Genomic DNA, 57,671 nt, shown 5'->3' with positions numbered 1-57,671 from the left:
GAATGGCGCGCTCAAGGCACTGCTCCGGCATGTCGAGTGCACAGGGCGGAAGCTGCCAGTGCTGCTCGCGCAGCGCAACGGCTCGCGCGGCCTTGCTGGCATTCGCCGGGCGCAGGGCACACTGTTCGGCCAGCTGATCGGCCAGTGACCAGAGCGCCGCTTCCCGGCCGCCCTTGAGTTCCAGTTCGACTTCATGAATGGCCACTCGACGCTCGCCGACAACAATGTCACCGATGTCCAGCGCCAGCTCGATGTGGCTGTCGTCATGTTCAAGCAGCCATTGCGTGCGCTGAAAGTCCGTGCGATAGACCGGTGCCAGGTGCTCTCGAACAGCGTCCTGCTCAAACGGGGTGACCCCCAGTCCTGCCAGCCAGTGCGTATCCAGACTTTCCTGATCGCGTGGAATTTCCCATTCGCCGCGGGTGTGCAGGCCGCCATGGCCGTGGCCGGCTGTCTTGACCGTCTGAACAAAGCGCTGGCCGTCGCCGCGCAGTCGCAGCGCCACCCGGTACTGCTCGAGGGCGCGCTCGGGGGTGTCGTAATAGACATTGGCCAGGCGGTGCGTCTCGCAGACCGTGTTCTTCAACAGTGGATGCGCCTTGAGCGCCTCGATGCTGTCCAGGCCCAGTGCCAGCTTGAGTTCTACCTCCTGAGGGGTCTCAGGGGCTTTTGTGTCCGTATCGTCGCCTTGTGTGCTCGGATTCATGTGTTAATTCGCTCTATCCTGGGGCCAAACGTTAAATTTTCATGACGCAGGGTAGTCAGATAAATATACTGGTGACGCCATTTTTCATTGCAGTGAAATCACCATGGTGTCATCCAATCCCTTTTCAGCGCTGTTCGGGCGGTCGCCGTTCCAACCGCTGCTTGAACATATCGACAAGACGGTCGAGTGCGCGGATCTGCTGCCGGTCTTCTTTCAGGCGACCCTTGAGCAGGACTGGGCGCGTGCCGCCGAAATTCGCAACAGCATCAGTAACGGCGAGCATGAAGCCGATGAACTGAAAACCCATATCCGCATGAATCTGCCCAACAGCCTTTTCCTGCCGGTCTCACGTTCCGATCTGCTTGAACTGATCAGTGTACAGGACAAGATCGCCAACAAGATCAAGGATATCGCCGGGATCATGCTGGGTCGGCGCATGCGTATTCCCGAGGCGATGGAGGACATCTTTCAGGAGTATGTGCGTACAGCTGTCGCCACCGTCCATCAGGCCCGCCAGGCGCTGGCCGAGCTGGATGATCTGCTCGAGTCAGGCTTCGGACGCAATGTTTCCGACCTTCTGAGCGATCAGATTCGAAAACTCCATGAACTTGAACACCAGGCCGACGATCAGCAGGTCATGATCCGGCGCCGCCTTTTTGAGCTGGAAAAAAATCTCCCCCCCGTCGATGTCATGTTTCTTTATCAGATCATTGACTGGATCGGTGAGGTTTCTGACCGCTCTGAACGCGTAGGCAGCCGCCTGCAAATCCTTTTGGCCCGATAGGTGCACGTCATCATCGGGTACCGAAGTTCGGATAACGACATTTTCCTATGACCATCATCGCACAGCATGGCGAGCTCTTTATTCTTCTCGCCTGCGTTTTCGGTTTCTTTATGGCCTGGGGGGTTGGCGCCAACGATGTTGCCAATGCCATGGGCACCTCGGTGGGCTCCAAGGCCATTACCATCCGTCAGGCGATCTGTATCGCCATTGTCTTTGAATTTCTGGGGGCATGGCTTGCCGGCGGTGAGGTGACGGCCACCATTCGCAACGGCATCATCGACCCCACGCTGCTCAGCAGTGAACCCCAGTATCTGGTTTATGGCATGTTGTCTTCACTGCTGGCTGCCGCCATCTGGCTGATGATTGCTTCAAAGCAGGGCTGGCCGGTATCCACCACCCACTCGGTGGTCGGCGCGATCGTTGGCTTTGCCGTGGCAGGTCTGGGGCCGAGTTCCGTGCAGTGGGGTGAGGTTGGCCAGATTGTTTCGAGCTGGGTGGTTTCGCCGGTCACCGCCGGGGTGATTGCCTTTTTGCTGTTTCGCTCGATTCAGACCCTGATCTTTGAAAACAAGGATCCGCTGGCAGCGGCGCGGCGCTATGTGCCGGGCTACATGTTTCTGGTCGGGTTTATCGTGGCCATGGTGACGCTACTCAAGGGTCTGAGCCATGTGGGGCTGAACCTCAGCTTTACCGATGCGCTGCTCTGGGCCATGGGCGTGGGCGCGATTATTACGCTGCTGGGCATTTTGCTTGAACGGCGTATCACGCATGAGCCGCGAGGAGGAAATCGCTCCAGTTTTACGGGCGTTGAGCGCATCTTCGGGGTTCTGATGATGTTTACCGCCTGTGCCATGGCCTTTGCCCATGGTTCCAACGATGTGGCCAACGCCGTGGGTCCGCTGGCGGCCGTGGTCAGCGTCGTACAGAGCCAGGGGCAGATCGGCGGGGACGCGGCGCTGCCCTGGTGGATTCTGATTCTTGGCGGCGGCGGCATCGTCGTGGGTCTTTTGACCTACGGACACCGCGTGATTGCCACGGTCGGCACCGGAATTACCGAGCTGACGCCGTCACGCGGCTTTGCAGCGACGCTTGCTGCGGCCACGACCGTGGTAATCGCCTCCGGCACGGGACTGCCGATTTCCACCACGCATACGCTGGTCGGGGCGGTATTGGGTGTAGGCCTTGCGCGCGGGATGCAGGCACTGAACCTGCGGGTGCTGGGCACCATCGTGATTTCCTGGCTGGTCACCCTGCCGGCCGGTGCAGCCCTGTCGATCATCTTCTTTTTCATGCTCAAGGGCATGTTTGGCTAGATTCTCGACCATGCCGGCATAACGTATCAGAAAAGACCGCCGTCTCTTACGGCGGTCTTTTTTATGGTCGATGCCCTCAGATCGTGTCCGGGCCTGCGTCTCGGCGCCGGCTGTTTTAAGATAAGGGGGCCTTCACATTCGTAAGGCCTCATTGATGCCTGTTTGACCCTGGAGCCGCCTTGGACACCTCATTTCCCTTTGCCGACTGGTTTCGAAATTCATCGACCTATATCGATGCCCACCGGGGGCGTACCTTTGTGGTGTTGATTGAAGGCGAGGGGCTGACGCCCGAGCGCCGGGCGCCGCTGATTCAGGATCTGGCGTTATTGCATGTTCTGGGGGTCCGGCTCGTGCTGGTCTTTGGCGTGCGCGCTCAGGTACGTCAGGCCCTGGAGGCAGCATCATTGACGCCGAGGCGTCATCAGGGGCGTTTTGTGGTAGATGAGGCCTGCATGACGCTGATTGAACGGGAAGCCTCGACCCTGCGGCTGGCCATCGAGGCCCGGCTCTCGCCCGGGCTTTCCAACACACCGCTGCATGGTGTCGAAATCAACGCCATCAGCGGCAATCTGGTCATGGCCAAGCCGCTGGGCATTCGAGAGGGCATCGACTTCCTGCGCGCCGGCGAGGTGCGTCGGGTGCGCAGTGACGCCATTCGTACCCTGCTGGATCAACGCTCGCTGGTAGTGCTGCCGCCGCTGGGGTATTCCAGCACCGGGGAGGTCTTTGATCTGGATGCCGCCGATATCGCCCGCCATACCGCCATTGCACTGGGGGCCGACAAGCTGATCATCGTCGGACGTGCCGGCGGGTTATATAGCCCCCAGGGCCGGCTGATGCGTCAGCCGAATCTGCAGGAGGCCCAGGCTCTGGTCTGTCAGCACGAGAATGCAGAGCTCGCCGAGCATGTGCATATTGCCTGTGATGCTGCGCGTCAGGGCGTTGGGCGAACCCATCTGGTGTCCTGGCAGGACCGGGATGCACTGCTGGCGGAGCTCTTTACCCGTGATGGGGTCGGCACCATGATCACTCGCGAGCGCTACGAGCAGCTTCGCGGTGCCCGCATCGACGACATCGGCGGACTGCTCGAACTGCTGCGGCCGCTGGAAGAGCGGGGCATGCTGGTGGCGCGTTCGCGTGAGCGCCTTGAGCAGGAAATCGATGACTATGTGGTCATCGAGCGTGACGGCATGGTGATCGGATGCGCGGCACTGCATCCCTATCCGGAAGCCGGTAGTGGTGAGCTGGCCTGTGTGGCGGTACATACCAGCTACCGTGGTGGTGAGCGTGGCGATCTGTTGCTTGACGGCGTCGAACAGCGTGCTCGAGAAAAGGGGTTATCCTCACTGTTTGCCCTGACTACCCATACGCTGCACTGGTTTCTCGAGCGAGGCTTTGAAACGGCCGACGTCGAGGCGCTGCCCGAAAGACGACGTCAGCACTACAACCCGCAGCGCAATTCCCGGGTGTTGCTCAAGGTGTTGAGCGCTTCAGGAACTTCCGGCGCGAAGCGTTGAGCCGTCAAAATGGCGCTGTCGTTTTTTTGAGACAACCAGACATGGGGTTTGTCGGTCTGCGGAGACATGTAAAAATACAATTAAATCAACGCTTTATGCTTTTATCTGGTTGGTATTGTCGCCATATGGCAACGATTACGGGAAGCGTGGTGGCTTTTGAGCCTCGAATATCAATGACTTTATAAAGCTTCTTGCTGCAAGATTTTGTTTTTAAAGGCTTTTGATATTTATGGCACACCCTTGGCAAAGGTTTTTGCATGGCAGCGCGGCAGGTCATCAGGAGATTCTCAGGATGAGACTTTTCTCAGGAGGAGCACCTTTTGGCGTCGAGCTGTCGGAGGACCCATGAAAGGAGGCATCAGGCCATCATGGCCATGGCATGGATGCCATCCCGATCCGATTTTCAGAGACAGCGCCAGGCGGTGTCTTTGATCACGAAGAAGCCGCAGGCGCCATCGAAAGCCTGACTGCCAATCTCGATGGCGCGGCTTCGGGCCTTTTCAGGCCCACGGTCTCAGGCTTTGCACGGTCAGGCGGGCAAGGTTTGTTACCACATTACCCTTCAGTTCCCTGCGTATGTTGAGAGCCGGCCTTGCCGGCTCTTTTTTTATTTTTTCAGGGTCAATGAAACTGAATGAGTGAAAAATGTATACGGACGTTATCGAACGGTGAGAATATCGGTTATTCTCTCCCACATTCCAGACTATTCTACTTAACGGCTCGCCTGTCGGAGACTGTCAACTCATGGCTTCTCGAATAAAGCGTCGGTGGCGCCCTCGATCCCTTCTTCAACAGGTATTGACCGCCTTCTTGCTGGTCATGCTACCGATCGGCGTTTTGATCCATCTCGCCGGTCAGAGCTTTTCCCAGCTTTCCGAGCTGGCGGATGTCAGTGCCCGCGAAGCGGTGGACGAGACGCGCCGCGCCCGTCAGCTGACCAATCTTTCCACGGACATGGAGCGCAGCGCCCGTCAGTATGCCGTGTTGGATGATCAAAGCCTGCTGGAGATCTACGGTGAACGTCGCGCGCGCTATAGTGACCTGCTCAATGAGCATGCCGCCTTCATGGGTGACAGCCCCTTGATACAGTCACTTCGCCGGCAGCTCACCGTACTGGAGACACTGCCCACGCCCGGTGAAAACAGCCTGAGCGCTCAGCTATCCGAATTCAGCCGCTTCACGGCCAGCACGGAGGCGCTGGCCGAAGCGACCCGACGTCAGGTCGATGCCCGTATCGACGAGATTCGCGCTCAGGCAAGCCAGGTGACGACGCGTCTCTGGCAGGCCACGCTGGCGCTGGTGTCGTTCAGCCTGGTGCTGATCCTCTTTTTCACCTGGCGTATCATTCGCCCGATTCGTCAGCTCGAACAGCGCATTCTGGGTATCGGGGGCAGTGGTGATACTGAAGAAACCCGCCCGATTCAGGGGCCGCTGGAGCTGGTCAATCTGGAGGAGCGTCTTGAATGGCTGTCGGCTCGCCTGAAGGAGCTCGAGGAACAAAAGCAGCAGTTCTTGCGTCACATGTCTCATGAACTCAAGACGCCGCTGGCCAGTATTCGTGAAGGGTCAGGGCTTTTGGCCGATGGCGTGGTCGGCGAGATGTCACAGCGTCAGCGAGAAATTGTACTGCTGATTGACGAAAGCGGTCAGGAGTTGCAGACGCTGATCGAGCAGTTGCTGGATTACAACCTGCTGCAGCAAAATCGCCGCCTCAACGTTACGCGCTTTGATGTGGCCAGTGTTATCCATGAGGTGCTGTCCAAACATCGCCTGGCCCTGCAGCAAAAGGGCATGGTGGTGGAAGAGCGTCGCGCGCCGCTGTACTGGCAGGCCGATCGCGCACGCACGGCGCGCATTCTGGACAACCTTGTTTCCAACGCTATCGCGTATGGTGACGACGAGGGCCGGCTCTATATTTCGGCAAGCGCCGATCAGCAGCACCTGACGCTGGATGTGGCCAACAGCGGCCAGCCGATCAACGAGCGTGACCGCGATCATCTGTTCGAGCCGTTCTATCAGGGCAGTTCGCAGCGCAAGGGGCCGCTCAAGGGATCAGGTATCGGGCTGTCGGTGGCAGCCGAAAGCGCGCGAGCGCAGCACGGCACGCTGAGTCTGATCGAGGATTCAATCAACGGTTGTGAAGTCTGTTTTGAACTGGTACTTCCCTGGATCGTGGAAGAGTCTTCACAGGACAACCCCTCATTACCCCGGGCCGCAAGGGAAAAGGCGGCACTGGCAAGGATATGACAATGAAGCACAATCTAATCGCAGGCAGCCTTTTGATGGCCACCATGCTGCTGGGCGGCTGCGCCATGATGGATGATCGCGTCTCCGGCGCCGCCGAGGAGTGCATTACTCGTGGCATTCCCACCATGGTGGACGATGAATGCCTGTTGCCGACATGGGTCGCCTTTGGTCGCTCTGCGCAGACCGGCACACAGCAGTGGCGCGATGAAGTGCTTCAATACATGAGCAGCGAGACGCCTCGCGGTGGACTGGCCCGCGCGGTCGTCTTCTCTCAGGATGACGCCGAGCACTGGCCCAGGGGGCTTGCGCTGTTCAAGCGCTACACCCCTCAGGCGCCCGAGAGCATTCAGCCATTGCTGCAGCAATGGCAGCGCGATCTGGAACGTCGCATCGAGATTCAATCCAGGCTTCAAACCAGGCTGGATGCACAGCATAATCGCAGTAATCAGGGTAGCAGCCGGCAGCGACAGCAGATTCAGTCACTGGAGCAGGAAAATGCCGAGCTCAAAGAGAAACTGGACGCCCTGACCGCGATAGAGGAGAGCATGAACGCCAGGCAGACCCCCTGAGCACTCCTCGCGCGTCGGGTGTGCAAGGAGAACTACGTGAAAACTGCCCATCTGCTATTGGTCGACGATGATCCAAGCCTTTTAAGGCTTCTGGGTATGCGTCTTGAAAGCCGTGGCTATCGGGTCAGTACCGTTGAGAGCGGTGCCCAGGCACTGTCACTGGTGGAACAGCAGCGCCCGGATCTGATCCTGTCGGATCTGCGTATGGATGGCATGGACGGCATGGCGCTGTTTGGCGAAATTCAGTCCCGTCATCCGGGCCTGCCGGTCATTATTCTGACCGCGCATGGCTCCATTCCCGAAGCCGTTAACGCCACCCGCCAGGGCGTGTTCGGTTTTCTGACCAAGCCCATTGATCGCACCGAGCTCTTTGCGCTGGTCGATGAGGCCCTCATGCAGACCTCCCCGGCCAGTGGTGAGGCGGACCCGGCCTGGCGGCGCGATATCATCACCCGCAGCACCGTTATGGAGCAGGTGCTCGAACAGGCGGGCAGGGTGGCCGGCAGCGATGTCAGCGTGCTGCTTTCCGGCCCCTCCGGTTCCGGCAAGGAACTGCTGGCGCGAGCCCTGCATCGTGCCAGTGCGCGTGCCGAATCTCCCTTCATCGCCATCAACTGCGGTGCACTGCCCGAGCAGCTGCTGGAAAGCGAGCTGTTTGGCCATGCCCGTGGTGCCTTCACTGGCGCGGTCAACGCCCATGAGGGGCTCTTTCAGGCCGCGCACGGGGGGACGCTCTTTCTTGACGAAATCGGTGATATGCCCCTCTCCCTGCAGGTCAAGCTGCTGAGAGTGCTTCAGGAGCGTCAGGTCAGGCCGCTGGGCAGTACACAGAGCGTCGATGTGGATGTTCGCGTGATCTCCGCTACCCATCGCGACCTTAACGCTGCGATGAGCGAGGGCACCTTCCGTGAGGATCTTTTCTACCGCCTGAACGTGGTCAATCTGCGTCTGCCGGCTCTGCGTGAACGCCCGGAGGACATCCCGATTCTGGCACGCTATCATCTGGAGCTGGCCGCTGATCGCCACAAGCCATCGGTGAAGGGGTTCTCGAAGGAGGCCATCAATCTACTGGCATCGCACGCCTGGCCTGGCAATGTACGCCAGCTCGTCAACGTGGTGGAGCAGTGCGTGGCACTTTCCAGTGCGCCGATCATCGCCCACGCTCTGGTCGCACAGGCGCTGACTTCTGAAGATAACGCGCTGCCATCATTCAATGCCGCGCGAGCCGGTTTCGAGCACGGTTATCTGGTCAAGGTGCTCAAGATTACCGAAGGTAATGTCACCCAGGCGGCGCGTATTGCCGGGCGCAATCGTACCGATTTCTACAAGCTGCTCGCTCGCCACGAACTCGATCCCAACAGCTTCAAACCGGTATATGCCGCGGAACAGACGTGATCAGCGCTTGAGCCGCCGTTTCACCTCCACTTTCAGCCGGCCTTCGCCCAAACGGGCCGTGAGGACCTCCCCGGGCGTGGTGTCGCCCGAGCGACGCACTACGCCCGAGGAGGATTCCAGAATCGCGAAGCCACGCCCCAACACAGCCAGCGGACTGACGGCGTTGAGTTCGCGCATGATCCCTTCCAGCCGCTGACGCTGCGCGTGGATCTGACGCGCCGGCGCTGCCACCAGGCGCTGTGTCAGCGCGTCCAGCTGCTCGCGGCGATCACGCAGCGCTCGCTCGGGAGAAGCCTGTTGTAATCGTGATTGATCGCTGGCAAGGCGCTGGTGGGCCTGTTCAAGACGATAGTGCATTGCTCGAGTCAGGCGCGTCTCGAGATCCTCGAGACGCTGGCGCTGAGCCCTGAGGCGTTCGCTGGGGTGGCGAAGGCGAGAGGCGGTGTAATCCAGCTGCTGATGGTATTGCTGAAGCTGGCGCTGCTGGGCGTTTTCCAGCCGCCGCGTCAGCGTCGTCAGGCGCTCCAGAATGTCGCGTCGATCCGGTACCAGCCGCTCGGCGGCGGCCGACGGCGTCGGGGCGCGCACATCGGCCGCCAGATCGGAAAGCGTGGTGTCGATTTCGTGGCCCACGGCGCTCATGACCGGAATGGGGCTGGCCTGAATCGCGCGCGCCAGACGCTCATCGTTGAAGCACCAGAGATCTTCCAGACTGCCGCCACCACGGGTGATCAACAGCGCATCAAAGCGGCCGTCGCGTCCGGCCGCGGCCAGCGCGCGAATCATCGCAGGTGCTGCCTGGTCGCCCTGAACCGGTACCGGCAAAACGCTGACCTCCAGTAGCGGCCAGCGCGCCTGCAACACCGCCAGCACATCCTGAAGGGCCGCGCCGCTGGCCGAGGTGATGATGGCCAGATGCTGCGGCGGGCAGGGCAGCTCGCGCGCGTTGTCGAAAATGCCTTCGGCCTCGAGCTTCGTCTTGAGCCGTTCCAGCGCGGCCAGCAGGGCGCCGCGGCCGGCCTCCTGCACGGTTTCAACGATCAGCTGATAATCCCCGCGCGGCTCGAAGATCGAGACTTTCGCGCGGATGCGCACGCTGTCGCCTTCGCGCATGGGTGCGGCGACAAAGCGGGCTCGATTGCGAAAGAGTGCACAGCTGACCTGGGCGCGGTCATCCTTGAGCGTGAAGTAGAGATGCCCCGAGGCCGGGCGCGATACGCGCGATAGCTCTCCTTCGACCCACACCTCACCCAGGGTGTTTTCAAGCGAGGTGCGCGCACGCCGGTTGAGTTCAAACACGCTCAGGGCATCATGAGAGGAAGAGGGGGTCATGGCAGCTCCATGCTGGGTAAGGAAGGCGATGGCAACAGTCTGGCATGTGCTCACCCCGGTGTCTGCCGGTGCCGCCGTCCCGGAAGCCGGAAGAAGGCTCCGGCCCTGAAAAAGACAGCCTATATGGCAGCGATAGTGTGTCTGCGGCGGGATGTCCGTTGTATGGGCGGGCCGCAAGCGTTAAAATGCTCGATTAATCTTCTCCCGCCGCCTGTACAACCCGCTCAGTGGACGCCAGTTATGCTGCGTATAGCTCAAGAAGCGCTTACGTTTGACGACGTATTACTTGTTCCCGGTTATTCTGATGTACTGCCGAAGAACGTCTCCCTGAAATCCCGCCTGACCCGCAATCTCGTCCTCAACATTCCGCTTGTCTCCTCCGCCATGGATACCGTCACCGAAGCTCGCCTGGCCATCGCCATGGCGCAGGAAGGGGGCATCGGTATCGTGCACAAGAGCATGTCGATCGCGGCTCAGGCCGCTGAAGTGCGCAAGGTCAAAAAGCACGAAAGCGTGATCGTGAAGGATCCGGTCACGGTCAGTCCCGATGCCAAGCTGACCGACCTTCTGGCCATGGCCGAGGAGTACGGCTATTCCGGCTTCCCGGTCGTCAAGGGCGATGAGCTGGTCGGTATCGTGACCGGCCGCGACATGCGTTTTCAGCCCAACTACAGCGATAGCGTCGAAGCCATCATGACGCCGCGCGAGAAGCTGATTACCGCGAAGGAAGGCACGCCGCTGGAAGAAATCAAGCGCCAGCTTCAGGAACACCGCATCGAGAAGATCCTGATCGTCAGCGACGACTTCCATCTGCGCGGTCTGGTCACCGTACGTGACATCGAAAAGGCCCGCACCTACCCGAACGCTGCCAAGGACAGCGACGGCCGTCTGCTGGTCGGCGCCGCCGTCGGTACCGGTGAAGACACCGGCGACCGCGTTCAGGCGCTGTATGAAGCCGGCGTTGACGTCATCGTGGTCGATACCGCCCACGGCCACAGCGCCGGCGTGATCGACCGAGTGCGCTGGGTGAAGGAGCATTTCCCCGGCCTTCAGGTCATCGGCGGCAACATCGCTACTGCTGCGGCAGCGAAAGCGCTGGCGGATGCCGGCGCAGACGCGGTCAAGGTCGGCATCGGCCCGGGCTCGATCTGCACCACGCGTATCGTCGCCGGTGTTGGCGTGCCGCAGATCACTGCGGTGGCCGATGTGGCCGAAGCGCTCAAGCCCTATGACATTCCGCTGATCGCCGATGGCGGCATTCGCTTCTCCGGGGATATTGCCAAGGCCATCGTTGCCGGCGCGCACTGCGTCATGGTCGGCAGCCTTTTGGCAGGCACCGAAGAGTCTCCCGGTGAGATCGAGCTCTACCAGGGTCGGACCTACAAGGCCTACCGCGGCATGGGCTCGATGGGTGCCATGTCCCAGACCCAGGGCTCCTCGGATCGCTACTTCCAGGACAAGAACGAAGGCGTCGAGAAGCTCGTGCCCGAAGGCATCGAAGGCCGCGTGCCCTACAAGGGGCTGATGAGCGCCATCGTTCATCAGATGATGGGCGGCCTGCGGGCTTCGATGGGCTACACCGGCTCGCACGATATCGACACCATGCGTACCGTGCCGGAGTTTGTCCGCATCACCAGCGCAGGCTTTGCCGAGTCGCACGTCCACGACGTGCAGATCACGAAAGAAGCGCCGAACTACCGGAGCTGATGCCGTGCCCTGTCTACCCCGTACCTTTGGCCATGACGTGCCCTCGGGCAGCGGGGCGGGCAGGGCATGCGTCCGGTATCAGGACTGCCCAGTTTGAAGAGCGGGAGGCGAAAGCTTCCCGCTTGTTTATTTATATCCTCGCTGCACCAGAGAGATACCATGACCGACATCCACGCCCACAAGATCCTGATTCTTGATTTTGGCTCCCAGTACACTCAGCTGATCGCTCGCCGCGTGCGCGAGATCGGGGTTTACTCGGAAGTGCGCGCCTTCGACATCACCGAAGACGAGATTCGCGAGTACAACCCCAACGGCATCATCCTCTCCGGCGGGCCGGAATCGGTCGCCGAGCTGGATTCTCCGCGTGCGCCCCAGTGCGTGTTCGAGATGGGCCTGCCGGTCTTTGGTATCTGCTACGGCATGCAGACCATGGCCGCCCAGCTGGGCGGTGCCACCGAAGGCTCCGACAAGCGCGAGTTCGGCTACGCCCAGATCAGCGTCTCGGCAGAAGATGACCTGCTCGGCGGCATCAAGGATCACATCAATGATCACGGCGACGCGCTGCTGGATGTCTGGATGAGCCACGGCGACAAGGTCGCCACCGTTCCCGAGCAGTTCGAAATCACCGCCTCTACGCCAAGCTGCCCGATCGCCGCCATGAGCTGGGCCGAAAAGCGCCTCTACGCGGTGCAGTTCCACCCGGAAGTGACCCACACCACCCAGGGCCAGCGCATTCTCGAGCGCTTCGTGCTTGAAATCTGCGGCTGTGAACGGCTCTGGACCCCGGCGAAGATCATCGAAGACCTCTCCGAGCGCGTTCGTGAACAGGTTGGTGACCGTCACGTGCTGCTCGGCCTCTCCGGCGGCGTCGATTCTTCCGTGGTCGCCGCGCTGCTGCACAAGGCGATTGGCGATCAGCTTACCTGCGTGTTCGTCGACAACGGCCTGCTGCGCAAGGATGAAGGCGCTCAGGTGATGGATACCTTCGCCCAGCACATGGGCGTGCGGGTCATCCGTGTGGATGCCGAAGATGAGTTTCTTGGCAAGCTCAAGGGCGTGGATGATCCTGAAGCCAAGCGCAAGGCGATCGGCAACACCTTTATTGACGTGTTCGACCGCGAAGCCGCCAGGATCGAAGGCGTCGATTTTCTCGCCCAGGGCACCATCTACCCGGACGTGATCGAATCCGCCGCCTCCAAGACCGGCAAGGCGCACGTCATCAAGTCGCACCACAATGTCGGCGGCCTGCCGGAGACCATGAAGCTCAAGCTGGTCGAACCGCTGCGAGAACTGTTCAAGGACGAGGTGCGCAAGCTCGGCCTCGAACTCGGCCTGCCCTACGACATGGTCTACCGTCACCCGTTCCCCGGGCCGGGCCTGGGCGTGCGCATTCTTGGTGAAGTGAAAAAGGAATACGCCGACATTCTGCGCGAAGCGGACGCCATCTTCATCGAGGAACTGCACAACGCCGACTGGTACCACAAGACCAGCCAGGCCTTCGCCGTGTTCCTGCCGGTCAAGTCTGTCGGGGTAGTGGGGGATGGCCGCCGCTACGAATGGGTCATCGCCCTGCGCGCGGTGGAAACCATCGACTTCATGACTGCCCGCTGGGCGCACCTGCCGTATGAGCTGCTGGAGAAGGTCTCCGGTCGCATCATCAACGAGATCAGCGGCGTGTCGCGCGTGACCTATGATGTCAGCAGCAAGCCGCCCGCGACGATCGAGTGGGAGTAATCCCATATCTAGGGTAGGCCATCAGCGGTTGATAAGTAAGAAGCCGGAACCCATGGAATGATGGGCTTCCGGCTTTTTTGGCCTGCAAGTTCGGGTAGCGTTCTGCATCGCCAGCACGGTGTTTATGTGGCATGGTGCGAAATACGATCCAGCTCTGTCTCTTGCAAAGCAAAGCTCGCTTTAAGTCCGGATATCTTTCTATTGAGCAGCTCAAAAGTGCCAAGACGGAAAAAAGCTAACTTTCAGCTAGACGCCGCCGAAAAATCAGAAAATTTCGGACTGCTTAAAAAAGCCTGCTTGTCGCTCATATCTGCAACGGGCGGTGTTCTTTTGGAGGCTTATACCAGTCTCATAACCGGTTACGTGGGCCCATTTCTGCTATCGACCATTGAATGGACCCAAGACCACGTTTCGCCAATGCCTGCTGACCAACAAATTGTTGCCCAAGCTCATTTTTTCATTTCCAGTAAGCGAGGTGCCAGCCATTCTGGCGAGATCATGGGTGTTTCGTTAAAGGGGAGTGATTGCCTTAAGCAGGGTGGTGCCAGCGAATATAACCTATATGAACCAAGAGGCGAGGACACCTATACCGATGCTCTATTGCGTGCCACATGTCGACCCTCAGGTAAAACAAAAGTAACTCTTACCCCACGGAATGGAAGTCCTAAGGTCCTGTTCGATGGCTTCATCGATGGCAAGACACAGGTAGAGTTTGGTGGCGTTGAGGGAAGCTACGAATATGGGATGCTAACACTCTCATATGTTGGTACGGCTGAGCCAGTCGGACCGTTTGTACCTGTAAATCAGGTTTTCCCGCTTGCTGAAAAAAGGTAGAAAAGGCGGCAATTCATAACTGCTAATAGTTCAGTGCCCAATGTTTAGTTTGAGCCTGCTACTTACAGTTGACGGTGAACTGGGGCAAGGTTGTAGTCGCTGGACTGAATGAAAAAGCCTGCCAATTGGCGGGCTTTTTTATGCGCGGCTGCCGAGCAGGCGTATGAAACAGCATCCCGGTCATGCGATTGAACCGTGCCTTCCAGCGTTGGCTGCTGAAGTAATGGCCGATTCGTTTAACGCCCAGCACATAGCTGCTGTGCACGGTAATGACGATACCAGCAATGGTGAGATACATGGCTGCGAACTGACCTGTGAGGCCATGGGCATGGTCAATAAACTGCGGCAGGAAGGCGGATAGAAACAACAGCGTCTTGGGGTTGCTGATTGAGACCAAGAAAGCCTCCATCCACAGGGAAGAATGCCGCCGTGGCGGCTCGACCGCTCGCGCGGCATCAGGGCACTGCTTTTTGAATGACGTCAGCAACTGCCTTGAGCCCAGAAACATCAGATACGCTGCACCGATTACCTTTAATACCGTAAAGGCCACGGGAAGGGTGCTGAGCAACGTGCCGACGCCCAGTGCGACCAATGCAATGGTGATGAGCTGCGCTGCCAGATTGCCCGTCAGCGCAATCAACACGCCCGGCACGCCATGGCGCAGGCCATTACGGATCACCAACAGCACATTAGGCCCCGGTAACAGGGTGACCAACAAATAGGTCAGAAAAAACGCCAACCAGAGATGCAGGGACATACGGTGCTTTCCTTGTTGTTATCAAGCGAGCCGATGATTTATGGCTATGAGACGGGGAAAACATTTTTCTTTCTTGCGTGTACAAAATTTATGTTGGTGAATTAGCGTAACAAGATGTAATGTTTCGAGCTTGGCCGCTTGGCCGCTTGGCCGCTTGGTATGGTAGAAAAATCAATTTTGGCTTTTACTTGAAAAATTGCAACGGTGGGGCTAACAAAATAATGGCTAAAATAGAGTTTAAATTTTCTAGAAGCTCAGTTAATAGAGCTGGCTCAGCTTTAATTTCAAGTAACGTTGCCGAACAAGATTTAGCAAAAGATATTTTGGATAACTGGAGGGCTTGCCACGTCTCGCCTCTGAACAGTTTCCAAACTTCCCTTAGGAAAAAGTTAAAGAAGATAGATAACAATGCTTTGGTTTCTCAGCGGCTCAAGCGTACGCCATCTATAATTGCGAAGTTAAAAAGAAACCCAAAAATGAATCTTTGCAGAATGCAGGATGTCGGCGGAATTAGAGCTGTTGTTAGTAACATGAGTGAGGTTCGTAAACTAGAACAGAGTTATAAGAAAGGAACGCGAGTCTTTTTGATAGAAAAGGGCGGAAAAGATTATATAAACTATCCTAAGTCGTCAGGTTATAGAAGCGTTCATAAAGTATTTAAATGTAAGAATGGTTTTTCTGTTGAGCTTCAAATAAGAACAAAAATACAGCATGCTTGGGCTACTGCTGTTGAAACAATGGGTACTTTTCTCGATCACTCGCTTAAGTCGAGTGAAGGGCCTGATGAATGGTTAGAGTTTTTCTCTCTTGCTAGCTCTGCATTTGCAGTACTTGAATCAACACCAAGAATACCAAGCTTTGAAGATTTGTCAGATCAGGAAACTTTTGAGTTGTTATTGGCAAAAGAGAAAGAACTCGACGTATTAAATAAATTGTCCGGTTTTAGAGTGGTTGCTAAGCATATAACTGATGACAACAGGAAGGGTAAGTATCATTTGATAACATTAGATCTTGATAGAAAGATGGCAAACATACAAAGCTATAGCGCTGCAAATATTGAACTGGCAAATCAGGAATACTCTAAAAAAGAAGAAGAAGTTAGTATGGGGAGGAATTTGCAGGTTGTTCTTGTAGCTTCAGATTCTATTTCAGCACTAAAGAAGGCATATCCTAGCTATTTTCTTGATTCACAAAATTTCTCTAAGCAGATAGAGTTGGTAAGAAAAAAGCTAGATAAAATGAAGTCTCCAAGAACTATGAAAAAAAGAGCGGCTAAAATACGTTTTTAAATTATATAGCCGAGATATGGCTTGTAGGGAAGCTTGGTATGGTAACAAGAGAAAGTATGAAAAATTGGGTAGTCGAAGCTCTTGAGTCGATGGGCAACAAAGGCTGGCCGAAAGATGTTGCCAAGTACATATGGGATAACTATGAAACTGAGCTTAAAGAATCAGGAAGCCTTTTATATACTTGGCAATACGATGTTCGCTGGGCAGCTCAAAGCCTAAGAAATTCGGGACGCTTAAAGCCCGTTTATGGACGTCGAGATTTGCCTTGGGAGCTAAGTTAAAAATTATTTAATATAGAGATTTTAGGTATTTCTCTATTAGCCACAACGCTTGCTGACTCAACGTACGGACTGGTCAGCCAGCAATGATTGAATGAAAAAGCTCAAGCCGCGCTGACCATCGCCACACTTAAAGCCACATGCTGCAACAGCATGATGGTCTTGCTGTCGACAATCTCGCCAGTGCAGATCATCTCCAGCCCCTCACTTAACGGTAGTTCCAGCACTTCGATACCCTCGCCTTCATCCTCAATCCCATCGCCCTTGCCGGCTTTCAGGCTGTCGTCGTTATCGGAGATAAAGAAATAAAGCTCTTCCGTGACTAAGCCGGGGCTCATAAAGGCTTCAAATACCTTCTCGACGTGCTGAATGCGATAGCTGGTTTTTTCTCGATATGTGGCCATACAAACATCCAACCCCATCAGCCCAATCACGCTGGCCCCCACGGCCGGGGTGGCCATCGCCGCTGTTCTCGCACGCGGTCATGAGTGCGCTGCCGCAGCCATGACCGCATGTGTGTGCCACTCAACCCCGCGGACGGTTCAGCTCATACGCACACATGTTGACCGTCGCAGCCAGATTCAATGACTCGATGGCACCGCTCCCGGGGATCGTGAACGGCTGTGCGCCGAGCGCGCCCAGTTGATCACGAGGCACACCGCGGGCTTCGTTGCCGAAGAGGTAACAGTCACAGGCGCCGAAATACGGTGAGTGCAGCGGCTCGCCCTGCATATCGAGGCAGGCGATGCGCGTGAAGCGATCGGCAAGCGTCGCAAGCGGGACATTCAGCTCCAGCGGCGCATGGAAGATCGCGCCCATGCTCGCGCGCACGACCTTGGGGTTGTAAGGGTCAACGCTCCCCGGGCTCAGCAGGCAGCGAAAACCGCCAAACCACGCAAGCGTACGCAGGATGGTGCCCAGATTACCGGGGTCCTGAATTTCATGCAGATACACCGCCCGCCCGGTATCGGAGGTGCCCATCGAGGCATCGGGGATCGGCACCAGGGCGACGATGCCCTGCGGGGTTTTGGTATCGGCGATCTGCGCCATCTGGCGGTCACTGATGACGTGGGTCCTGAACGGGCTTTCCCACCGGGCATGCGTCTCGGTGACATACAGCTCTGCGCGCTGAAGCTGCGGGTTGTGCGCTGCCGCTTTCTGCAGCTCCAGAACCAGATGTTCACCCTCCACCAGAAAGTGGCCGAACTCGGCGCGGTACTTCTTCTGGTGAAGTTTCTTTATGTCGTCGAACTTCATCAGCCGGCGGCCCTGGCCAGCGCAGCGGCGGCGTCCATGTCAGACAGCAGCGCCTTGGCCAGTGCCTCTGCGACCTTGATGCCATCCACGCCCGCCGACAGGATGCCGCCGGCGTAGCCTGCACCTTCGCCGGCCGGGTAGAGGCCACGGGTATTGAGGCTCTGGAGCGTGTCGTGATGACGGGTGATCCGCACAGGGGAGGAAGTGCGTGTTTCGATCCCCGTCAGGATCGCATTGTCGCGATCAAAGCCGCGAATCTTCCTGCCGAAGGCCGGCAGCGCTTCGCGAATCGCGTCAATGGCGAACGCCGGCAGTGAAGGGGAAAGATCGCCCAGGCGCACGCCCGGCGTATAGGAAGGCTCCACTTCGCCGAACTCGCTGGACGGCACACCGCGGATAAAGTCGCCCACCAGCTGCGCGGGCGCACAATAGTCGCTGCCCCCCAGTTCATAGGCCCGTTCTTCCAGGCGCTCCTGCAGCTCGACTCCGGCCAGCGCATCACCCGGGAAGTCCTGCTCGGGATTGATGCCCACCACGATGCCGGAATTGGCGTTGCGCTCGTTGCGCGAGTACTGGCTCATGCCGTTGGTCACGACGCGGCCCGGTTCGGAGGTGGCCGCCACCACCGTGCCGCCGGGACACATGCAGAAGCTGTAGACCGCACGGCCGTTTTTGGCGTGGTGGACCAGTTTGTAGTCCGCCGCGCCCAGTGCCGGGTGGCCTGCGTACTTGCCCAGGCGGGCCTTGTCGATCATGCCCTGCGGATGCTCGATGCGAAAGCCGATGGCAAAGGGCTTGGCCTCGATGTGAACGCCCTGGCGGTGCAGCATGCGAAAGGTATCGCGCGAGCTGTGGCCCAGCGCGAGGATCACATGGCGGCTATGCAGCGTGTCGCCGTTGGCCAGTACCACGCCTTCGACCTGACCGTTGTCGATCAAAAGATCCGTCACCCGGCTCTCAAAGCGCACCTCACCGCCAAGCGCAATGATCTCCTCACGCATCTTCGCCACAACCCCCGTGAGGCGAAACGTACCGATGTGAGGCTTGTTGACGTACATGATTTCTTCAGGCGCGCCGGCCCGCACGAACTCGTGCATCACCTTGCGCGCGTAGAACTTCGGGTCCTTGATCTGGCTGTACAGCTTGCCGTCCGAAAAGAGACCGGCACCGCCCTCACCAAACTGCACGTTGGATTCAGGGCTCAGGACCTTCTTGCGCCACAGTGCCCAGGTGTCCTTGGTGCGGCTGCGCACGTTCTTGCCACGCTCCAGCACGATGGGCCTGAACCCCATCTGTGCAAGTAACAGGGCGGCAAACAGGCCGCAGGGGCCAAAACCAATCACCAGCGGACGCGCTTCGAGATTCGCCGGCGCCTCGGCCACGGGGTAATAGCGGGTATCCGGCGCAGGGCGCACATGCAGGTCATTGGCAAAGCGCGCCAGAACCTTGCCTTCATCACGGACTTCCAGATCGACGATGTAGATGAACACGATGGCGCTGTTTTTCTTGCGGGCATCGTAGCTGCGCTTGAAGACCGTGACGTCCAGCAGATCCGCATCGCGAATGTTCAGGCGCTTGACGATAGCACGTCGCAGCGCATCATCAGAATGATCCAGTGGCAGAGAAAGTTCGTTGATGCGAATCATGAAGGCGTCCTGGCCGGTGGCCCCGGCAGAGAAAGGGTAGGGAAGATAAACGATGGGAAAGACAGTCGATGGCGGATTGTACCCGGCGGCGGTGAGCCTGTCAGGAGATGGCATCGGCGTCCTGTCGGGGCGGCGCGCGTTCACTGCCCGTATCCGCTATAATCGCCGCCAGTTTGTACCCCGCAGCGCAGCGTTGCGCTCGGGGCTCACCCTATCCTTGTAGTTGGCACCAACATGAAACACTCCAAAAGCAGCCGCCGTTGGCTGGATGAACACGTCAACGACCCCTTCGTCAAACGCGCCCAGAAGGATGGCCTGCGCTCGCGCTCCAGCTACAAGCTGATCGAGCTCAACGAGAAGGACCAGCTCATCCGCCCCGGCATGCTCGTCATGGACCTGGGGTCCGCGCCGGGCGGCTGGTCGCAGGTTGCGGGCCGGATCGTGGGCGACAAGGGCCGGGTGATTGCCACCGATATCCTGCCCATGGACGTGCTGGACCACGTTGATTTCATTCAGGGCGACTTCACGGAAGATGACGTCCTTGAGCAGCTGCTCGCGCAGATTGACGGTCGGCAGGTCGATCTTGTCGTGTCTGATATTGCCCCCAACATCAGCGGCGTGGGGGCTGCGGATCAGGCCGCGTCCATGTACCTGGTGGAGCTGACCCTCGACATGGTACGGCGCGTGCTCAAGCCGGGCGGACACTATGTGGTCAAGGTGTTCCAGGGCGAAGGCTCGGAGGAATTTCTCAAGGATGTGCGCACCTCGTTTGAGAAAGTGGTCATTCGCAAACCCGAGGCATCTCGGCCTCGTTCCAGAGAAGTGTATCTGGTGGGCAAGGGCTTCAAGGGCTAGGTCATGGCAACAGGGAACAGAGGGATTGGCCCTGACCTGAACATGACGCACGGTGTTGAAAAAACACGGGGTTAAAAAAGGGCGCCTGCCTGTAAGGCGCCCTTTTTTGCAGGGCAACAGCGAGCGCAATCCCGCCGTGCTGACCTTTTCAAGCCCGCCGCCCTTGCCGGTTTTCAGGCGGTCGTCGTCATCGGCGATAAAGAAAAAGAGTTTCTCCGTGACCGAGCCGGAGCTCATGAAGGCTTCAAACACCACCTCGACGTACTGGATGCGATACCCGGCCTCTTCCTCGACTTGTGGGCAAACAGATACCCAGCCCCATTAGCCCAATCACCCCGGCCGCCACGGCCAGTCCCCATACCGGCCAGCCCAGCGAGAGCCATACCCCACCGGCCCCGGCGCCCAGGGCGCTGCCGAGATACAGCGCGGATTCGTTGAGCGCCACCGCCAGGTGGCCATCGCCGCTGGCCTCTCGCGCTTTCATCAATGCGTTGTTCTGCGGGACCTGTAGTGCCCAGCCAACCGCGCCCCAGAGAATGATGGGCAGCAGTGCCAGCCATGGGTTCAGCGAGAGCGCCAGCGGCAGAGCGATGAGTGACAGGCTCAGCAGCACCAGGATGCCGGTGGTGATCTGCACATTGCTGAACCGATCAACGAGCGAGCCGACCAAAAAACTGCCCAGTACGCCGCCCACACCCCAGACCCATAGAAAGGGCGTCACGTTGTGTTCGGTGTAGGCGCTGATCAGCGGCGCCATAAAGGTATACAGCCCGAGGCTTGCCACCGCGGCCAGCAAGGAAATGCCCAGGAGCCTGACCACTTGGGCATCCTTCAAAATGGCGAATTTCTGTTTGAGCGAACTCTGAGCCACTGGTGACAGCGCCGGCAGCCAGCGCATCAGGCCGAGCAGGGCGACGGCCCCGATCAGGCTGATCAGCCACAGCGCTGCCTGCCAGCCCAGATGATCGGCCAGCCACAGCCCGGCCGGGACGCCCAGTACGGTGCCGCTGGCCATGCCGCCCATGATGATGGCGATGGTGTGCCCGCGCTGGTGATCCGGGGCAAGTCTTGAGGCGGCAGCAATACCCAGGGCGAGATAGGTACCGGCGGCAAGTCCGGCCACGGCGCGAAAGCTCATGAGCATCGTCATGTCGGGGGCCACGGCGCTGAGGGCGTTGGCGGTGACAAACAGTACGAGCATCCCGAGCAGTGCGGCACGCTGTCGATGAGCCGGCAGGATCGCCACCATGACCGGGGAGCCGAGGGCATAGGCCAGCGTAAAGGCCGTGACCAGCTGTGCCGCGAGTGGTGTGGTCACGCCAAAGTCCTGCTCGATCAGCGGGATGAGCCCCGCGGTCACATAGGAGGCCATGCCGAGGGCAAAGGCACCGGCGGCAATCAGGCAGGTCACGATCCGGGAAACATCAGGCATGGGGGCACTCCTTTTAGGGGCGGTGGTGAAGGGCGCCAAGTCTGATGGGAGTGGAAGGGGTTACAATTTAACCATTTATGCTATTACTGGGAGTTATCCCATGAGAGCACATGCCCGGACGCACGGCTCACGACAGGTCTATTTATTTGGTCGGCTCAGAATGTTGGTGAGGAAGGCATCAGGGTGGAAAGGTGCTTACGGGAGGCGTTGTTTCAGATCTCGCCGGGCAAGCTGACGGTCGTCGCCATTCTTTTGTCCAGGGCCAGGCTTTTTACGGCGTCGGTACGTGCTGTTTTATCCTTTTAAGCTACATTAAATAGCGTTAAATTTGACCTGTGTCATGTTTTCTCCCGCAATGCTGTCCAGGCGTGCCGCGGGCGGGGCATGTATCGGCAGTATTGGAGAATAACACTCAAGGGAATGACTTCATGGCCAACACCAGCAAGACCCAATCCATTACGTTTACCCACGGCGGGGAAACGACGTTTGTTCTACCCGATGACATCACCACGCTGTCGCTTGCGACCCAGTTTGATGACAGTGGGGTCCGCTCTGGCGAAACGCTTGATCTGAATGTGCAGGGCAGTGCCTTTGACGCGCTTGGTTTAAGCGGCAACGGCCGCGTCGAATGGGATAACGGGGCCGATAATACCACCGCCGTTCATACGGTTGATGCCTCAGGCCTTTCAGGCGGACTTGAATACACCGCCTCCGGCGACGTGCAGGAAACCATCATGCTTGGCGGCGCGGACAACGGTGTCAATGTGATCTCTTTCGCGGAAGAGTCTTCGCGTTACGGCAACGATGGTGATGCGATCGACACGCTGACAGGCTTCGATGTCCTGAGGGACACGCTGTTTATCGATGACAGCGTGGTGCAGTCCTTCGATAATCTTGATCTGGATAACGCCATTTTTGCAGATGAGTACCTCTCGCTTGAAGACGCCCTCACGCTTGCCGGCGATCAGGACAGTGGCGATGCCATTTTGCCGGTTTTCCATGGCGATGATCTCTATTTCTATCGCGACAGCGGGCCGGAAGGGCTGGACGACAACGACTTCGCCCTGAAGCTTGAGGAGGTTGCCGGCGGTTTGAACTCGTTCTCCGATCGTCAGGGTTACATTTCCAAAATGGCGCCGGCGCCGACGGGTCCATTCGAAGATGTCGTGGTGTCGGGTACGACCAGCGGTACCGACGGTGTTGCCGACAGCTTCGTGTTTGGCAGCGATGGCGCCTGGCAGGACGCCACCATCACCAATTTTGAGCTGGGCGTTGATCGCATCGATCTGTCTCAGTTGCAAAATAGCGCTGGCGAGCCGCTTGATTTCGGGAATGTCCATATGTATCCGGATCACGAGCTCGTGGTGAACACCGACACCGGAGGGCACTACGTCTCGCTGGTTGGGGTACCGAAATACGACCCCGGCTTGCCGACCGGCGAGCTGAACTATGCCATGGGGCCCGAGGACTTTCTGTTCGCCTGACCACTGCCTGATGCAATGGCCCTCAATGCCGCCGCGAGCGTTGAGGCCATCAGGCGCGTAATTCTGGCTGTGATTTCCGGGGCTCATCTTTGAATGGGCCCTTTTCATGGGCGGGAAACCGACCGGACGTCAATGTCTTGCCCTGGCCGACCATCGACCACATCATGGTGATCGACTTCTTTATGCCGCTGCGAGAAACCCCATGACGCCTGCCCGCACGCTGGATCGCACTCGCCACGAGCTGGCCCGATTCTTGACGACCCGACGGGCGCGCGTGTCTCCACAGGAGGTCGGGCTGCCGGCCGGGCAGCGTCGTCGAACCCCCGGGCTGCGACGGGAAGAGGTTGCGGCGCTGGCCGGTGTCGGCGTGACCTGGTACACGTGGCTCGAGCAGGGCCGTGAGATCAACGTCTCGGCCCGGTTTCTGGATAACCTGTCGCGCGCGTTGAGGCTCGATGCCGCCGAGCGGCGTCATCTGTTTCTGCTCACGCATCAGCGCCCGCCGGTCGAACCGGGCCAGACCTTTTGTGACGTCCCGCCGTTGATCAAGCGACTCATGGCGGATCTGGTGCAGCGGCCCTGTTACGTGCTGAATCTGCGCTGGGACGTGTTGAGCTGGAACGAGGCGGCGGATCGGCTGTTCCATTTTTCCGCACAGCCACCGGAGCAGCGTAACCTGCTGTGGTTGCTGTTCGCCGAACCTGCCCTGCAGGCGCTGATACATGACTGGGAGAGTGAGGTGGCCGCGATCCTTTCGAGCTTTCGACGTGATTACATCAAGGCCTCTGATGACCCGGCCATGCAGTCACTGGTGCAGATGCTGGAAGGGGTCTCGGAGACCTTTCGGTCGCTCTGGCATCAACATGAAGTTCATGCGCCCTGTCAGGGCAAGCGGTGGTTGAACCTCGAAGGTGTCGGTCCGGTCGAGTTCGAACACACCTCGCTGATCATTGATGAGTCCCGCCATCTGCGGCTGGTCTATTACGCGGCTCTGGAGGCGTAGCCGCCGGTGGGTTGCTCTGGTGAAGATACCGTCAGCCAGCATTGCCGGCGGGGTGTAGCGCCTTCTCCATTCGATAATTTCTTAATATCTGACCGCGTCGTTCAATCTCCTGTGCCTTCACAATCTCAAAACCCTGGGCCTGGAAAAAGGGCAGGGCATTGAGGCTCGCCTCGGTCGTTAATCGGATTATGCCGCGCTGGCGAGCCGCCTGCTCGGCAGTACTCAATAACCGGCTGGCCACGCCGCAGCGTTGATGCTCGGGACTGACAAACAGCATGTCGAGATGTCCGTGATCGGTGAGGCTGGCAAAGCCTGCCGGTGTGTCCCCTCGCGTCGCAATCCGGGTGAACTGGCGTTCAAGGCTGTTGGCCCAGACGTTACGATCGATATGGCCGGCCCACGCCTCGATTTCAGCTGGGGTGTAGTCCTGTGAGGCCACCTCGCGCACGGCACGCTGGAAGATCGTGAGTGTGGTATCAGCGTCACCGGTGCGGTAATCGCGGATGCAAAAGTCGGTGGCCATAAACATTATCCTGCAGCGACGACGTCAGTGGGGACATGGGGGAAGCAGGGCAAACGGCCATCAAGCAGGGCTGGGTGCCATTATAAGACACCCAACCCTGGTGCAAGACCGGGATGGCGTGATCACTTGCCCGAGGCTGTCGGGCGAAGGGTGATTTCGGTGGTGTCGACGCTTTCAGGAGCCTCGATCACCTGACGTACGGCGCGTGCGATATCGGCAGGCTTAAGCGCGACTTCACGATAGCTCGCAATAACGTCAGCGGTGTCCTCGTGGGTGATGGTCGAGGCCAGTTCACTTTCGACGACGCCGGGATTGACGCAGGTTACCCGCAGGTAGGTGCTCTCCTGGCGCAGCCCGTCGGATATCGCGCGCACGGCGAACTTGGTGGCAGAGTACACCGCCGAGGTGGGCATCACCTGCAGAGCCCCGATGGAGGCGATGTTGATGATCTGTCCCGCCTGCTGGCGCTCCATCACCGGCAGGACCGCGCCAATGCCCCACAGAACCCCCTTGATGTTGATCTCCACCATGGCTTCCCATTCATCCATCTTGCAGGCCGAAAGCGGCGACAGGGGCATAATGCCGGCATTGTTGATCAGCACATCGATGCGTCCCCACAGATCCAGTGCCGCCTGTGCAAAGCCCTGCATCGCCTCTCTGCTTGTGACATCCAGTGGGCGTACTTCGACAATGCCGCCGCTTTTGCGGAGGTCGCCTGCGATGCGCTCAAGTCTGTCCGTGCGTCGTGCACCCAATAGCACGCAGGCGCCTGCGGCTGCCAGCTCCCGGGCGATGCCTTCTCCAATGCCGCTGCTGGCACCGGTAACCAAAACGACCTTTCCGACAATATTCATGCTGCTCTCCCGCGGGTTTGACATGAAGTGACGTTCACTTCGCAAGGTCAAAGCGTAATGCGCAGAAGGGTTAACCAGAATATGCTGACGACTGGACTCAATGGTTAGCGGGGCTTTCCAATCGGCATGGATCTCAATCTTCTGACGATATTTTTCGCCGTGGCTCAGGCAGGCAACTTCAGGGCCGCTGCTGACCGGCTGGGCGTGACACGCTCGGCGGTCAGTCAGGGCATCCGGCGACTTGAGCACTCGCTGGGAAAGCCGCTTTTCAATCGCACAACACGTAGCGTGCGGCTGACCGAAGAAGGCGAGCGGTTATTGAGTGCGCTGTCTGACCCGATGACCGAGATCGAGGCGGTACTGGACGCCACCCGCGATGTACCGGCCCTGCCTCGCGGGCTTTTAAGGGTCACGGCAACATCGATCGCGGAGCGGTTTCTGTCAGGGCCATTGATTGCAACCTTTATCGAACAACATCCTCATATCATGCTGGATGTCACCGTGACGGATGAGACGTTCGATATTGTTGCTGGCGGCTTTGATGCGGGCATCAGGCTGGGAGAGGTGATCGATCAGGATATGATCGCGATGCCCCTGACCGGCGAGCAGCGTCAGGTCGCCGTTGCCACGCCGGATTATCTGGCGCGTTGTGGCGTGCCACAGCATCCCCGGGATCTGGCAGCCCATCGCTGTATTGGATGGCGTCCCTCACCTGAAATGACCCCCTATCGATGGGAGTTCGAACGTGAAGGGCGTGCGTTTGCCGTGGCGGTCGATCCACGATTGACCACCAATGACATGCTGCTGATGATTCGTGTCGCCCTGGCCGGTGGCGGAATGACGTTCGGCATGGAGGAGACGTTTCTACCCTGGATCGAGCGCGGCCAGCTGGTGACGGTGCTCGATGACTGGTTACCGCCTTTCGCCGGCTTCTATCTCTATTATCCGAGCCGCCATACGGTAACGCCGAAACTCCGCGCGCTGATGGAACACGTACGTCACTATTGATAGGTCATCGCTGAATCGATCGGTCATCACTGAATCGATAGGTCATCGCTGACGATGGATCACCACCGGTATCGAGAGCATCTGCCGGTCAACCTGCCCGTGAAGTGATGCCGTGAGACGACCTCGTGCACGGTGCGCTGAAGGATCGTGAGCGGGGTGCCGGTGTCACCGGCGCGGTAGTCGCACAGGCCTAATGTGCTGGCAGACATGAGGACTATCCTTGAAGAAGGCTTCATCGTGGCCTGGCCGGGAGGCTGACATGGAAACGCTATTGCTGGACGGGTTGTTCGTTGCCGGGGTGATTCTATTGCCCATCGGGGTCGGTATGGTGGCCATGGGGCTCTATGTGCGTACCTTTCGTGCCGCGCTGGTGGGCGCCGGGCTGCTGCTGGCGGGGAGTATTATCGTGCTGACAGGCGCGTAAGGGCTGCTCGAGCACCACGACACGCCTGACAGCATCACCGCTGGCGCGTCAGTTCCTGCATCAGTGTCGAGACCAGTTGGGCTGCCGGTAGCTCTCGTGCCAGTGGCGCGCCCTGGCCTGCCCAGTGGGCGGCGAATTCATGATGCCCGAGATGACGGGCGGCAGCGTTCAGCCGTTTGGCGGCGTCGTAGGCCACGGGATAAGCCGCCGGTTCGAGACCGACCGCCTGCTCGGCATGGGCAATGAATCGGTTATGGATGCCACGGGCCGGTCGCCCCGACAGGGCTGACGTCAGGCGCGTGGTAGCGGCGCGTTCGCTTTTGAGACTGGCGCGATACCCCTCATTGGCTGCCGATTCGGAACACAGGATAAAGGCGGTCCCCAGCTGAGCGGCCGCCGCGCCCATTTCAAGCATGCCTCTGATGGCATGACCATCCATGAGGCCGCCGGCCGCAATGATGGGCACCTCAAGCTCGCTGACGAGCAGGCGAACGAGCACCGCGGTAGTGAGTTGCTCATCCGTGCACGTCGGGTCGAACAGGCCACGATGGCCCCCCGCCTCAATGCCCTGAGCCACGATGGCATCCACCCCCTGCTGCTGAGCCAGTCGCGCTTCATCGGTGCTGGTGGCGGTGGCCATGACCAGAATGCCGGCCTCCTGCAGGGCCCGGATTTTCTTGGCAGAGGGTAGTCCGAAGTGGAAGCTGACCACGGCCGGTCGCGTTTCAATCAGCATCTTCTGGGCGTGCTCGTCATGAAGAAAGCTCGGATAGATTTCCTCAAGCGCCGTTGGCAGCTCTGCCCCGCACTCGGCAAACAGTGGTCTGAGGTGTTCAAGCCAGGCGATTTCCTGATGGGTGTTTCGTTGGGCAGATTCATGACAGAAAACGTTGACGTTGAAGGGGCGCGTCGTCAGCGATGCGGTCTGCTCGATCATTTGTCGAGCGCTGGAGACACTGCTGGCGCCGATGCCGAGTGACCCCAGGCCGCCTGCATTGGAGACTGCAGCGGCCAGTTCAGGCGTTGAAACGCCGGCCATGGGCGCCTGAATGAGAGGATGAATACGCAGCCTTTCGATAAACGGGTTTAAAAAGGACACGATCGACTGACTCCGCTGGGACTGATAATGAAAAATTGAACCATGGGCTGAAGCTTCATGAGCTTGATGACGACTTGAAAATCGCCGCCATCACCCAGGATTTGTTACAAAGCTGGGGTAACCGGGCACTGCATGGCGGCTCCTCCGGGCCACAGTCCTGATTCGACTGGAGGTACATGCCAGCGGCAGGTTCATCGATAGACCCGGTCCAGCTGCGTAAAGGCGCCGCGGGCGTGATCCTCCCGGAACAGGTCGTGATCGCGGCGCACACGATCGGCGGCTTCTTCGGCAAAGGCCACCATATCCTCGGTAAACAGCGCCACCGGGCCAATGGCCTCGATGATGGCCGGCTCGATGTCGTAATCCACCTTGCCTGCTTCATCGGACAGGGCGTGTACGCCGGCCAGCACCTGACCGCAAATGCGGGCGTACTGCTTCCACTCCTTTTTGGACAGATCGTCCAGGTCGATGCTGTCGCGAAAGGGCGCGCGCTCGCGAGACATGTAGCTGCGCCCATCAAACTCGACGTGCCCGTAGAACCGGTCGCCCCGAATCAGATGCACGGCCTGGGCGTGGGTGATGCGTTCGGCGCGGGTGTCCATCTCATGCCCGGTATGGGGCACCAGCCCGGCCAGCGCCGAACGTCGGGCCTGCTTGTATTCGATGATCAGATCATCGGTACCGTCACCCTGTGGGCCTTCGATGAGCACGTAATAGCGGTCCAGCCCCAATGAGGCGGTGCCCTGACCGCGCCGGATGGCCACATCCTTGACGCGCATGGCGGTGCCATCAGGCGCGATGGCGCGCGGCGGGACCTCGATGGCATTGTTCTTGATCAGCCGGTCGGTGATCCGCTGAAACTCATCGCGGCGAGTGGAAATGGGCACCAGCTTGTCGGTGGAGCGAAAGCGCTGACCGCTCTCATCGAGATAATCCTCCTTCAGCCAGTCGGCGCGCGCCTCGTGGGCCTCCTTGAACAGCTTGCGAATCAGCTTCGGAGCATTGTCAAGGCGCATCTCCTCATCCTGCTCGGTGCCGTCCCGGGCCAGACGCTGCATGGCGTCGATATAGCCTTCGATGAAATGACGCACGACCCTGGTCCGGTGCTTGCGCTTGAGCTCACCTTCGGTCTCGGCGGCAATCATGAAGCCGGTAGCGCCGCGCTTGAGGTCCCAGGTGAACGGTGCGTAATAGGCTTCGTCGAAGTCGTTGACCGAAAAGATCGGTACGTTGTCGACGTTGGGCATCACGCCGAAGTTCTCGGGATGCACGTCGCCCAGCGCCAGTACGGTCGGCATCCAGCCGTCATCTCCGGCCATGTCGCGATAAAACAGCAGCGCCGTTCCGCGAAAGAAGGAAAAGAGCGAGTCGGAGAGCTGATTGAACTTGAGCTCGGTCTCCTCGCTGCCATCGGCAATGCGGGTCTGATGATCCTCGCGCAGGGTCTGGCGCACGTGCAGGCGGCGATCAAGACCGGTCAGTACCCGCGGACGCAGGATGAATTCACCGCCGGCCACGGCATTGGCCAGTCGGCGAAAGGTTTCCAGACGTGTGCCGACGCTTGAATGGGGCGAGGCGCTGTGGTCCTTGAGCGCTGAAGCCAGTTCTGCCTTGTTCATCGATGAACGCCCCTCGATCCCGCGCTGGCGTGCCTGCTCGTAGAGTGACTGGCGTGTTTGTTCCGTCATGTCGGTCATGCTCACCTCCGGAAGGCCTTGTTTGTGCGGGCTGTCAGGGCATTGCTGAGATACTATCCAGCATGGTCGATTGATGCGCCAGGCGCTCGTTTGGCGGGCACTGTCCGGGAGGAAATGTTCGGGCAGAGGCTTTCATGGATGATTCACGAACCCGGTAACGCAGGCATGACGATAAAAAGGCCCCGATGGTGGCTGGTGGCGCTGGCAGCGCTGGTATTTTCAAGCCTTTGCATGGCACAGGAAGGCGGTAGTGGCAGCGACAGTGAGGCGGAAGGCTGGTACGAGGTCAATGCCCTGAATGTCGGGCTCAATGAGAGCGTCGATCAGACAAATCTTCGTACGCCACGCGAGACGATGCGTCATTTCATGCGCCTGACCGAAAAGGGCGACTATGAAGGGGCCGCGCACATTCTCAACCTCGCCGATCTTTCGCCGCGCGAGCAGCGCGCACGGGGCGGGGAGCTGGCCCGACAATTGGCTGAGGTATTCAGGCGCGGCAAGTGGCTCAATATCTCCACGCTCTCGGCGCGCCCGGATGGCATGATCGAGGATGTCTCCGGCAAGGACCCGCGTGCCGGCAGAATGCGCCGGGATATCGAGCTGGCCTCGCTCGAGGCGGGTAATGATGCCTATGACATCCGTCTGGGGCGCTACCGGGTGGGGGAGGAGGAGCCGGTCTGGCTGATCACGCCGGAAAGCGTGTCATCGATTCCCGTGCTTTATGATCGATACGGCCCTTCGCGTTTCGAGGATTATATTCCGGAGCCGCTGAAGCAGAATTTCGGACTGTTGAGACTCTGGGAATGGATCGCCATTCCGCTGGTACTGCTGGCGATCGGCCTGATCGGCAAGGGCGTGCACCTGGTCATGACGGTCATTACGCGCTGGCTGCCCTCCGGCTCACCCAGCATCTTCTTTACCCAGATTCGAAGCCCGGTGGCGCTGATTGTCATGGCGCTGGTGACGCAGACCCTGCTGGATTTTGTGGTGTCATTCTCGGCCGTGGTGGCCACCACGCTGCGGGTGACGCTCACCATCGTCATGGCTTGGGGCGTCGGGATGATTGCCCTGCGCTTGATCGATACCTTCATGCTGCACATGACCCGGCGCATGGCCGGCGAAATCGATGACTCCAAGCCCCGGGACGAGCGCAAGCTCTTGACCACGCTCTATGCGCTGCGTCGCGTCATCATTCTTGTCATGGTCGTGCTGGTATCGATCTACGTGCTGGGTCAGGTGCGCCTTTTCGAGACGCTGGGCATGTCGGTTCTTGCCTCGGCCAGCGTGCTGGCGGTGCTGGTAGGTATTGCCGGACAGGCGGTGCTGAGCAACATCATTTCCTCGTTTCAGCTCTCGCTGGCAAAGCCGCTGCGCATCGGTGATCTGGTGATGTTTGAAGGCCAGTGGTGCTACGTCGAGAGTATCTTCTATACCTATATCCTGCTGCGGGTCTGGAACGAACGACGCCTGATCGTGCCGGTGACCTATTTCGCCTCCCGCCCCTTTGAGAATCTGTCGGCCAAAAGCACCATGGAGTATCGAACCCTGGAGCTGACGTTGCACCTCAACGCCGATGTGAGCTGTCTACGCGAGAAATTCCTCGAGTTTGCGAAGGCCGAGGAAAACGTCATCGAGCATCACAAATTGCTGTGCAGTGTCACTGCGCAGACCGCCTCGGCACAGACCATCACCTGTTTCATGATGACGGTCGATCCGCTGTCCGGCTGGGCGGCAGAGGCGAGTATCCGCGAAAAGCTCATGGCGTTCATTCGCGACCATCACCCCGACTGGTGGCCGCGTCAGGTGGTGGTCCTGAGTGAACAGGACATTGCCCTTGGTGAGCACACAAAAACGCACTCGTAACGGCATTCCTCAGCGTCGGCCATGCCAAAAAAATCCCCCGGGGCGCTCGCTCCAGGGGATGAGGATGGTGTCTTGTCAGAACCGTGTGATCAGGTCGCCGTGGTGGCAGGTTCTTTTCGGGCGTCGTCGGACTGCTCATTGGGAGTGTCTGAGGGCGCCTCGGGCATCATGGCCTTGTCGTCGGGCGTTGCCGGCTCGGTCTCGGGCATGTCGGTGCTGTTATCGGGCGTGGCCGAATCGCTTTCGGGCATGAAGGCCTTGTCGTCAGGCGTCGCCGGCTCGGTTTCAGGCATGCTGGAGTCGCTCTCCGACATGGTGCTGCTGTCGTTATTGGAGGCGGCAGAAGCTGAGGGCGCCGAGCCTGCGTCATCACGCGTGACGCGCCATACGGCATTGGTCAGATCATCAGCGACGATGACCGAGCCGTCCGGGGCGACACTCACGCCCACCGGGCGTCCGCGTGTATGGCCGTCATCGGTCAGAAAGCCCGAAACAAAGTCCACCGGGTCTCCGGCCGGCTTGCCGTTTTCAAAGGGGACGAACACCACGTTGTAACCGACCGGGTCCGCACGGTTCCAGCTGCCGTGCTGGCCGATGAAAACCCCATCACTGTATTCGCCTCCGACCTGCGGATTGGAAAAGGCGATACCCAACGGCGCACGGTGAGAGGCCAGACTGTAGTCGGGTGCGATGGCCGCCTCAACCTTCTCCGGATTTTCCGGTTTGACACGCGGATCAACATGCTGGCCCCAGTAGCTCCATGGCCAGCCATAGAAGCCGCCATCCTGAATCGAGGTCAGATAGTCCGGCACCAGATTCGGGCCGAGTTCGTCACGCTCGTTGGCGACTGCCCAGAGCGTATTGGTGCCCGGCTGGAAGGTCAGGGCTGTCGGGTTGCGCACGCCGGTAGCGTAGGCTCGATGGGCCCCGGTTTCGGGATCAATCTGCCAGATCTCGGCGCGGTCGACTTCGGCTTCCATGCCGCGCTCGGTGATGTTGCTGTTGGAGCCAATCCCGACATACAGATACTGACCGTCGGGGCTGGCGGTCATCGCCTTGGTCCAGTGGTGGTTGATCTCGGAAGGCAGCGGCGTCACCAGTTCGGGCGAACCGCTGGCCTGTGTCTGGCCATCCTCGTAGTCAAAGCGCACCAGCGAGCCCTGATTGGCGACATAGAGCTGGTCATCGATCAGCGCCAGACCGTAGGGGGCATCAAGACCGTCGGCGAACACGGTTTGCTCTTCATAGGTGCCATCCCCATCGGCATCTCGTAAAAGCGTCAGCCGGTTGCCGCCCTTGACCGAGGTCTTGCCTTTCGCCTTGATGATGCCGGCAATGAAATCCTTGGGCTTGAGCTTCGGGGCATGGCCGCCGCTGCCTTCGGCCACCAGGATATCACCGTTGGGCAGAACCAGCGTCTGGCGCGGAATCTTCAGGTCAGAGGCAATCTCGGTGATGCTATAACCTTCGGGAACCGTCGGCTTGTCATCATTCCACGGCGCCTGCTCGGGCACCGTCATGTTGGGCAGGAGTCCGCGCTGTGGGTCCGGCAGGTTCGGACTGGCGCCAAACTGCGGCTCATCTGCCAGAGCCCCCGCACTGCCCGCCATCAGGGCGATCGCCAGCGGCGTCGTCAGAGTGAGTCTGGACTGGGTCATTGTGATTTCCTCACGCCGGTATTGGTAAAGCCGATCCAGGTGGCGACAAGGGCCAGCACGGTCACAACGAGCGACAGGATGAAGCCGTTTGGCATCATGGCCCAGGCGTCCTTGGCATGGGTCAGCGCGTTGACGAAGCCCAGCAGGAAACTGGCCACCAGCAAGGCGAGATAGATGAGTCCCCGGCGGCGGTCATGGGCAACAAACAGGCCAAAAAGACCACACAGAAAGGCCAAACCGTTGCAGACCAGCGCAAAGGCAATCAGCCAGGAGGAAAAGGTGGCCCACTGGATCTCGTAGCTGTCCATGTAGGCGTAGTCACTCAGCGTGGCGCCAAGAAAGAGCACCAGGGTGCCGGCAAGCAGCACCCCGTGCAGCGGATTAATTCCGCGTCGATAGGTATGTTCGGCTGCAGTGTTCACTTCTGACCCCCTGAAAGCATTGAAAGAAAACCTGTGCACTGGCGGCACGTTATTATCACGAGCGTTCAATCAAAGCGTAGTCGGTTTGTGGTCGTTTCAGTGAAGCACTTTCCCCCTGGTCTGAAACCGCGCTGAATTTCAGACAGCGGTCACGATGACGTGGCCGGCTGATGTCGATTTAAAGGGCGGTCAGTTCACACGGGTCTGGTCTGGACGGTAGTGTCGTCAGGCGTGATCGGATCGGGATGCGCGGTATCTACATCCGGCACTACCTGTGAAAGATCCTCATGATGTTCATGATCGATGGCACCCAGTACCAGCGCCTCGGTGACCACCAGCTCGGCACCGACCACCGACTGCGGCGGGTTGGAGGTGAAGGGGGCCACCGGCATCGGCGCCGGGCGCTGACTGCGACGCCACAGCAAAAAGACCGCCAGCACAAGGCCCAGCCCGCCCATCGTCATGAATAGCCCGCCATTGCCCAGCCGCGACATGACCGGGGTGATCAACGGCGGGCTGAAGGTGGCGCCCAGCTCGTTGATCAGCAAAAGCCCCTGGCTCATGCGCACCAGTGCCCCCGCCGGTGCCCGGTCGGAGGCGTGGCTGATCGACACCGGATAAAGCACGAACACGCTGCCCCCGATCAAAAAGAGCATGCCGGCCATCAGCAGGGGACCATCACCGATCCACAAGAGACCGAAGCACAAGGCTGACAGCGCCAGACTGGTGAGAATCAGCACCATCTGTCGGTCATGGCGATCCGACCATCGCCCGATGGGATACTGCAAAAGCATGGCGCCCAGAATCACCACCGCCATCATGCGACCGACGTCGGAAAGCTCAAGGCCGCTGCGCTGCAGATACAGCGGCAAAAGGCTATAAACCGCCGAGATCAGGAGCCCGGCCACGAAACAGCCTGCCACGCCGGTCGGGGTGACCGTGATCAGCCGCCAGGGGGAGAGCGGCTCGGCGTGTTCGATCAGCGGTGAAACACGCGGGATCAGGCCCAGCGGCAGGATGGACAGGGCCGCCAGAATGGCAATGACCATGAAGGCGGCCGAATCGTCACCGATATCGGCCACACCCAAAAGCAGCTGCCCGATCACGCCGGCGCCATACAGCGCGATCATGTACAGCGCCAGCAGGCGACCGCGTACCTTCGGGTCCGAGGCGCTCAAAAGCCAGCTTTCGATTACCAGATAGACGCCAAGCGTGGCCCAGCCGCACAGAAAGCGCATGACGAACCAGAATTCGGCGTTTACCCACAGACCCTGAGCCAGCACGGTCACTGCCACCAGCGCACCGAAGCAGGCATAGGCACGGATATGACCGATGCGCAGCAGGATTCGGTCACTAAAAAGCGCCCCGATGACCAGACCGGCATGAAAGGCGGCCGATATCCAGCCGATGGTGGTGGCGGATTCGCCGGCGGCGTCCAGACGCACCGTCACCAGCGACATCAGAAAACCGTTGCCGATCCCAAAGATAAAAAGTCCGAGTAATGGCGCAAGGGCCATCGAGAACAACTGGCGTGACATGAGGCGTGTTGATCCTGATGAGCGTCGGCGGGTGGGGGAGCCAACGGGTCTTTCGAAAGCAGGACCTTCGACCGGGCGGTCGAAAGCGAGCGCACTATACGCCTGAAATCCCGGGAAAAGAAGTGAAATAACGCCCTGGGTGAACGGCCCTGGCGCTAGTCGCTGATGGCTGTGACAGAAGCCGTCTCGGAAGCCGCTCGCCGACGTTCCAGTACTCTGGCCCTCAGCGCGACCAGTGCCGCCAGAATCCCGGCGGCTGCCCCCACCAGCATGGCCCAGCGCGGGCCGGCATGGTCGGCGATCGCCCCTACAATGGGCGCTCCGATGGGGGTGCCGCCCATGGTGACTGCAATACGCAGCGCCATCACTCGCCCGCGCATGGCCGGCGTTGTGGTGAGCTGCATGGTGGCGTTGGAGGCGGTCATGAAGGTCAGTGCCGAAAGCCCTGTCAGCATCAGCGCTATGGCAAAGAGCCAGACGCTGGGCGCCAGCGCGGCCAGCAGGCAGAACACGCCGAATGACAACGACGACACCAGCAAAAGCGCCATGCGAGGCTGCTCGCGTCGGGCGGCCAGTAGCGCACCGGTCACCGACCCGACGGCCAGACAGGTGGTCAAAAGCCCGTACTGGTGAGCATCGCCGTGAAAGACGCTCACCGACATGGTCGAGATAAAGACCGAAAAGTTGAAGCCGAAGGTGCCGATCAAAAAGAGCATGATCAACAGCGCGCTCAGATCCGGGCGGTGGCGCACGTAGCGAAAGCCTTCGGTCAGACTGCCGCGGCGCTGGGTGGCCCGTTCGGTAATGTGCAGCTCATTGACACGCAAAAGACACAGCGCGCCCAATACCGCGGCAAAGGAGGCCGCATTGATGATAAAGAGCCAGCCGGTGCCGGCAGCGGCGATCAGAATGCCGGCCACGGCCGGACCTACCATGCGTGCGGCGTTGAATGAGGTGGAATTGAGCGCCACGGCATTGGCCAGAAACTTCTCGCCGACCAGGTCATTGACGAACACCTGACGCGCCGGGGCATCAAAGGCCGTCACACAGCCCAGGGCAAACGCAAAGAGATAGACCTGCCAGAGTGTGACGGCGCCGGTCAGGGTTAAAATTCCGAGCCCCAGCGCCAGCAGACCCTGAAGGGCCTGAGAGAGCATGATCAGACGGCGACGATCAAAGTAGTCCACGGCAAAGCCGGACAGCGGCAGCAGTAAAAGCTGCGGGCCAAACTGCAGCGCCATGGTAATGCCCATGGCGCTGGCATCATGGGCCGTGAGAACGGTCAGCACCAGCCAGTCCTGGGCGATGCGCTGCATCCAGGTCCCCACATTGGACACCATGGCGCCTGCAAACCAGAGCCGGTAGTTGTAAACGCTCAGCGAGCGAAAAAGCCGGCGATCAGGCATGAAGCGTCATGCGCACATCGAGACATGCCATTGAAAAGCGATCCATCATGAAAGGGCGTCAGCGTCCGTGTAAAAAACGAAGAAGTGCCCGCGTCCTTCGACAGGGCCGCTCAGGCGCCGGCATGATGATCAGTGTAGCGGTTTTTTGCAGGCAGGTACGGCCTGGACCTGGCAGGCTCCCGGCAAGGATGGGTAGCTGTCATCAGGGCTGGACATCGGTATCACACGCTCAATGCCCCTGGGGCTGCGGCATGTGAAAGGGGTGATACACCATCTGATTGCGACCGTTGAGCTTTGCCTGATACATCGCTTCATCGGCGCGCTTTAGTAGGGTCATGCCGCTGCAGGCATGGATCCCGGGCATCATGTACTCGATGCTTGAAACGCCCACGCTGATGGTGACGAAAGCTTCCTTTCCCAGCGCCTCATGAGGCACTTTCAGACGCTCGATGGCGGCACGCAGCTGGTCACCCAGATGTTTTGCTCCTGCCTCGTCGGTATCTGGCAGCACGATGACAAACTCTTCTCCGCCATAGCGCACCAGCAGGTCGGAAGATCGGGAAATCACCTTTCGGGCCGCCAGGGCTACCCGCTGGAGACAGCGGTCCCCCTCGGCGTGACCGTAACGATCGTTGAAGTGCTTGAAGTGATCTACATCAAACATGAGCACTGACAACGCCTCCTGATGCCGTACCAGCCGTGACCATTCACGTTCAAGAGCAGCATCCAGCATCCGTCGATTCGCCAGGCCCGTCAGGGGGTCGGTATTGCTGAGTGCTTCCAGGTATCGATTGCTGAGCATCAGCTCCCCTTCGGCATGGTCGATCTGCTGGCGGAAGATATACAGCACAACGCCTGAAAGTGTCAGCGCACCCGCCACGCTGAAACCGTACATGACATCGATCCAGGGGGACGGCATCGGTGAAATCACGGTGTCCGCCGTAAACAGAAAATGCGTGATCAGATACAGCACGCCAAACGAGGCCATAATGGCGGTGTATACCCGTATGCCCGGGCGTTTATAGAGAAAGGCCAGTATGGCGGCGAGGGAAAAATAAAACAGATTGACCCCGGCGCCGGTACCGATAAAACAGGTCACGACAAACAGCTGGCAGCACCCGTTGATCAGTAACGCCGTGCTGGCAGTGTTGTACCATCGTTTGTAATTGAGTGGCAGCACTGACAGGTAGCCTGCCATAAACATCAGATTGGCAAGAAAGACGCCCCGATACCCCGCGAAGTCATAAAAATAATAAAACAGCTGATAGGGTATGGTCGCAACGGTTCCAAAAATGCCCAGCTGATTACTCAGGGCAATCCGGCGGCACACCCCGTGTGGATTGCCTGCAATGCCAGGTGACCAGAATTTTTTGATCGTCTCGAGCATCGGTCCACCTTGAACACCCTCGAGCAGAGCAGGGCTGTTTTGTTGGTATCGACTTGAGAAGCTTGTTGTTCTTGTCAGAGCGTGTGATAGCGCCCTGATCAGCCTCTTCCATTAAGCTTTGACCTCCAACAGCCAGCACCTGGCATGATGGTTTCATTATGGAACGAATCAGGACGTTGCGAGAGAGAACTTTGGTTCATGGGACTGAGGATTCAATGAACGGGTTTGACGCTTCAGGAGAGGGCGCTTATTCAGGGCACATCATGGAGACGTATTGCTGGAGGGAGCGCATTGCTGGATATCGGCCTGACCGGACTGTTCATCTCGGCCTTTTTGTCAGCCACGCTATTGCCGATGGGTTCGGAAGCCGTGCTGGCTTCGCTGCTGCTCAAGGGGGGATCGCCCGTCGCGCTCGTGGCGGTGGCCACGGTCGGTAATGTGCTGGGCTCGCTGTTGAATTACGCCATGGGCTACTGGGCCAATCAGGGCTGGCTCAAGCGTCAGAAACCGGGCGTCATGGCCCGCGCCGAGCAGCGCTTTCGCCGCTATGGACGCTGGTCATTGCTGCTGGCCTGGGTGCCGATCATCGGTGATCCGCTCACGCTGATCGCCGGTGTTCTGCGGGTCAATCTGCTCTGGTTTGTGGGGCTTGTTACCCTGGGTAAGGCGCTGCGCTATATCGTGCTGAGTCTGCTGATCCTGTAGCGTCGGACGCGCTCTGCAGAGCATCGTCCGACGGATGATCACGGCCCTAAAGCGTCCGGTCGCGGGTTTCGCGCACGCTCAGCATGGCCAGAAGGCTCAGGGTTGCCATGCCGACGATGTAGTAGCCCACCCATGAGAGGCCCCCCTGAGTGACCAGCCACTGGGCGGCATAGGGGGCCAGCGACGCGCCCAGAATGCCGGCAAGGCTATAGGCGATGCCGGCACCCGAATAGCGCACCCGTGTCGGTAAAAGCTCCGGTAAAAGCGCGCCCATGGGCGCATAGATCCAGCCCATCGCTGTCAGGCCGAGACACAGGAACACCAGCGTCAGTGGAATCGAGGCGCTGCTGATCAAGGGCGCCAGCATCAGCCCGACGGCAATGGTAAAGATCAGCCCGCTGATGATCACCGGTTTGCGCCCGAAGCGGTCACACGCCAGCGCCGACAGCGGCGTGGCCCCGGCCATGAAGATAATGGCAAAGCACAGCATGCCTAAAAAGGTGCCGCGGTCGACGCCCTGGGTCTGGGTGGCGTAGTTCAGCGTAAACACGGTGGTGATATAGAAGATCGCGTAGCAGGCCACCATGGCCAGCGTGCCCTGCAACAGCGGCGTGCGGTGGTTGCGCAGCAGCTCGATCAGGGGGGCGCGACCGGGCGGCTTTTGCTGCTCGCGGGTAAAGACCTCGGACTCCGCCAGGGTGGTGCGGACATAGAGCCCGATCACCACCAGTACGGCGCTCAGCAAAAACGGAATGCGCCAGCCCCATACCATGAAGGCCTCATCGCTCATCGACAGCAAAATGACCAGAAAGACACCGTTGGCCAGCAGAAAGCCCAGCGACGGCCCCAGCTGCGGGAACATGCCGAAAAAGGCTCGTCGCCCGCGCGGGGCGTTTTCGGTCGCCAGAAGTGCTGCACCACCCCATTCCCCACCAATGCCCAATCCCTGACACAGGCGAAATACGCACAATAGAATCGGTGCGGCAATGCCGATGCTTTGATAGCCGGGCAGGAGTCCGATGCCGACCGTTGCGCCGCCCATCAGTACCAGACTGGCCACCAGCGTCGACTTGCGCCCGATGCGGTCACCGAAATGACCAAAGAGAAACGAGCCTACCGGACGGGCCACGAATGCCAGCCCAAAGCTCATGAAGGCGGCCAGCACCTGCATCTGAGAGGACTCTCCCGGAAAGAAGGTGGGCCCGATCACAAGTGCTGCCGCGGTCGCGAAGATATAGAAGTCATAAAACTCGATGGTGGTGCCCGCAAGACTTGCGATCATCACGCGTCGTGGCGTGTTGGCCGGTGCTGTCGGCGAGGTCGTCTCGCCGGCCGCGGGTGAAACGGTATCGGTGGTCATGCAGTCATGCTCCCGGGGTGGCGGTCGATCTTCTCTGAAAGCTCTCCGGCTCGAGAAGAGGGTCAAAATGCCCCGGGATAACGGGGAAAGGGGCGCGGCACGGTCATCGCGTTCGGGTGCCAAACACGGACGCCCCGGTGAGGGGCGGGCCGGACATTACGCTTTCGGGTCGAAAGGGGGCAACATCTTACCCATCGTCGCTCAGCGCAGCCCTGAGACTTTTGTTGAATATCACAGGGCAGTTCGCAGCCGGCCCGGGCGAGCCCGTATCAGACATCATGGCCGGACCAGGGGCGGTCCTGCTCTTTCTTGCTGGACATCCGATCCAGGACGGCCAGCTCTGCGTGTGGGAGGACCAGATTGGCGGCGTCCAGGTTCTCTTCAAGATGCGAAGGTGTCGAGGTGCCCGGTATCAGCAGAATATTGGGCGAGCGCTGTAACAGCCAGGCCAGCGCCACCTGCATCGGTGTCGCCTCGATGCGCGCGGCAACCTCATCCAGCACGTCCGATTGAAGCGGTGTGAAGCCGCCCAGCGGAAAGAAGGGCACGTAAGAGATGTTCTGCGCGGCCAGTTCATCGATCAGGGCATCATCCTGGCGCTGGACCAGGTTGTACTGGTTCTGCACACAGGCCACGTCACCGCTTTTTTGTGCCTCTCGTATCTGGGTAGCGGTGACGTTGCTCAGTCCCAGATGGCGAATCAGTCCGCGTGCCTTCAGCTCCAGCAGTGTTGTCCAGGGGCCCTCCAGCGATCCTTCCGCCGGACCGTGGGGATCGATCATGCTACGAAGGTTCACCACATCCAGTGCTTCGAGCCCGAGGTGTCGCAGGTTGTCTTCCACGGCGCGGGTCAATTCTTCAGGCGAGAGCGCCGGTAGCCAGGCGCCTTTCTCATCGCGACGGGCGCTGACCTTGGTCACGATATGCAGCTGATCCGGGTAGGGATGCAGCGCCTCACGAATCAGCTGATTGGTGACGTGTGGACCGTAAAAGTCCGACGTGTCGAGATGATCAACGCCTGACTCGATGGCGGCCTGAAGCACTCGGCGTGCCCTGGCCGGGTCCGCTGGCGGGCCAAAGACACCGGGCCCTGCCAGCTGCATGGCGCCATAGCCCATGCGACAGACCTGCCACTCGCCCAGCGTATAGCGTCCAGCCCCTTCAATGGTGATCATGATGACTCTCTCCATGGTGTGCGACCAGGCTGCTGCCGGCAGCATTATCGATACAGTGCCCGCGTGTATCGATGACTGGATTGAGCATAGTCTCCAGCGCGGCAATCGCCATGAAGGCACACTCTGACGGCGATAGGGGACGCGCATTCGCGGTCTTTTCATTAACACGCTATCTTTTCCCGAGACACCGGGTGCAAGACACCCCAATGCATGCCAAAGGGAAATGACCCATGAGTGATCAGGAATATACGCCGCCGAAAGTCTGGGAACCGAAGGAAAGCGGTGGCAAGTTTGCCAGTATCAATCGTCCGGTCGCCGGGCCCACGCATGACAAGACACTATCGGTCGGCAAGCATCCGTTTCAGCTCTATTCGCTGGCCACACCCAACGGCGTGAAAGCCTCCATCATGCTTGAGGAGCTGCTGGCGCTCGGTCATGAGGGGGCCGAATACGATGCGTGGCTGATCAACATTGGCGAAGGCGATCAGTTCGGCAGCGGCTTTGTCGAACTCAACCCCAACTCCAAGATTCCGGCACTGGCCGACCACACCACCGAACCGCCCACACGGGTGTTCGAGTCCGGCTCGATTCTTTTGTATCTGGCCGAGAAGTTTGGCGAGCTGCTGCCGAGTGAGCACGTCGCGCGCACTGAAACCATGAACTGGCTGTTCTGGCAGATGGGCAGCGCGCCCTTCCTGGGGGGCGGTTTCGGGCACTTTTATGCCTATGCGCCGGTGAAGCTCGAATACCCGATCGACCGTTACACCATGGAAGCCAAGCGTCAGCTTGATGTGCTTGACCGCCATCTGGCTGATAACGCTTACATGGCCGGCAGTGAGTACACCATTGCCGATATCGCCATCTGGTCCTGGTATGGCCAGCTGGTGCTGGGCCGTTTGTACGATGCTGCCGAGTTCCTGCAGGTGGAAAGCTATGAGCACGTCGTGCGCTGGGCGAAAGAGATCGACGCTCGCCCGGCGGTACAGCTTGGCCGCATGGTCAATCGCACCTTCGGTGAGCCGGACACCCAGCTCCACGAACGCCACGATGCCAGCGACTTCGATACGAAGACGCAGGACAAAATCGGTCAGAGCTGATTTTTACCAGGGTCAGAGAGTGAAAAGCCCGGCGCCGAGCCGGGCTTTTTGCTGTCCGGCTCGGTTGATGACGTCACTGCGATAATGATGGCGCCGAAAGTCGGGCACTGAAGTGGTCGATCAGCACCCGAAGTCTGGAGGTGAGATAGCGGTTTGACGGCCAGAGCATATGAAAGGTGCCACTGCGTCCTGTCTGGTCCGGCAGGACGCGCTCGAGCTTTCCTGCCGCAAGCGCATCGTGAATGGCGAAATCGGGCAGGCAGGCAATGCCGTGGCCGTCGAGCGCAAACTGAAGGTTGGCATCCAGACTGTTGCAGACCATGGTCACAGGCAGTTGACTCATGGGAAGGGCCTCTCCCAGAGGCCAGGGCTCCAGTCGCCCGGTGCTGGCATAGCGATAGTGCAGGCAGCGATGTCGGGGCAGTGATTCGATATTTGCCGGATAGCCATGACGGTGAAAGTAGTCGGGGGCTCCTGCCAGCGAGAGATGGAAGGCCCCCAGACGTCGCGAGGCCAGGCGTGAATCGGCCGGGCAGGCCGCACGGACCACGGCATCAAATTTCTCATCAATGAGGTCGACCACACGGTCGTTGAAGTCCAGATCAAGGGTGATCTCCGGATAAAGACGAGTGAAGTCGCTGAGAATGGGGAGCATGAGGGCACGCGCATTGGGAAGGCTCAGGCGCAGGTGGCCTTCGGGCCTGTGCTGATGGGCCGTCAGCTCGTGCTGAAGCGAGGCCACATCATCAAGAATGTGTCGGCTGCGGGTCAGGAAGTACCGGCCTTCCTCGGTGAGCGTCATGCTGCGCGTACTGCGATACAGCAGTTGCACCCCCAGTTGAGCTTCCAGCCTTGAAATACTCTTGCCTACCGCAGAGGCGGAAACTCCCAGTTGACGGGCCGCCTGGGTAAAGCTCAGTGACTCTGCAACGTGAAGAAAAATGTTCATGCTATGAAGGCCGTGCATCGATGCTGTCCGAAGTCGGAGGGATTGCGGACAAAAATGTCTCATGTGTTCGGCCTCATGACCACATTGTCTGTCCCGGCAGGCATCTGTAGGGTCTCCGGCTCTCGATAGTCGGAGGTTAATGTCATGATACGCAGGATGTTTTTGAATCAATCGGATAGCTGTCGCCTCCATGGGTCATCGCGACCAAAGGAGCGCAGGGCGTGACTCAATCGGGACGTTCCCTCTTTTTTATCGCCCTGGGTCTATTTGGCCTCTATGCCGTTGAGTTTGGTGTGGTGGGTGTTTTGCCGACCATTACCGAGCGCTACGGGGTGTCGGTCGCACATGCCGGCTGGCTGGTAGGGTTTTTCGCCTTGATCGTGGCGGTGGTCGGGCCCCTTATGGTGCTGTGGCTGAGCCGCTTTGATCGCCGCAAGGTGCTGGTGGCTGCGCTTTTGGGGTTTAGCCTGTGCAGTCTGCTTTCTGCCTGGGCCTCCAGCTTCAACATGTTGATGGCACTGAGGGTGCCGTCGGCCCTGCTGCATCCAGTATTTTTTTCGGCCGCATTTGCCGCAGCGGTAGCGCTTTATCCACCCGAACAGGCGACGCAGGCCACGGCCAGAGCGCTGGTGGGCACCAGTATGGGACTGGTCATTGGTGTGCCCCTGACCACATGGATTGAAGCGACCATTTCTTATGAAGCGTCATTTTATTTCTGCGCGCTGGTCAATCTGATCGCGGCCATCGGCCTCTGGCTCATGCTGCCGGCCCAGTCCAGCGAGGGGTCTGCACAGCAGGGCAGTGTGTCGAGCGTGCTGCGCAAGCCGGCCATCTGGTATTCGATTGGCGCGACGGTGGCCATCTTCGGCGCGATGTTTTCCGTTTATAGCTACGCCGCCGAATACCTCGGGCGTATCACCGGCTTCTCGAGTCAGACCATTAGCCTTTTGCTGTTCGTCTTCGGTATCGGTGGCGTGGCCGGCAATCTGCTCGCGGGTCGCCTGCTGGGGCGATGGCAGGCAATGACGGTGCTCGGATATCCGCTGACTCTGGCAATGGCGTATCTGTTGCTGCTGATGCTGGGGTCCTCCGACATGGCGACAATGCTGCCCATCTGTTTGTTATGGGGGGCTGCTCATACCAGCGGGCTTGTCGTCTGTCAGATATGGCTGGGCTCGGCGGCAACGGAGGCACCGGAGTTTGCCACCAGCCTTTTTGTCTCCTCGGCCAACTTTGGGACAGTGTGCGCCTCCTCTGTCAGTGGCTGGTTCATTGCCACCTGGGGCATGCCGGGCACGCTGGTCAGTGGCTGGAGCTTTGCGGCGGTGGGCGTGGCTTTCATACTGCTGCGTATCGTGACAGGCCATGTCTGCGATAGACAGCGCATGCAGGCATGCTCGTGAGCGCGAAGGCGTCGTGAGGCGAGTGTCGCCTCGCCGGCCCGGGCTGCGTATGCTGTTGTGACATGGGAATATCTTGTGCAGACAGGTGCCAGGGACAGGAGCAGAGGTGATGGTAGAAGGCAGTCCGAATGGCGACATGCTTGATGTGATCGTGGTGGGCGGCGGTGCAACAGGCCTGGCCTGCGCGCGAGTGCTGGCCAGAGGCGGTAAACGGGTTGTGCTGCTGGAGCAGGCGTCACGTGTGGGCGGCAACATCAGCAGCCGGCGCGACGGTGACTGGCAGACCGAAATCGGTCCCAACACGTTGATCATGAAGCCACCGCTCTATCGCCTGCTTGAGGAAATGAATCTGCTGGACGAGGTTCAGTCAGCCAACCCGACCGCCCAAAAGCGGTTTGTGGCCATGGATGGTACGCCGGTCGCGCTACCGACCCATCTGCTGCGGGCGCTGAATAATCCACTGATCGGGCGAGAGGGCTGGTCGCAGATCGTGCGCGAACCCTTCGTCAAAAAAAGTCAGGCCGAGGAGGAGAGTCTGGCCGGCTTTGTCGAGCGCCGCTTGGGAAGGCGGGTGCTGGAGCGCATGGTCGACCCCTTTGTGTCGGGCGTCTATGCCGGTGATCCGCAAAGACTCTCGGCACAGGCCGCGATGCCACGGCTGGTCGCGATCGAGCAGGAATATGGCTCGCTGATTCGCGGTGGCCTGACAAGGCTCTGGCAATCGCGTCGGGCAACGCCTGAAATGCCGGCCGAGTGGCGAGGCAAGCTGATGAGCTTTCCTTCGGGCCTTGAGCGTCTGGCCGAGCGTCTGGCTGAAGAGATTGAGTCCTGCGGCGGCGAGATCGCCTGCCAGTGCGAAATAAGCACCCTCAAAAAACTGGACAACGGCTGGGAAGTGACCGACGCCAAGGGCCACATTCGGCGTGCCCGCGAGCTGGTGCTGGCGGTATCGGCGCCCGTGGCGGCAGGGCTTCTGGGCTCGCTGGATGAAGCGCTGACGGCGCCGCTTGAGGAGATCGCCTATCCGCCGGTCAACGCCGTCGCGCTGGGCTTTCGGCGTGAGGACGTTACGCATGCCCTCGATGGCTTTGGCGTACTGATCCCTAGCGTTGAAAAACGCCGCACGCTGGGCGCGCTTTTCTCCTCGACCATCTTTGAAGGCCGCGCGCCCGCCGGACACTGTCTGATCAACGCCTTCATCGGCGGTCGGCGTCAGCCTGAAGCCGCTGAAGGCAGCGACGCCGAGCAGATCCGGCAGGTGCTTTACGATCTGCGCGATCTGCTAGGCATTCGCGGTGACCCGGTGTGGCAGCAGGTCAACCGCTGGCCGCGCGCCATTCCGCAGTACGAGCTGGGACATCTGAAGCGCATTGCAAGACTGGACCGTGCGCTTGAACATCACAGCGGGCTCTCGCTGGTCGGTAACTGGCGCGACGGTATCGCGGTGGGGGACTGTCTGGAAAACGGCCGGCTGCTTGGTGAGCGGCTAGCAGGACGTCTCTAGTCCGCTTTTTTGCCAGATTCTGCCAAACGATAGTCGTGTTGTCCCGGCGATGATTTACCAATGTGGAGGGTTTGATCATGCAGCCTGTCATAATCCGCCGACCGCTGCCGGGCTGGGGCACCACCTACGGACCGTCCGGCGACGGGCCTTTTCCTGCGGTAATGGTGCTGCATGGTTCGGAAGGGGCGTGGGCAGGCTGGAGTCATCGCCATGCGGTGATGCTGGCCGCCCATGGTTTTCTGGCCTTTCCGCTAGGGTTCTCTGTCGGGGGCAATGCCTGGAACGCCGGCCAGATCATTGAAGTGCCGCTTGAGCGAACGGTGGCGGCCCTGCAGGCGCTGCGCGGCTTTGCCTTCACGGGTCAAGGGGTAGGGCTTTATGGGGCCTCGAGAGGCGCCGAGCATGCACTGCTGGTGGCATCATTAATGGCCAGAGACAGTATTGAGGGCCTCCCCGATAGCCTGGCAGCGCATGCACCCCCGGATGTGGTTTGCGGTGGGTTCGATGCCCGCACTTTTCGCGACAGCGGCGATCCGGGCTGGCAGGCCTGGGATGGCGCGCAGCGCGCCTGGTCATGGCAGGGCAGCAGTGAGGGCCTTTTGCCCACCACGCCGATCGAGATCGAACGCTACGACGGGCCGCTTTTTTTAAGCCATGGCACGGCAGATATCATGTGGTCGGTCGCCATGACTCGCCGGCTGGAGGCGCGTCTCAAGCGGCATGGGCGCACGCCCGAGGTGGTCTACATGCAGGGAGAGGGGCATATCCCCGGTGATGAGGCCGAAAATGACTGGTATGCCCGTTTGATGACCTTTTTTGCCCGCACGTTAATGGCATAATCCCCGCCCAGAGCAAAGCGGCTGCCAGTCCAGCCGCGCCCGGCGCCCGTTCGGTGCTGTGATCGAGGTTGTTTCCCGTCTTCAAGGATGTCTGATGAAAACCCTGTTTCGCGCCTATCTCAAGGCCTCCCTGATCCTGCGCGTGACGCTGGCGCTGGTGCTGGGCGTGGTCGCCGGCCTGTTCGGCGGTGAGTACGTCACCTGGCTTTCGCCACTTGGCGATCTGCTGCTGCGCCTTTTGCAGTTTCTGATCGTGCCCATCGTGCTGTTTACGCTGATGGTCGGCATCAACCAGGCCGACGTGGGCAGCATGGGTCGCATCGGGCGCAAGGTGCTGCTCTATTACGTGGTGACCACAGCGCTGGCCATCGTGGTGGGGCTTGCAGTCGCCACACTGTTCAACCCGGGTCAGGGCCTGACGCTGGACACCAGTGCCACCGTCAGCGTGCCGGAAAATCCGGGGCTGGTGCAGGTGCTGTTGAACATCGTGCCCAGCAACATCGTCTCGGCCTTTGCCGAGCCCAATCTGATGGGCATCATTTTCACCGCCGTGGTGTTTGGTCTGGCGCTCTTGTTCATGCGATCCAGTGATGCCCAGCGCGAGATGGGTGATCAGCTCTACCGCCTGCTGGAGGCGCTTAACGCCGTGACCATGAAGGTGATGGCCGGCGTGTTGCACGTGGTGCCGATCGGCGTGTTCGCGATCGTGGCCAACACGGTCAGCCAGCAGGGGCTTGAAACCATCCTGTCGCTGGGCGACATGGTGATGGTGCTCTACATCGCGCTGGGTGTGCATCTGCTGGTCTACTGCGTGTTGATGAAGCTTTTTGGCGTGAAGCTTTGGGATTTCTTTCGCGAGGCACGCACGCCCATGGCGACGGCCTTTGCCACCCAGAGCAGCTCCGGCGTTCTGCCGCTGAGCCTTAACGCCGCCAGTCGCATGGGGCTGCCGCAGTCGCTGTATGGTTTCAGCCTGCCGCTGGGCGCGACCATCAACATGGACGGCGCGGCGATTCGGATCGCCATTTCGGCGGTGTTTGCCGCCAATGTGATGGGCACGCCGCTGGATATCGCCACCATGGCGCAGATCGTGTTGATCGGGACGCTGATCTCCATTGGTACGGCCGGGGTGCCGGGCGCGGGCATCGTCATGATCGCCACCGTCTTCTCTCAGGTTGGTCTGCCAATCGAGACCGTGGCGCTTTTGACCTCGATCGACGCGCTGGTAGGCATGGGCTGTACCGCCCTCAACGTCACCGGTGACCTGGCCGGTACAGCACTGATTGCCCGCAGCGAGCGCAAGGGCCGTAGTCGTTCCGGCCAGCCGGCAAGTGCCCCTGTTGAATCCACCAGAAAGGAGCCGCGGCTATGACGGCCCTGAGTACTGACTATCCGGGCACCGACTATCTGATCATCGGCGCTGGCAGCATGGGGATGGCAACCGCCGATTGGCTGGCCCGACACAGTGATGCCAGCGTGCAGCTGCTCGATGCCTTTAGTCCGCCCCATGAGCACGGCGCGCATCACGGCGAAACGCGTCTGCTGCGCCAGGCCTACGGCGAGGGCAGCAGCTATGTGCCGCTGGCTCGCCGCGCGCTCGAGCTTTGGAAACAGCTGGAAGAAGAAAGCGGCGAGACGCTTTTTCTGCCGACCGGCGTGATCAATGTGGGTCCGCCCGGAACGCCCTTTATCCAGCAGGTTGAGGCCAGTGCCCGACAGCATGGTCTGGCGCTCGATAGTCTCTCCGGAGATCAGGTGTCACGGCGCTGGCCCGGCTGGGCACTGGATCAGTCCATGCACGGCTGTTTCGAGCCTGAGGCTGGCGTGCTGTTTGTGGAACGCATCATCGCTTGCTGGCGTGAGCGCGTGGCACGCAGCCCGAGGATGTCGCTGGCCACCGGCGCACAGGTCATTCGGCTTGAGGCGGGCGAGCAGGGCGGCTGGGTGGCGGTCTGTGCCGATGGCCGTCGATTTGGCGCCGAACGAGTGCTGCTTTCCAGCGGTCAGCACATCGCGCCGTTGATGGCGGAGCTGGACGTCGAGCTACCCTTGAACCGGGTACGCAAGACCTTTGCCTGGTATAGGTGTGATGCGCGTTTTGAGGCGGAGCAGTTTCCGGGCTTTAGTCTGACGACGCCCTCGGGGGCCGTCTATTACGGCTTCCCTGATATCGAGGGTGCCGGTTTCAAGATGGGCCGCCACGACAGCGGCCAGCTGCTTGAGCCCGATGAGGCAATGGTGGCCTTCGGCGAGCATGAGGATGATGTCAGCGAATTCCAGCAGGTAGTGGATCGCTACTTTCCCGGCATCCAGACGCTGCGTCATGGTGCGGTGTGCCAGTACATTCGCACGCCCGATGAACATTTTCTGATCGATGAGCCCCTGCCCGGACTGATTGTGGCCGGCGGCTTCTCCGGTCACGGCTTCAAGTTTGCCAGCGCCCTGGGCGAGGCACTTGGACTCTGGCTGGATCAGCAGCGTCGTCTGCCGGAACTGGCACTGTTCGGTCTGGCGCGGTTTTCATCATCACAGGACAGTGCGTCATGACCATTGCACCGTTGACGTCACTGACCTGTCCGCTGGACGGGGCGCCGCTGTCGCGTACTGAGTCAGGCTGGTGCTGCCCGCAGGGTCATACGTTTGATGTGTCACGCCAGGGCCACGTCAATCTGCTGCCGGTGCAGAAAAAGCGCTCCCGCGATCCGGGCGACAGCAAGGCCATGATCGCCGCGCGTCGGCGCTTTCTGGAAGCCGATCACTATCAGGGCATTGCCGAGGCCGTCAGTCGCCGGGTCCTCGCCCATGGCGCGGCCCACGAGGCGCTTGCCGTACTGGATGCCGGCTGCGGCGAAGGGTACTACCTGCGCGCCCTGGCCCAGGCCGCTTCGGTTCGCAGACTCTCCGTACTGGGTCTGGATATCTCCAAATGGGCGGTGCAGGCCGCAGCCGGGCGTGACCGGCGCATGCAGTGGGTGGTGGGCAGCAATGCCGCGCTGCCGGTGCCGGATCAAAGCCTGGATGTGGTGCTGTGCATGTTCGGATTCCCGACGCCTGCCGAGTTTGCCCGCGTGCTCAAACCCGGCGGATTGCTGCTGGAGGTCGAGGCCGGCCCTGACCATCTGATTGAACTGCGCGAGATCATCTATCCAACGCTCAAGGCCCCGCGCGAGCCGCGTCAGGCACCCGAGCCCGGTTTTAAATCCGATATGGTCGAGACGGTGCGCTATGCCCGCACGTTAAGCAGTCGTGAGCAGATTCTTGATTTGCTGGTGATGACGCCGCATCTCTATCGCGCGACTGCCGAGGGGCGGGCGAAGGCCGAGGCGCTTGCCCATCTGGATGTCACGGTCGAGGCGCGGCTTACAGGCAGCCTGCGCCTGTAGAACGCTCACCTTCCCTGGCAACCTGCCCTTCAAAAAAAAGCGCGCCCGGTGATGACCGGGCGCGCGTTTTTTGAAGGCACTCAAGCCGGCGGCTGATGACCCTGCTTCAGAGCATCATGCCGGGCATCATGCGCTGGTAGAGATCAAATAGAATCCATAGCGTCCCGCCGCACAGAATTACCAGAATCAGCACGGTAAAGAGAATCAGCAGCAGATCCTCGCGCTTGTTTTTGGCAAACGTAATGTGCATGAAAAAACGCAGATGCACGACCACCTGGATCAACGCGCAGACGCCGATCGTGATCCAGAGCGTCATGCGCTCGACCCCGGTAAAGGCCACCAGAGCAAAGGGAATCAGCGTCAACACCAGTGCCAGCGCAAACCCCCATACATAGCTGCGCTGCTCGGTCCTGCACTCGCGGGCCTCATGCTCTTTGAGCTGGCGTGTACTCATGACAGCCCTCCCAGATAGACCAGTGAAAAGATGCCGATCCAGACGATGTCCAAGAAATGCCAGAGGATCGCCAGACGCAGAATGCCGGTTTTCACCGGCGCATCCAGACCGTGTACCGCCATCTGACCCAGCAGTGCCAGAAGCCATATACAGGCCCCGGTAACGTGTAGACCATGCAGCGGCACCAGCGAGAAAAACGCCGACAGATAGCCGCTGCGACTGGGCACGCCACCCTTGTCGAACATGGTGTGGAAGTCCTTGAGCTCAAAAAACAGAAAGCCCACCCCCAGCAGCAGGGTAACGACCAGCCAAAACACCAGTCGGGACTTGTCTTCACGGTATTTGAGTGCCAACGAGGCCATGCCGAAGGTGAAGCTGCTGGTCAGCAGAAGCATGGTCTCAATAAAGACGCTTTTCATCTCGAAAAGCTCCTTTGGCCCCGGGCCGCCGGCTGTGCCTCCCAGCATGGTGACGTAGGTGGCAAAAAGCAGACCGAAGATAATCAGGTCGCTCATCATGAACACCCAGAAGCCGAACACCATCTCTTCGCGTGTGTCCTCCTCCTCAGCATGAGCCGCCCCCAGGTTAAGGCCCGGATGGCGCGTGCGGGACTCGATATGACGGTCGGTTCGTTCGAGATTAATAACGTTCCGGGAGCTCATTGTACGGCACCCTCGATCGGGGCCACGGGTAAACCGTGGTTGGCGGTAGACTGCTCCTGTGAGCGCTTGATGGGCGTGGTGCGCCTGACCTGTTCCAGCCAGTGCTCATGAGTACGCTGCACCTGTGAGGCTGGAATGGTGCGTCTGGTGTGGCGTACGAAGCCGCGCGCGATGATGGACACAAGCGTTGCCAGTCCCGCGCCGATGACCAGCCACCACATGTGCCAGACCAGACCAAAGGCCATGGCAAGGCCGGTGATCGCCATGATGACGCCCATGGCGCTATTGGCCGGCATCTCGATGTCGATGTATCGATCCGGTGCCTGCCAGCCCTGACCGCGGTCCTTCTCGGTCATGAAGGCATCGATGCTGTAGATTTCCGGCAGTACCGGGAAGTTGTATTCCGGCGGCGGTGAGGAGACCGACCATTCAAGCGAGCGGCCATCCCAGGGATCGCCGGCAAAGACATTGTTGGCATGGCGGTCGCGAATGCTCACCCACAGCTGGATCACAAGACACAGCAGGGCGCACAGGATCACCAGCGCGCCGATGCCGGCTACAATGGCCCAGGGCAGATACTGGGGTTCGAAAAACGCAACCGAGCGGCGCGGCATGCCCATCAGTCCCAGTACGTAGAGCGGGAAGAAGGCGAGCATGAAGCCGATGATCCAGCAAAAGGCGGCTCGATACCCCCAGCGCTCTTCCAGTCGGAATCCGAAGGCCTTGGGGAACCAGAAATTGGTGGCGCTGAGCATGCCGAACAATAGACCGGGGATCAGCATGTTGTGGAAGTGGGCGACCAGAAACAGCGAATTGTGCACCTGATAGTCCACGCTGGGTGTGGCCAGAATGACACCGGTCATGCCGCCCAGCACGAACAGCATGATAAAGCCGATGGCATAGACCATGGGCACCGAGAGCCGAATGCGCCCGCGATACATGGTCAGCATCCAGTCGTAGACCTTAACGCCTGTGGGAATACCGATCAGCATGGTGGCAATGCCAAAGGCGGCGTTGATGTGCGCGCTCTGTCCCATGGTGAAAAAGTGATGCAGCCAGACGGTAAACGACAGCACCGCAATGCACATGGTGGCCACCACCAGAACCTTGTAACCGTAGATGCGCTTGCCGGAGAAGGTCGCAAATACCTCGGAGAAGATACCGAAGGGCGGCAGGATCAGGATGTAGACCTCGGGGTGACCAAACGCCCAGAACAGATTGACGTAGTTCATCATGTTGCCACCCAGATCGGTGGTGAACATGTGGAAATCAAGATAACGGTCCAGCGCCAGCAGGCCGGTGGCCACGGTCAGCGGCGGCATGCCGAAAATCATCAGAATCGCGGTGCACAGCGCCGTCCAGGTAAACAGCGGCATGCGAAAGAGCTTCATGCCCGGGGCGCGTTTCTTGAAGATGGTGACGGCGAAATTGATGCCGGTCATCGTCGAGGACAGCGTGGAGAGCGTCACTGCCCAGATCCAGTAATCAACGCCGGCGCCGGGGTTATAGGAGAGCTCGGTAAAGGGTGGATAGCCGGTCCAGCCGCCGGTGGAAAACGGTGCCAGTACCAGTGAGATCATCACCAGCGCGGCGCCGGCGGCCGTCAGGCCCAGGCTGACCTGATTAAGCACGGGGAAGGAGAGATCCCGCGCACCGATCTGCAAGGGCATCACGTAGTTGATGATGCCGGTCAGAAACGGCATGGCCATGAAAAAGACCATGATGGTGCCATGGGTCGTGAAAAGCTGGCCAAAGTGCTCGGCGGTCAGAAATCCACCGTCGAGCCCTACCGCCTGCTGGGCGCGCATGAACACGGCTTCGATGATGGCGCGTGCCAGCATTACCAGCGCAATCACGATGAACATGATGCCGATCTTTTTATGATCGGGGCTGGTGAACCATTCCGACCACAGGTATTTCCATTTGCCAAGCCAGGTCACCAGCACGATGGCGGCCAGGGCGCCAATGACCACCATACTGGCGGCACCGGTAGCGATGATGCCATTGATGATGGTCATGGCCGAGTGGTCGTGCAGCATGCTCCAGAAGGGCAGGGCATCCCAGCCGAGACGGCCGAATATCGAACCTGTTACATCACTCATGGCTGCGCCTCCTTGCGTTCATGAGAAGACGATGGCGCATCCACCGAGGACGACGGCGTCTGGTCGGCAGGCGTTTGAATCACGGAGGTACGTGTAACGCCAAGCTGCGGAGGGGACACATCAAGCGCTGACCAGTCGATCGGTGAGCCTGCCATGATGGTATGGAAAAGACCGTCCGGCACCGGGGAGAAGCGAATGACGGCATCGGTATCCTGCATGTTGAGCCCAAGAGCACGCGCGACATCACGATTGTCACCCTTGTGCATGATGATTTCGTAGACGCTCTGATCCAGTGGCTGTCCCTGCTGGCGGGTGCGCTCGACAAAGTCGTCAAAGGCGGTGCCATCAACGGCGCGGGTGATAAAGCGCTGGCGATGAAACCCTTCGCCGTTGTATTGCATGTTCTTGCCTTCAAATCGGCCCGGGTGGTCCGCCTTGAGATGCAGTCGGGTCATCATGCGATTCATCACATCAATCTGACTGCCCAGCGTCGGTATGAAAAACGACTGCAGTACCGTGGCCGAGGTCAGCTCAAGAGAGATGGGTCGATTGGTGGGAATGACCAGCTGTCCCATCGTGGCAATGCCCTGCTCGGGATAGATGAAAAGCCACTTCCAGTCATAGCCCACGACCTGCACTTCAAGCGGTGGCTGGTCTCCCGGGAGTGGACGATAGGGGTCAAGTGCATGGGTCTGGCGCCAGATATAGACGCCCAGGATGGCCACGAGCACTATGGGCACCGCCCATACGATGATGTCCAGCCAGAGCGACATCCCCCATTTCGGGCGATAAACGGCGTTACCCCGGTAGCGATAGCGCCACAGGATCAGAGGCGTCTGGATAATGACCGGAATGATCACGATCATGAGCAACGCGATAACGACCCAGAAATGGTGGCGCTGTGCTTCAGCGATCGGGCCCTGTGGATTCATGAAGCCGGGCATGTTTTCGCTGCAGCCTGACAGCAGGGTGGCGATCACCAGGCTGCCCCAGCCCGAAAGGTGCCTTTTTTGTCCTGTCACACGGGTGTCTCTTTGCAGTGTTTCTGGAATACGCCGGCACACGGGTGGCGCGGGCAGGGTAAACATAGACAACAATGGCTACTTAATCATTACTGAAGTTCACGAAATGTCCATATGGGCATTTCGCCTGGGCCGGACAGGTGCCATGGCGGAATGGATCATGAAAGGGCAGGGGCAATAGAGGCCGGCAACAGGGCGTGGTCTGTTTCTGTCTAGCTGGTATCGTTCAGGCACATTGATGGCCACCCGAACGCAATAACCGTGCAGAAATATCCTGATCTCAACGATTGGAGTCGAGAATGCAGCATCAAGAACTCGAGCATCTGGAGCGATGCATTGCGCTGGCCCGCGAGGCGCTTGAGTCGGGGGATGATCCCTTTGGCAGCGTGCTGGTCAGCGGTGACGGTCAGGTGCTTTGTGAGGCGCGAAACCGTGTGGTCAGCGGTGATGCAACACAGCATCCGGAGCTTGCGCTGGCGCAGTGGGCGGCTGTCCACCTGAGCATCGAGGCGCGTGCGCAGGCGACGGTCTATACCTCCGGAGAACACTGTCCGATGTGTGCAGCTGCCCATGCCTGGGCCAGACTTGGGCGGATTGTGTTTATCAGTTCATCCCGGCAGCTGGGTGAGTGGCTGGTAGAGTTTGGCGCGAAGGCATCGCCTGTAAGCATGCTCTCCATTCCCGAGGTGGCACCTGATGTGGTGGTAGAAGGGCCGGTTACGGTACTGGTAGATGCCGTGCGAGAACTTCATCAGTTACGCCACGCTGGTGCCTGACCGCATTAAAAAGGCCCCTGATCGGCGGGCAGGGGCCTTTGATCCATTAAAAGGCTGGAAGCTAGAAGGTGGTCCAGTCATCCTCGTCGGCAAGCGCCGGCTCCGCCACCTTCCCTGATTTCGCAGCAGGCGTCGGTGCGCTGTTGGCGGGTGCTGACACCTTTTGAGGCGCAGGCATTGTCCGCCTGGTCGGTGCCACTGCAGGGGCTTTGGAACGCTCGGGCACTTCGGCCAGAGTAAACCAGGCCACCTCGCTTTCCAGCGCACTGGCCTGCTGACGCAGAAGCTCCGTGGCGCTGCTGCCTTCCTCAACCAGTGAAGCGTTTTGCTGAGTGACCTGTTCCATCTGGTTGACGGCCACATTGACCTGTTCGATGCCCTCGCTCTGCTCCTGAGAGGCCACTGAAATTTCGTGGATCAGCGAGGTCATGCGCTCCGTGGACTCAATGACCTGAGAGATGGTGTCGCGGGCTTCCCGTACGGCTTCCGCCCCCTGGTTAACGTGGCCATGAGACGTTTCAAGCAGGGTGCGAATATCCTGAGAGGCATTGGCACTGCGGCTGGCCAGGGATCGTACCTCATTAGCGACCACGGCAAATCCGCGTCCCTGCTCACCGGCTCGTGCCGCTTCAACCGAGGCATTGAGCGCCAGAATGTTGGTTTGAAAGGAGATTGAATCGATCAGACCGATGATATCGGTCACCTTTTGCGAGCTGGTGGTGATCTCTTCCATGGTCTCGACCACACGGGTCATGACCTTGCCCCCATCGCGTGCGGTCTGGCTGACCTCGCCGGCAAGTTCGCTGGCCTGTCGGGCATTGTCCGAATTCTGCCGAACGGTCTGGGTCAGCTCTTCCATGCTGGCGGCGGTCTCCTCGATGGAAGCCGACTGCTGCTCGGTACGGGCGGAAAGATCCTGGTTGCCCTGATTGAGCTGGTCGGTGCCGGTGTCGATATCACGACTGGCCTGACGCACGTTGCCCATGACATCCACCAGTCGGGTACGCATGCCTTCAATGGCATAAAGCAGGCTGGATTGATCCTTCCGCTTGAGCGTCAGGGGCTGGCTTAGATCTCCCGAGGCGATGCGTTGTACCACGGTGCGGGCCTCTCGAGGGTCGCCGCCAAGGCTTGTGGTCACGCCACGAATGATCCAGCTCATGATCCCGGTCAACAGCAGACAGATGGCAAGCGATACACCGCCGAGCTTTAACATGCCGGACCAGAAGGCGGCGTTGATGTCAGTGATGTAGACGTTGGTGGCCAGATACCAGCCCCATTCAGGCACACGCTGAACATAGTTCAGACGGGAGACATCCTGTTCGCTGCTCTTGTCGTAGGAGTTGTAGATGAAGGTGCCCCCTTCGGGCGCCTGGCCGACATTGCGAAGTTCACGGTAAAAATAGAGGCCGTTGTCATCCTGAAAGTTGCTCATGTCCTTGCCGGCTTCGCGAGTCGGGTGCCAGACAAGGTGGATGGCATCATCGAAAATATAGATGTAGCTGCCGTCGAAGGTCAGAGCGCCCACATTGCGAATGGCCTGTTGCTGAGCCTGTTCCCGGGTCAGTTCACCGGCGGCAACCTGCGCCCTGTAGCTGTCGATCAGCTCATGGGCGCTGGTAATGAGCCTTGCCAGCCCGGCCGTACGCTCATGGATCAAAACCTCCTTGCGATCAAAGGCCGCCCAGCCCACGACCATCATCATTCCCAGCCACATCAGAACAATGGAGCCCCAGAGTTTCCTGCTCATTGCGATATTTTTCATGCCCCTTCCGTTTTCAGTCTGATTGACGGTTTTCCGATCTCGCGTTCAGCTGTTTATCGGAAGGGGGAGCAAAAAATTGAGCAATATCCTTATATTAGAGGTTTTTTTGGGGCCGGCGGTCAGGGTTATTGCCGCTCCTGCAGCTGTGCTTTCAGCTTGTCCGGCACCTTTTTGATGATCAGCCGGTCCTGAGCCTCGTTGTATTCGATGCTGTCGCCGAGCAGGTGTGAGTCAAAGCTGATCGACATGCCGCCGGCGCGTCCGGTAAAGCGGCGAAACTGCTGCAGGGTGCGCTTGTCCGGCGGAATTTCAGGGGAGAGACCGTAATCCTTGTTGCGGATATAGTCGTAAAAGGCATCCGGCCGCGTCTCATCCACCAGGCTCGAGAACGCTTCGAGCGTAATGGATTCTCCCCGTTTTGACTGGTCGCTGGCGTAGTCGATCACGGCATCGGTCT

General features: G+C 59.6%; 51 protein-coding genes (2 of these 51 running past the window's edge). 26 read left to right on the top strand and 25 right to left on the bottom strand.

The features are described 5' to 3' along the window. Positions 1-706, bottom strand: the 5' portion of a protein-coding gene (locus B9H00_RS03730; protein WP_086899536.1) for a CYTH domain-containing protein. The gene continues 206 nt to the left of window position 1, outside the view; only the first 706 of its 912 coding nucleotides appear in the window; its start codon is at positions 704-706; the stop codon falls past the left edge of the window. Positions 707-809: 103 nt separating this feature from the next. On the opposite strand from B9H00_RS03730, the gene B9H00_RS03725 reads away from it, so the two are divergent. The 6 genes from B9H00_RS03725 (at position 810) to B9H00_RS03700 (ending at position 8,531) form a co-directional block, all read left to right on the top strand. Continuing rightward, positions 810-1,490 carry a TIGR00153 family protein gene (locus B9H00_RS03725; protein ID WP_086899535.1) on the top strand — a complete coding sequence of 227 codons (681 nt, stop codon included), beginning with the start codon at positions 810-812 and terminating at the stop codon, positions 1,488-1,490. A gap of 47 nt (positions 1,491-1,537) precedes the next feature. Then, positions 1,538-2,803 carry an inorganic phosphate transporter gene (locus B9H00_RS03720; protein ID WP_086899534.1) on the top strand — a complete coding sequence of 422 codons (1,266 nt, stop codon included), beginning with the start codon at positions 1,538-1,540 and terminating at the stop codon, positions 2,801-2,803. 179 nt (positions 2,804-2,982) lie between these two features. Next, entirely contained in the window at positions 2,983-4,320 is a 1,338-nt protein-coding gene (argA, locus tag B9H00_RS03715) for an amino-acid N-acetyltransferase (protein WP_086899533.1), read from the top strand. A 744-nt stretch (positions 4,321-5,064) separates the two neighbouring features. Next, positions 5,065-6,567, top strand: a complete 1,503-nt coding sequence (locus B9H00_RS03710; protein WP_086899532.1) for a sensor histidine kinase — start codon at positions 5,065-5,067, stop codon at positions 6,565-6,567. A 2-nt stretch (positions 6,568-6,569) separates the two neighbouring features. Beyond that, on the top strand, positions 6,570-7,136 hold the full coding sequence (locus B9H00_RS03705; protein WP_086899531.1) for a hypothetical protein: 567 nt from the start codon (positions 6,570-6,572) through the stop codon (positions 7,134-7,136). 96 nt (positions 7,137-7,232) lie between these two features. Beyond that, positions 7,233-8,531, top strand: coding sequence for a sigma 54-interacting transcriptional regulator (locus B9H00_RS03700; RefSeq protein WP_086901685.1), 1,299 nt, complete (start codon positions 7,233-7,235; stop codon positions 8,529-8,531). Here the strand turns inward: B9H00_RS03700 and xseA are convergent, their stop codons facing one another. After that, positions 8,532-9,863 carry an exodeoxyribonuclease VII large subunit gene (gene xseA, locus B9H00_RS03695; RefSeq protein WP_086899530.1) on the bottom strand — a complete coding sequence of 444 codons (1,332 nt, stop codon included), beginning with the start codon at positions 9,861-9,863 and terminating at the stop codon, positions 8,532-8,534. A gap of 240 nt (positions 9,864-10,103) precedes the next feature. Between xseA and guaB the strand changes: the two genes are divergently transcribed. The 3 genes from guaB to B9H00_RS16735 all read left to right on the top strand — a co-directional run bounded on the left by guaB (position 10,104) and on the right by B9H00_RS16735 (position 14,138). Continuing rightward, positions 10,104-11,570, top strand: coding sequence for an IMP dehydrogenase (guaB, locus tag B9H00_RS03690; protein WP_086899529.1), 1,467 nt, complete (start codon positions 10,104-10,106; stop codon positions 11,568-11,570). Positions 11,571-11,729: 159 nt separating this feature from the next. After that, positions 11,730-13,304: a glutamine-hydrolyzing GMP synthase gene (gene guaA / locus B9H00_RS03685; RefSeq protein ID WP_086899528.1), complete on the top strand. Its 1,575-nt coding sequence runs from the start codon at positions 11,730-11,732 to the stop codon at positions 13,302-13,304. 57 nt (positions 13,305-13,361) lie between these two features. Then, entirely contained in the window at positions 13,362-14,138 is a 777-nt protein-coding gene (locus B9H00_RS16735) for a hypothetical protein (RefSeq protein WP_147376537.1), read from the top strand. 58 nt (positions 14,139-14,196) lie between these two features. Here B9H00_RS16735 and B9H00_RS03680 read toward each other — a convergent pair whose 3' ends face one another. Beyond that, positions 14,197-14,895, bottom strand: coding sequence for a LysE family translocator (locus B9H00_RS03680; protein ID WP_086899527.1), 699 nt, complete (start codon positions 14,893-14,895; stop codon positions 14,197-14,199). Between the two features lie 119 nt (positions 14,896-15,014). Between B9H00_RS03680 and B9H00_RS03675 the strand changes: the two genes are divergently transcribed. Continuing rightward, a complete protein-coding gene (locus B9H00_RS03675) occupies positions 15,015-16,184 on the top strand; it encodes a RelA/SpoT domain-containing protein (protein WP_086899526.1) in 1,170 nt (389 codons plus the stop codon). Positions 16,185-16,222: 38 nt separating this feature from the next. Further along, on the top strand, positions 16,223-16,465 hold the full coding sequence (locus B9H00_RS03670) for a hypothetical protein (protein ID WP_086899525.1): 243 nt from the start codon (positions 16,223-16,225) through the stop codon (positions 16,463-16,465). A gap of 101 nt (positions 16,466-16,566) precedes the next feature. On the opposite strand, the gene B9H00_RS03665 is transcribed toward B9H00_RS03670, so the two are convergent. The 3 genes from B9H00_RS03665 to B9H00_RS03655 all read right to left on the bottom strand — a co-directional run bounded on the left by B9H00_RS03665 (position 16,567) and on the right by B9H00_RS03655 (position 19,365). Further along, positions 16,567-16,923, bottom strand: a complete 357-nt coding sequence (locus B9H00_RS03665) for an NUDIX hydrolase (protein ID WP_086899524.1) — start codon at positions 16,921-16,923, stop codon at positions 16,567-16,569. A 64-nt stretch (positions 16,924-16,987) separates the two neighbouring features. Beyond that, positions 16,988-17,719, bottom strand: a complete 732-nt coding sequence (locus tag B9H00_RS03660) for a TrmH family RNA methyltransferase (protein ID WP_086899523.1) — start codon at positions 17,717-17,719, stop codon at positions 16,988-16,990. Beyond that, positions 17,719-19,365, bottom strand: coding sequence for an NAD(P)/FAD-dependent oxidoreductase (locus tag B9H00_RS03655; RefSeq protein WP_086899522.1), 1,647 nt, complete (start codon positions 19,363-19,365; stop codon positions 17,719-17,721). Before B9H00_RS03655 ends, B9H00_RS03660 begins: the two co-directional genes overlap by 1 nt. 234 nt (positions 19,366-19,599) lie before the next feature. Here B9H00_RS03655 and rlmE point away from each other — a divergent pair, with 234 nt between their 5' ends. Continuing rightward, positions 19,600-20,220, top strand: a complete 621-nt coding sequence (rlmE, locus tag B9H00_RS03650; RefSeq protein ID WP_086899521.1) for a 23S rRNA (uridine(2552)-2'-O)-methyltransferase RlmE — start codon at positions 19,600-19,602, stop codon at positions 20,218-20,220. 244 nt (positions 20,221-20,464) lie between these two features. Here the strand turns inward: rlmE and B9H00_RS03645 are convergent, their stop codons facing one another. Next, complete coding sequence (locus tag B9H00_RS03645) at positions 20,465-21,652, bottom strand: MFS transporter (protein WP_086899520.1); 1,188 nt, start codon at positions 21,650-21,652, stop codon at positions 20,465-20,467. Positions 21,653-22,080: 428 nt separating this feature from the next. Between B9H00_RS03645 and B9H00_RS03640 the strand changes: the two genes are divergently transcribed. Both B9H00_RS03640 and B9H00_RS03635 read left to right on the top strand, forming a co-directional pair. Continuing rightward, on the top strand, positions 22,081-23,136 hold the full coding sequence (locus tag B9H00_RS03640; RefSeq protein WP_086899519.1) for a hypothetical protein: 1,056 nt from the start codon (positions 22,081-22,083) through the stop codon (positions 23,134-23,136). Positions 23,137-23,338: 202 nt separating this feature from the next. Beyond that, positions 23,339-24,139 carry a helix-turn-helix transcriptional regulator gene (locus B9H00_RS03635; RefSeq protein ID WP_086901684.1) on the top strand — a complete coding sequence of 267 codons (801 nt, stop codon included), beginning with the start codon at positions 23,339-23,341 and terminating at the stop codon, positions 24,137-24,139. Positions 24,140-24,170: 31 nt separating this feature from the next. Here the strand turns inward: B9H00_RS03635 and B9H00_RS03630 are convergent, their stop codons facing one another. Together B9H00_RS03630 and B9H00_RS03625 are read right to left on the bottom strand one after the other, a co-directional pair. Then, positions 24,171-24,662 carry a GNAT family N-acetyltransferase gene (locus tag B9H00_RS03630; RefSeq protein WP_086899518.1) on the bottom strand — a complete coding sequence of 164 codons (492 nt, stop codon included), beginning with the start codon at positions 24,660-24,662 and terminating at the stop codon, positions 24,171-24,173. A 122-nt stretch (positions 24,663-24,784) separates the two neighbouring features. Beyond that, complete coding sequence (locus tag B9H00_RS03625; RefSeq protein WP_086899517.1) at positions 24,785-25,516, bottom strand: SDR family oxidoreductase; 732 nt, start codon at positions 25,514-25,516, stop codon at positions 24,785-24,787. 126 nt (positions 25,517-25,642) lie between these two features. Between B9H00_RS03625 and B9H00_RS03620 the strand changes: the two genes are divergently transcribed. Together B9H00_RS03620 and B9H00_RS16730 are read left to right on the top strand one after the other, a co-directional pair. Next, on the top strand, positions 25,643-26,524 hold the full coding sequence (locus B9H00_RS03620) for a LysR family transcriptional regulator (RefSeq protein WP_211329560.1): 882 nt from the start codon (positions 25,643-25,645) through the stop codon (positions 26,522-26,524). 259 nt (positions 26,525-26,783) lie between these two features. Beyond that, positions 26,784-26,948 carry a hypothetical protein gene (locus tag B9H00_RS16730; RefSeq protein WP_157663173.1) on the top strand — a complete coding sequence of 55 codons (165 nt, stop codon included), beginning with the start codon at positions 26,784-26,786 and terminating at the stop codon, positions 26,946-26,948. Between the two features lie 34 nt (positions 26,949-26,982). On the opposite strand, the gene B9H00_RS03615 is transcribed toward B9H00_RS16730, so the two are convergent. Next, positions 26,983-28,047, bottom strand: coding sequence for an NAD(P)H-dependent flavin oxidoreductase (locus tag B9H00_RS03615; RefSeq protein ID WP_086899515.1), 1,065 nt, complete (start codon positions 28,045-28,047; stop codon positions 26,983-26,985). Between the two features lie 191 nt (positions 28,048-28,238). Next, entirely contained in the window at positions 28,239-29,744 is a 1,506-nt protein-coding gene (locus B9H00_RS03610; RefSeq protein ID WP_086899514.1) for a DUF2252 domain-containing protein, read from the bottom strand. A 165-nt stretch (positions 29,745-29,909) separates the two neighbouring features. Here B9H00_RS03610 and B9H00_RS03605 point away from each other — a divergent pair, with 165 nt between their 5' ends. Beyond that, entirely contained in the window at positions 29,910-31,607 is a 1,698-nt protein-coding gene (locus B9H00_RS03605; RefSeq protein WP_086901683.1) for a mechanosensitive ion channel family protein, read from the top strand. A gap of 89 nt (positions 31,608-31,696) precedes the next feature. Here the strand turns inward: B9H00_RS03605 and B9H00_RS03600 are convergent, their stop codons facing one another. The 5 genes from B9H00_RS03600 to B9H00_RS03580 all read right to left on the bottom strand — a co-directional run bounded on the left by B9H00_RS03600 (position 31,697) and on the right by B9H00_RS03580 (position 38,018). Then, positions 31,697-33,265, bottom strand: a complete 1,569-nt coding sequence (locus tag B9H00_RS03600) for a PQQ-dependent sugar dehydrogenase (RefSeq protein ID WP_086899513.1) — start codon at positions 33,263-33,265, stop codon at positions 31,697-31,699. Next, the gene (locus B9H00_RS03595) at positions 33,262-33,687 is read right to left on the bottom strand and encodes a DUF2231 domain-containing protein (protein ID WP_086899512.1); all 426 of its coding nucleotides are present in this window, start codon (positions 33,685-33,687) and stop codon (positions 33,262-33,264) included. The genes B9H00_RS03600 and B9H00_RS03595 overlap by 4 nt, the downstream gene beginning before the upstream one ends. A gap of 194 nt (positions 33,688-33,881) precedes the next feature. Next, positions 33,882-35,225, bottom strand: coding sequence for an MFS transporter (locus B9H00_RS03590; protein ID WP_086899511.1), 1,344 nt, complete (start codon positions 35,223-35,225; stop codon positions 33,882-33,884). A gap of 155 nt (positions 35,226-35,380) precedes the next feature. Beyond that, a complete protein-coding gene (locus B9H00_RS03585) occupies positions 35,381-36,631 on the bottom strand; it encodes an MFS transporter (RefSeq protein WP_086899510.1) in 1,251 nt (416 codons plus the stop codon). Positions 36,632-36,860: 229 nt separating this feature from the next. Beyond that, positions 36,861-38,018 (bottom strand): GGDEF domain-containing protein, encoded by a 1,158-nt coding sequence (locus tag B9H00_RS03580; RefSeq protein WP_086899509.1) that lies wholly within the window; start codon positions 38,016-38,018, stop codon positions 36,861-36,863. A gap of 291 nt (positions 38,019-38,309) precedes the next feature. Between B9H00_RS03580 and B9H00_RS03575 the strand changes: the two genes are divergently transcribed. Further along, entirely contained in the window at positions 38,310-38,723 is a 414-nt protein-coding gene (locus B9H00_RS03575; RefSeq protein ID WP_211329559.1) for a YqaA family protein, read from the top strand. A gap of 46 nt (positions 38,724-38,769) precedes the next feature. Here B9H00_RS03575 and B9H00_RS03570 read toward each other — a convergent pair whose 3' ends face one another. Both B9H00_RS03570 and B9H00_RS03565 read right to left on the bottom strand, forming a co-directional pair. Beyond that, positions 38,770-40,083: an MFS transporter gene (locus tag B9H00_RS03570; RefSeq protein ID WP_086899508.1), complete on the bottom strand. Its 1,314-nt coding sequence runs from the start codon at positions 40,081-40,083 to the stop codon at positions 38,770-38,772. Between the two features lie 269 nt (positions 40,084-40,352). Then, positions 40,353-41,258, bottom strand: coding sequence for an aldo/keto reductase family oxidoreductase (locus B9H00_RS03565; protein WP_086899507.1), 906 nt, complete (start codon positions 41,256-41,258; stop codon positions 40,353-40,355). 230 nt (positions 41,259-41,488) lie between these two features. On the opposite strand from B9H00_RS03565, the gene yghU reads away from it, so the two are divergent. Continuing rightward, entirely contained in the window at positions 41,489-42,355 is an 867-nt protein-coding gene (gene yghU / locus B9H00_RS03560; RefSeq protein ID WP_086899506.1) for a glutathione-dependent disulfide-bond oxidoreductase, read from the top strand. Between the two features lie 73 nt (positions 42,356-42,428). Here the strand turns inward: yghU and B9H00_RS03555 are convergent, their stop codons facing one another. Then, complete coding sequence (locus B9H00_RS03555) at positions 42,429-43,304, bottom strand: LysR family transcriptional regulator (protein WP_236944348.1); 876 nt, start codon at positions 43,302-43,304, stop codon at positions 42,429-42,431. A gap of 221 nt (positions 43,305-43,525) precedes the next feature. Between B9H00_RS03555 and B9H00_RS03550 the strand changes: the two genes are divergently transcribed. The 6 genes from B9H00_RS03550 (at position 43,526) to B9H00_RS03525 (ending at position 50,433) form a co-directional block, all read left to right on the top strand. Continuing rightward, positions 43,526-44,707 (top strand): MFS transporter, encoded by a 1,182-nt coding sequence (locus B9H00_RS03550; protein ID WP_086899504.1) that lies wholly within the window; start codon positions 43,526-43,528, stop codon positions 44,705-44,707. 109 nt (positions 44,708-44,816) lie between these two features. Then, the gene (hemG, locus tag B9H00_RS03545) at positions 44,817-46,211 is read left to right on the top strand and encodes a protoporphyrinogen oxidase (protein ID WP_086899503.1); all 1,395 of its coding nucleotides are present in this window, start codon (positions 44,817-44,819) and stop codon (positions 46,209-46,211) included. Between the two features lie 77 nt (positions 46,212-46,288). After that, positions 46,289-47,050, top strand: a complete 762-nt coding sequence (locus B9H00_RS03540; protein WP_086901681.1) for an alpha/beta hydrolase family protein — start codon at positions 46,289-46,291, stop codon at positions 47,048-47,050. A gap of 94 nt (positions 47,051-47,144) precedes the next feature. Next, the gene (locus tag B9H00_RS03535; protein WP_086899502.1) at positions 47,145-48,422 is read left to right on the top strand and encodes a dicarboxylate/amino acid:cation symporter; all 1,278 of its coding nucleotides are present in this window, start codon (positions 47,145-47,147) and stop codon (positions 48,420-48,422) included. Next, positions 48,419-49,597, top strand: a complete 1,179-nt coding sequence (solA, locus tag B9H00_RS03530; RefSeq protein WP_086899501.1) for an N-methyl-L-tryptophan oxidase — start codon at positions 48,419-48,421, stop codon at positions 49,595-49,597. The genes B9H00_RS03535 and solA overlap by 4 nt, the downstream gene beginning before the upstream one ends. Then, positions 49,594-50,433, top strand: a complete 840-nt coding sequence (locus B9H00_RS03525; protein WP_086899500.1) for a putative RNA methyltransferase — start codon at positions 49,594-49,596, stop codon at positions 50,431-50,433. Before solA ends, B9H00_RS03525 begins: the two co-directional genes overlap by 4 nt. Before the next feature lie 106 nt (positions 50,434-50,539). Here B9H00_RS03525 and cyoD read toward each other — a convergent pair whose 3' ends face one another. From cyoD to B9H00_RS03505, 4 genes are read right to left on the bottom strand one after another with little or no spacing between them, the layout of a single operon-like run. After that, entirely contained in the window at positions 50,540-50,887 is a 348-nt protein-coding gene (gene cyoD / locus B9H00_RS03520; protein ID WP_086899499.1) for a cytochrome o ubiquinol oxidase subunit IV, read from the bottom strand. Then, positions 50,884-51,549 carry a cytochrome c oxidase subunit 3 gene (locus B9H00_RS03515; protein WP_086899498.1) on the bottom strand — a complete coding sequence of 222 codons (666 nt, stop codon included), beginning with the start codon at positions 51,547-51,549 and terminating at the stop codon, positions 50,884-50,886. Before B9H00_RS03515 ends, cyoD begins: the two co-directional genes overlap by 4 nt. After that, the gene (locus B9H00_RS03510; RefSeq protein WP_086899497.1) at positions 51,546-53,651 is read right to left on the bottom strand and encodes a cbb3-type cytochrome c oxidase subunit I; all 2,106 of its coding nucleotides are present in this window, start codon (positions 53,649-53,651) and stop codon (positions 51,546-51,548) included. Before B9H00_RS03510 ends, B9H00_RS03515 begins: the two co-directional genes overlap by 4 nt. Then, a complete protein-coding gene (locus B9H00_RS03505) occupies positions 53,648-54,673 on the bottom strand; it encodes a cytochrome ubiquinol oxidase subunit II (protein ID WP_157663172.1) in 1,026 nt (341 codons plus the stop codon). The genes B9H00_RS03510 and B9H00_RS03505 overlap by 4 nt, the downstream gene beginning before the upstream one ends. 299 nt (positions 54,674-54,972) lie before the next feature. Here B9H00_RS03505 and B9H00_RS03500 point away from each other — a divergent pair, with 299 nt between their 5' ends. Then, positions 54,973-55,449 (top strand): nucleoside deaminase, encoded by a 477-nt coding sequence (locus tag B9H00_RS03500; protein WP_086899495.1) that lies wholly within the window; start codon positions 54,973-54,975, stop codon positions 55,447-55,449. Positions 55,450-55,510: 61 nt separating this feature from the next. Here the strand turns inward: B9H00_RS03500 and B9H00_RS03495 are convergent, their stop codons facing one another. Together B9H00_RS03495 and yejK are read right to left on the bottom strand one after the other, a co-directional pair. After that, positions 55,511-57,214 (bottom strand): methyl-accepting chemotaxis protein, encoded by a 1,704-nt coding sequence (locus B9H00_RS03495; protein ID WP_236944347.1) that lies wholly within the window; start codon positions 57,212-57,214, stop codon positions 55,511-55,513. A gap of 125 nt (positions 57,215-57,339) precedes the next feature. Further along, positions 57,340-57,671, bottom strand: the end of a protein-coding gene (yejK, locus tag B9H00_RS03490) for a nucleoid-associated protein YejK (protein ID WP_086899493.1). 664 nt of this gene lie beyond the right edge of the window; 332 of the gene's 996 nt are visible here — the last part of the coding sequence; the start codon falls outside the window, past its right edge — the gene reads right to left on this strand; its stop codon occupies positions 57,340-57,342.

This window comes from Kushneria marisflavi (assembly GCF_002157205.1).
In the GTDB taxonomy this organism is placed as follows: Bacteria; Pseudomonadota; Gammaproteobacteria; order Pseudomonadales; family Halomonadaceae; genus Kushneria; species Kushneria marisflavi.
Note: the sequence above shows the minus strand (reverse complement) of the source record. Positions and strands in the feature narration are given on the sequence as shown.

Coding starts and splice junctions, on each gene's coding strand:
- B9H00_RS03655 (WP_086899522.1), bottom strand. CDS start 19,365: ATGATTCGCATCAACGAACTTTCTCTGCCACTGGATCATTCTGATGAT.
- B9H00_RS03525 (WP_086899500.1), top strand. CDS start 49,594: ATGACCATTGCACCGTTGACGTCACTGACCTGTCCGCTGGACGGGGCG.
- B9H00_RS03720 (WP_086899534.1), top strand. CDS start 1,538: ATGACCATCATCGCACAGCATGGCGAGCTCTTTATTCTTCTCGCCTGC.
- B9H00_RS03710 (WP_086899532.1), top strand. CDS start 5,065: ATGGCTTCTCGAATAAAGCGTCGGTGGCGCCCTCGATCCCTTCTTCAA.
- B9H00_RS03725 (WP_086899535.1), top strand. CDS start 810: ATGGTGTCATCCAATCCCTTTTCAGCGCTGTTCGGGCGGTCGCCGTTC.
- B9H00_RS03660 (WP_086899523.1), bottom strand. CDS start 17,719: ATGAAGTTCGACGACATAAAGAAACTTCACCAGAAGAAGTACCGCGCC.
- B9H00_RS03630 (WP_086899518.1), bottom strand. CDS start 24,662: ATGGCCACCGACTTTTGCATCCGCGATTACCGCACCGGTGACGCTGAT.
- B9H00_RS03555 (WP_236944348.1), bottom strand. CDS start 43,304: ATGAACATTTTTCTTCACGTTGCAGAGTCACTGAGCTTTACCCAGGCG.
- B9H00_RS03500 (WP_086899495.1), top strand. CDS start 54,973: ATGCAGCATCAAGAACTCGAGCATCTGGAGCGATGCATTGCGCTGGCC.
- B9H00_RS03610 (WP_086899514.1), bottom strand. CDS start 29,744: ATGACCGACATGACGGAACAAACACGCCAGTCACTCTACGAGCAGGCA.
- B9H00_RS16735 (WP_147376537.1), top strand. CDS start 13,362: ATGATGGGCTTCCGGCTTTTTTGGCCTGCAAGTTCGGGTAGCGTTCTG.
- cyoD (WP_086899499.1), bottom strand. CDS start 50,887: ATGAGTACACGCCAGCTCAAAGAGCATGAGGCCCGCGAGTGCAGGACC.
- B9H00_RS03495 (WP_236944347.1), bottom strand. CDS start 57,214: ATGAAAAATATCGCAATGAGCAGGAAACTCTGGGGCTCCATTGTTCTG.
- guaA (WP_086899528.1), top strand. CDS start 11,730: ATGACCGACATCCACGCCCACAAGATCCTGATTCTTGATTTTGGCTCC.
- xseA (WP_086899530.1), bottom strand. CDS start 9,863: ATGACCCCCTCTTCCTCTCATGATGCCCTGAGCGTGTTTGAACTCAAC.
- solA (WP_086899501.1), top strand. CDS start 48,419: ATGACGGCCCTGAGTACTGACTATCCGGGCACCGACTATCTGATCATC.
- guaB (WP_086899529.1), top strand. CDS start 10,104: ATGCTGCGTATAGCTCAAGAAGCGCTTACGTTTGACGACGTATTACTT.
- B9H00_RS03580 (WP_086899509.1), bottom strand. CDS start 38,018: ATGCTCGAGACGATCAAAAAATTCTGGTCACCTGGCATTGCAGGCAAT.
- B9H00_RS03565 (WP_086899507.1), bottom strand. CDS start 41,258: ATGATCACCATTGAAGGGGCTGGACGCTATACGCTGGGCGAGTGGCAG.
- B9H00_RS03540 (WP_086901681.1), top strand. CDS start 46,289: ATGCAGCCTGTCATAATCCGCCGACCGCTGCCGGGCTGGGGCACCACC.
- B9H00_RS03510 (WP_086899497.1), bottom strand. CDS start 53,651: ATGAGTGATGTAACAGGTTCGATATTCGGCCGTCTCGGCTGGGATGCC.
- B9H00_RS03645 (WP_086899520.1), bottom strand. CDS start 21,652: ATGCCTGATGTTTCCCGGATCGTGACCTGCCTGATTGCCGCCGGTGCC.
- B9H00_RS03705 (WP_086899531.1), top strand. CDS start 6,570: ATGAAGCACAATCTAATCGCAGGCAGCCTTTTGATGGCCACCATGCTG.
- rlmE (WP_086899521.1), top strand. CDS start 19,600: ATGAAACACTCCAAAAGCAGCCGCCGTTGGCTGGATGAACACGTCAAC.
- B9H00_RS03515 (WP_086899498.1), bottom strand. CDS start 51,549: ATGAGCTCCCGGAACGTTATTAATCTCGAACGAACCGACCGTCATATC.
- B9H00_RS03665 (WP_086899524.1), bottom strand. CDS start 16,923: ATGGCCACCCCGGCCGTGGGGGCCAGCGTGATTGGGCTGATGGGGTTG.
- B9H00_RS03700 (WP_086901685.1), top strand. CDS start 7,233: ATGCGTCTTGAAAGCCGTGGCTATCGGGTCAGTACCGTTGAGAGCGGT.
- B9H00_RS03675 (WP_086899526.1), top strand. CDS start 15,015: ATGTTTCGAGCTTGGCCGCTTGGCCGCTTGGCCGCTTGGTATGGTAGA.
- B9H00_RS03600 (WP_086899513.1), bottom strand. CDS start 33,265: ATGACCCAGTCCAGACTCACTCTGACGACGCCGCTGGCGATCGCCCTG.
- B9H00_RS03670 (WP_086899525.1), top strand. CDS start 16,223: ATGGTAACAAGAGAAAGTATGAAAAATTGGGTAGTCGAAGCTCTTGAG.
- B9H00_RS16730 (WP_157663173.1), top strand. CDS start 26,784: ATGGAAACGCTATTGCTGGACGGGTTGTTCGTTGCCGGGGTGATTCTA.
- B9H00_RS03620 (WP_211329560.1), top strand. CDS start 25,643: ATGGATCTCAATCTTCTGACGATATTTTTCGCCGTGGCTCAGGCAGGC.
- B9H00_RS03640 (WP_086899519.1), top strand. CDS start 22,081: ATGGCCAACACCAGCAAGACCCAATCCATTACGTTTACCCACGGCGGG.
- hemG (WP_086899503.1), top strand. CDS start 44,817: ATGGTAGAAGGCAGTCCGAATGGCGACATGCTTGATGTGATCGTGGTG.
- B9H00_RS03535 (WP_086899502.1), top strand. CDS start 47,145: ATGAAAACCCTGTTTCGCGCCTATCTCAAGGCCTCCCTGATCCTGCGC.
- B9H00_RS03590 (WP_086899511.1), bottom strand. CDS start 35,225: ATGTCACGCCAGTTGTTCTCGATGGCCCTTGCGCCATTACTCGGACTT.
- B9H00_RS03635 (WP_086901684.1), top strand. CDS start 23,339: ATGACGCCTGCCCGCACGCTGGATCGCACTCGCCACGAGCTGGCCCGA.
- B9H00_RS03570 (WP_086899508.1), bottom strand. CDS start 40,083: ATGACCACCGATACCGTTTCACCCGCGGCCGGCGAGACGACCTCGCCG.
- yghU (WP_086899506.1), top strand. CDS start 41,489: ATGAGTGATCAGGAATATACGCCGCCGAAAGTCTGGGAACCGAAGGAA.
- B9H00_RS03680 (WP_086899527.1), bottom strand. CDS start 14,895: ATGTCCCTGCATCTCTGGTTGGCGTTTTTTCTGACCTATTTGTTGGTC.
- B9H00_RS03605 (WP_086901683.1), top strand. CDS start 29,910: ATGACGATAAAAAGGCCCCGATGGTGGCTGGTGGCGCTGGCAGCGCTG.
- B9H00_RS03585 (WP_086899510.1), bottom strand. CDS start 36,631: ATGCCTGATCGCCGGCTTTTTCGCTCGCTGAGCGTTTACAACTACCGG.
- B9H00_RS03625 (WP_086899517.1), bottom strand. CDS start 25,516: ATGAATATTGTCGGAAAGGTCGTTTTGGTTACCGGTGCCAGCAGCGGC.